Raw genomic sequence first — 55,601 nt, 5'->3', positions numbered from 1 at the left:
CACCGCCCTTGTTGTCCACCACCACAGGCACGCCCAGGCGGCTTTGCAGCTCGGGTTGCAGCATGCGGGCCATCAGGTCGGTGGGTCCGCCGGGCGGGTAGGGCACCACGAAACGGATGGTCTTGCTGGGCCAGCTGCTGGCGGCAGTTTGCGCGACGGCCTTGCCTGCCAAGCCCAAGGCCAGCGGCACGGCGCAGGCGGCGTGCAGCAGCGTGCGCCGGGTGGCGCGCTGCGCGGAGGAAAGCGTGGGGTGGTGTTGCATGTTGTCTCCTGTGGGGGATGGATCCGTCCCGTCTGGCGCGGGTTGTTGTTGATGAACGGTAGGTGTTTTCAGCCCGCGCCAAAACGCTGGCGGATATCGGCGGCCGTGGCCAGCGGGCGGCCCAAAGCTTGCGCGGCTTGCACCGCCTGGCGCACCAGTGCGGCGTTGTCGGGCGCAACGCTGCCGTCCTTGCACAGCAGGTTGTTTTCAAACCCCACGCGGGCGTGGCCGCCAAACACGGCAGCGGCGGCCACGCAGGCGTTCTCCGCCGCACCGAAGGCGCACACGGCCCAGGGCTCGTTCCCCTCATGGGCGTTCAAAAATGGCAGCAGGTCGCGCGGGCTGGAGGTCTGGCCCGCGCTGTAGCGGCCCAGCACAAACAGCAGAAACCAAGGTGCATCCGGCACTACACCACTGGCTCGCAAGGCCTGCCAGCGGCGCAGGTCGGCCACGTCGTACAGGATGACCTGCACCATGGTGCGGCGCTGGGCCAGGCCGCTGAAGAAACGCTGCAGTCCGGCTTCGCCAATCTCGGGCTTGTCCACCTCGCGCAGGCCGATGGAGACAGCCTCGGGCTGCAAAGCCTCGACCATGGCGATCTGCGCTGGGGCCTGGTAGACGCCTGCGGCTTCGCTGGTGATCTGGATGACCATGGCATCGCCCACTGCCTGGCGCACCACGCGCTGGGCCTCGCGGTAGCCCTCCACATCCAGGCTGTGGCGGCCTTGCGCATCGCGGATGTGCATGTGCAGCATGGTTGCGCCCGCATCCAGGCAGGCCTTGGCCGTGGTCGCCAGCGTGGCGGGGGTGATGGGCACGGCCGGGTGGTCAGCGGGCTGCTTGTACGCGCCGTTGGGGGCCACGGTCACGATCAGCGGGTCGGCCCACTGGCTGGCCATAGCGGGTGATGCGGGCGATGCAGTCATGAACGATCTCCGGTATGGGGGGCCGCGTCGGCAGGGGGCTCGATGGTGGGCAGCTCGCTGGCCAACAGCGCCAAGCCCTGACGCAGCAGCGTGTCATAGCGCGCGCGCTCGGCCTGCTTGCGGTCTTCGGGCCAATCGAAAAACCCCTTGCCCGTCTTCATGCCGAGCTGGCTCTGGGCCACCTTGTCGCGCAGGGCCTGGGCGGGTATGTCGGTGTTGGAGAGGGTTGGGTACATAGTGGCCGCGGCGGCGGTGTGCACCTCAATGCCCGCATGGTCGCGCTGCAGCACCGGCCCTGCCGCCAGAAAGCGGAAGCCAAAGCCAAAGCGCACGGCGGCGTCCACGTCTTCGGGCGAGGCAATGCCTTCGTCGATGAGCGCAAACGCTTCGCGCGACAGTGCGTGCTGCATGCGGTTGGCCAGAAAGCCCGGCTTGTCTTTCTTCACCAGCACCGGCACGCTGCCGCAGCCGCGCATGAAGGCATGCAGCCAGGTGCCCAGGGCCGGGTCGCTGCGCTCGCCCAGCACCACTTCCACCAGCGGCACCAGGTGGGCAGGCATGAAGAAGTGCAGGCCCAGCATGCGCTGCGCCGTGGCCAGGCCCTGGGCAATGGCGCTGATGGGAAAGCCCGAGCTGTTGCTGGCCAGCACGGCGTTGGCGGGCGCGATGGCTTCCAGCTCGGTAAACAGTTGCTGCTTGGCGGCCAGCTGCTCGGTGATGCATTCGACCACCAGCACCACGCCGGTCCAGTCCACCTCTTGCAGCGCAGCGCACACCTGCACCGGGCCGGCGTGGGTGGCCTGGCCGGCGGCGGCCAGCTCCTGGGCAATGTGGGGCAGCAGCCGGTTGCGGCGGTCGGTGTGCGGGTCTACCACCGTCACGTGGGCGCCCCCGCGCGCCAGAACCACGGCCACATCGGCCCCCATGGTGCCTCCGCCCACCACCACGGTGCGTGCGTTGCGAGGCGAACTTGTTTCCATCGTGTCTCCTGTTCCTTGCTGAGCGTGCTTGCGTGCAATGCAGTCTAGGGAGCGTTCATTGCGCGGTCCAGACGTCTTTTTCGATAGACTGATCGGCCATGAAGATCAATTGGTCCGCCCGCGAGGTGGATGTGTTCCTGTCGCTGGCCGAGACGCTGAGCTTTCGGCGCACGGCCTTGCAGATGCACCTGTCGCAGTCGGCGGTGTCCGGCACCGTGGCGCGGCTGGAGGAGATGCTGGACGTGCGCCTGTTCGAGCGCACCACGCGCACCGTGCAGCTCACGCTGGCGGGTGAGGTGTTTGCCGAGCAGGCGCGGTTCCTGCGCCACCAGATGGAAGAAACAGTGCGCCGCGTGCAGGAAGTGGCGCAGCTGCAGGTGGGCCGCGTTGCGCTGGCGGCGCTGCCGTCGCTGGCGGCCGGGGCCGTGCCCCGCGCGTTTGCCCGGTTTGCCGCGCAGCACCCGGGCGTGCAGATGGAGCTGATCGACAGCCTGGCGGGCCCTGCGTTTGACATGGTGCGCGCCGGGCGGGTGGACTTTGCCCTCACGGCCGCCAACCCCGCCTATGCGGACCTGGACTACACCCCGCTGGTGTCCGACCGATTCGTGCTGCTGCTGCCGCGCACGCACCCGCTGGCCCGTGTACGGGGCGCCGTGGCCTGGGCCGATGTGGCCGAGCTGCCCCACATCTCCATGCCCGCAGGCACCAGCGTGCGGCAGTACGCGCAAGAGGCGTTGCTGACGCACCGCATCCGTTTTGAACCCCACTACGAGGTGGAGCACCTGGCCACCATTGCGGCCATGGTGGCGGCGGGGCTGGGGGTGAGCGCGCTGCCTGAGCTGGCTGCTCAAGTAGTGCGCAGGCCCGAGGTGGTCACGCGTCCGCTCAAGGCGCCCGTGCTGCACCGGCCCATCGGGCTGATCACCCTGCGCGGGCGGCCGCTGTCGCTGGCGGCGCAGGCCATGGTGGCCTTGCTGCGGCAAGAGGTGGAAGACGCTGAGGCGCAGAGCGGCTGATGGCGCGTCCGGCGAGTGGTCTGGCACGATATGGGGTGGCCCTGCAGCGGCGCTGGCGAGACAATGGCGAGATTCCTTGTCCACCCTTGGTAGCCCCATGAGCATCCCCTCCCGCGTCCGCCTCATCGACGTTGGCCCCCGCGACGGCCTGCAGAACGAAAAGACCCCGGTGCCCGCCGCCGTCAAGATCGAGCTGGTGCACCGCCTGCAACAGGCGGGCCTGAAAGAGATCGAAGTCACCAGCTACGTCAGCCCCAAGTGGGTGCCGCAGATGGCTGACAACCATGAGGTGATGGCGGGCATCACCCGCCAGAGCAGCGTCGCGTATTCGGTGCTCACGCCCAACCTCAAGGGCTTTGAGGCCGCCTTGCTGGACAAGCCCGACGAGATCGTCGTCTTCGGCTCCGCCAGCGAGGCCTTCAGCCAGCGCAACATCAACTGCAGCATTGCCGAAAGCATTGAGCGCTTTGCCCCAGTGGTAGAGGCCGCGTTGGCCGCAGGCATCCGCGTGCGCGGAGCCATGAGCTGCACTGTGGGCTGCCCGTACGAGGGTGACATTGCCCCAGAGCGTGTGGCCTATCTGGCGGGCCTGCTCAAGGGCATTGGCGTACAGCGTGTGGACGTGGCCGACACCATTGGCGTTGGCACGCCGCGCAAGGTGCAAAAGGCGCTGGAGGCGACGCTGCAGCACTTTGGTATCGATGAAGTCTCGGGCCACTTCCACGACACCTACGGCCAGGCGCTGTCGAACACGCTGGCCGCGATGGAGTTGGGCGTGTGGAATTTCCAGTCGTCCGTGGCTGGCCTGGGTGGTTGCCCCTATGCCAAGGGCGCCACGGGCAATGTGGCGACGGAAGACGTGGTCTACATGCTGCAGGGCATGGGCATCGAGACGGGCATTGACCTCGACAAGCTCATCGATGCAGGCGCGTACATCAGCGGTTTTCTGGATCGCAAGCCCAACTCCCGTGCTGCCAACGCGCTGTTGACCAAGCGTGCGGGGTGAGGGGCTGCTGTTGTTGAGACGCTGACGCATCTCTGCCCCCTTCTCCCCGTGCGGAAGGGGCACGCCCTATGGCTTCGCTGGGCCCGTTTCACAGGCGCAGGGGCCGGGGCTGGCGCCATGCGGTCAAAATACCCGAGACGACTGTGATTTCGGAGTGAAAAACGATGTGTGGAGCTGAACTGAAAAACCTGCCCGAGGGCGTGCAGCGCGTGGCTGCAGCGCTCGAATCCCTGGGCCACCCCCACCGCCCGCAGATGCTGGACGACGCCGCGCGCACCGCGCAGCAGGCGGCAGATGCGCTGGGCATTGCCGTGGGACAGATTGCCAAGAGCATCATCTTCCGCCGCAAGAGCGACGACGTGGCCGTGCTGGTGGTCACCTCGGGCGACCGGCGGGTGGACGAGAAAAAGGTGGAGGCCCATGTGGGCGGCAAGATCGGCCGCGCCGATGCCGACTTTGTGAAGAGCCGCACGGGCTTTTCCATCGGCGGCGTATCGCCCGTGGCGCACTCCACGCCTCCTGTCACGCTCATCGACCAGGACCTGCTGCGCTTTGAAGTGGTGTGGGCCGCCGCAGGGCACCCGCACGGTGTGTTTGCACTGCACCCCAGCGATCTGCAGCGCCTGACGGGCGCCCCGGTGGTGGATGTGGTCCAGGCACCGGTCGCGGCATGAATGCTATTGATTTGCTAGCTGCCAAGGCAATTCAGTTGCGCGCAGACGGCCATTTTGACCATGAAAATGCCGAGCCCGTGCCCTCTCCCTGCATCTCGGTGTGCCGCATGTCCCCCGACCGCAGCCACTGCGAAGGCTGCTTTCGCACGCTGGACGAGATCCGCCTCTGGTCGCGCGCCGATGGCAACCTGCGCCGGGGCATCTGGGTGCAGCTGCTCGGCCGTGCAGGCATTGGCCTTGAGACATCCCCTTGAGCGGTTGCGCCGCGTCCTCCCGCTTTTGCATGGCTGCGCGATGCGGGCAGGTGGGCGCAGCCAGTGCGGCGGGGTGGCCCCTGCGCGGTTGCCCCCGCCCGGGACGCACACGGTTTCCGCACGGTGGGTCGCCGTGCGATGGCATGGAGAGTTGACATGAAGCACATCACCTTCTACCTGGACTTTGTCTCGCCCTATGCCTGGCTGGCGTTTGAACGCCTGCCCGAGGTGCTGGAGGGCCTGAGCTACAGCGTGGCCTACCAGCCCGTGCTGCTGGGCGCACTGCTGCAGCAGCACAGCAATCCCGGCCCGGCGGGCATTGCGCCCAAGCGCGCCTGGACCTACCGCCACGTGACCTGGCTGGGCCACGCCCAGGGCACGCCGCTCTCGATGCCCGCGCGCCACCCGTTCAATCCGCTGCCGTTGCTGCGCCAGGCGCTGGCCTGCAGCGACGATGGCCGCATCAACCGCTTTGTGGCGGGCACCGTGCTGCGCCACGTGTGGCAGGGCGGGCACGATGCGCTGGATGCTGAGCGCCTGGCTGCATTGGCGGCCGAGCTGGCCGAGCAGATCCGCCCAGGGCAGGACATGCACAGCGACGGCCCCAAGGCGCTGCTGCGCGCCAACACCGAGGCCGCGCAGGCGGCGGGTGTGTTTGGCGTGCCTGCGTTTGCGGTGGACGGCAAGATTTTCTGGGGGCTCGACAGCCTGCCCATGCTGCGTGCCTACCTCGATGGAGACACATGGTTCGATGGCCCGGGCTGGGATGCTGTCAGCCAGCTTCCATCGGGTTTACCCGCGAAGTCCTGAGCTGTTTCCGGATGCTGAAAGGGGTGCTGCGGGTTTCACCCTAAGTTGTCAGAGAGCGGTCAGTTTGATGAAAGCTCTTGTTGGTTTCGCGTCAGAGCGTGGTCAGTGCAATCTCCAAGAATGCGTACAGCCCGCCGCAGCGCGGTCTGAATAACCAACAGGAGACATTCACCATGGCTACAGTCCATCCCGCACCGCGGCCGATGACGCCCGAAGAGCGGAAGGTCATCTTCGCTTCGTCGCTCGGCACTGTTTTCGAGTGGTACGACTTTTACCTCTACGGCTCGCTCGCGGCCATCATTGCCAAGCAGTTCTTCAGCGGTCTGGATGCCGGCTCGGCGTTCATCTTCGCGCTGCTGGCGTTTGCCGCGGGCTTCATTGTTCGCCCCTTCGGCGCCATCTTCTTCGGCCGCCTGGGCGACATGATCGGCCGCAAGTACACCTTCCTGGTCACCATCCTGATCATGGGCCTGTCCACGTTCATCGTGGGTATCCTGCCGACCTATGCGTCGATTGGTGTGGCCGCTCCCATCATCCTGATTGTGCTGCGTCTGCTGCAGGGCCTGGCCCTGGGCGGTGAGTACGGCGGCGCCGCCACCTATGTGGCCGAGCATGCTCCGCACGGCCGCCGTGGTGCCTACACCGCCTGGATTCAGACCACCGCAACGCTGGGCCTGTTCCTGTCGCTGATGGTGATCCTGGGCACCCGCACCATTGTGGGTGAAGAGGCTTTTGCAGACTGGGGCTGGCGCGTTCCGTTCATCGTGTCCATCGTGCTGCTGGCCATCTCTGTGTGGATTCGCCTGGCCATGAACGAATCGCCTGCATTCCAGAAGATGAAGGCCGAGGGCAAGACCTCCAAGGCCCCACTGAAGGAATCCTTCGGCGAGTGGAAGAACCTCAAGATCGTGATCCTGGCACTGGTGGGCCTGACGGCTGGCCAGGCTGTGGTGTGGTATTCGGGCCAGTTCTATGCACTGTTCTTCCTGACGCAAGCGCTGAAGGTGGACGGCGCGACGGCCAACATCTTCGTGGCCATCTCGCTGTTGATCGGTACGCCTTTCTTCATCGTGTTCGGTTCGCTGTCTGACAAGATCGGCCGCAAGCCCATCATCCTGGCAGGCTGCTTGCTGGCCGCGCTGACCTACTTCCCCGTGTTCGGCGCACTCACCAAGGCGGCCAACCCCGCCCTGGCTGAAGCCCAGGCCAAGAACAAGGTTGTCGTGGTGGCAGACGCCAACGAGTGCTCGTTCCAGTTCAACCCCACCGGCACCGTCAAGTTCACCAGCTCGTGCGACATCGCCAAGCAGGTGCTGGCCGGCGCTTCGGTGAGCTACGAGAACGCCCCTGCCGCAGCAGGCACCCCTGCTGTGATCAAGATCGGCGAAACCGCCATCACCGGCTACAGCAGCAAGGGCCTGCCCGCTGACGAAGCCAAGAAGAAGGACGGCGAGTTCAAGAAGGCCGTGGCCGATGCTCTGAAGGCCGCTGGCTACCCCACCAAGGCGGACCCCGCCCGCATCGACAAGGTCATGGTCATCGCGATCCTGGTCTACCTGGTGCTGCTGGTGACCATGGTGTACGGCCCGATTGCCGCCATGCTGGTGGAAATGTTCCCGACCCGCATCCGCTACACGTCCATGTCCCTGCCGTACCACATTGGTAACGGCTGGTTTGGCGGCCTGCTGCCCACCACGGCGTTCGCCATCGTGGCCCAGACCGGCAACATGTACAACGGCCTGTGGTACCCCATCATCATCGCCGGTGCCACGGTGGTGATTGGTGGCCTGTTCATCAAGGAAACCAAGGACGTGGACATCTACGCCAACGACTGATTCGTGATGCCCGACCGGTGACCCTGTGGGGTTGCCGATCGGCACCGACCGGTGTGCAGGGCCCAACCCGCAAGGGGCGGGCCCTGTGTTCCATCAAGGGGCTTGTGCCGCGCACCAGTACAACCGATAACCCTGCGTGTCAGCAGGCCCCTTGATTGAACAAACCCATTCCCAAGGACCCAAGGAGATTGTTATGTGGAAGATTGTTGTTGGCTTCGTTCTGTTCGCAGCGCTGTCGATGTACGTGATCATCGTGGCGGGCGACAAGGCCGACATGGGCGGTGAAAAACACGGCGCCGATGCCGTGCACGCGCCAGAGGCCCCTGCCAGTGCGGCCGCACCTGCATCTGCGCCGGTGGCAGCTCCCGCTGCGGCGCCTGCTGCTCCAGCTGCTCCTGCCAGCGCACAGTAAGCGTTCCGCCGCATGGCCTGCAGGTGCCTGTGTGGCGCCTGTCAACCAGCCATGACGGGACACAAAAAAGCCCGGTGCATTCGCCCCGGGCTTCTTTTTTGGTGGCGCCGCTGCGCCGTGTTTTGGCGCGTCAGCGGCTTGGTGCCTCAGCGCTTGAAGCGGCCATCACTGCCGATGATGGAAAGATCGGCAAACACCAGGCCACTGTGGTCGGTGGGGCTGTAGCTCAGCTCTACCCCGCCCAGGTCCCACTTCTTGATGCTCTCCAGCCCCGCATGCAGCTTGGCGCGGTCTGGCTTGGGGCCTGCGCGCTTGAGTCCTTCCACAAGCACCTTGGCGCTGACAAAACCTTCCACCATGGCGGGGGTGAGGTCCGCAATCTTCTTGGCGCGCGCCAGTTCCATGGCCTCCTTGACGACGGGGTAGTTGAGTGAGCGCTCAGAAGGGAACACCTGGGTGACCACCACACCCCGCGCCTGGTCGCCCAGCAGTTTCACGAAGCCGCCCGATGCGTTGTTGGACAGCGTCACGATCTGCCCGTTGACGCCTGCGGCACGCAAGGCCTTGATGCCATCTACCACCGCCGCACCGGTGCCGATGAAAACAACGGCCTGCGGCTGCTTTTGTGCCACCCGGGGTGCGATCGCGCTGTAGTCGGGCTTGGCGCGGTCAAACTTTTCGATGAAGAGGGCGTCCAGCTGGTTGGCCTTGAAGCCGGACTGCGCACCCGCAAGGCCATCCGCACCAAAGGTGTCGTCCACATGCACCACACCGATGCGTTTGATGCCCAGGGTGTTGAGGTGGGTGATGGCCTTTTCTACCTCGCGTTGGTAGGGCGCCCGTACGTTGAAGATGTACTTGGGCACCGGCTGGTGCAGCACCATGGCCCCGGTGGAAGGGCCGACCAGCGGCACGCCGTGCTGCTCCAGCAGCGGCATGATGCCCTGCGTGTGGGGCGTGCCGCGTGTCATGAACAGGCCGATCACGCCCTTTTCTTCTATCAGTGTCTTGGTGTTCTGCAGCGTGAGCTTGGGGTCGAACTTGTCGTCCAGCGAAACCACCTCGACCTTCTGGCCGCCCACGCCGCCTTTGGCATTGATGTGGTCGATGTAGAGGGCGGCGCCCTGCATGGACTCGGCCACCGTGGCTGCGGCCGAGCCGGTGATGCCCACCGTCTGGCCAATCAGGATCTGTGCGTGGGCGGAACCGATGCCCAGGGTGGCGGCCAGGGCGCAGAGCGCGCCGGCCAGGCCAGTTTTCTTCATGGGGTTGTCTCCTGCGTGTGGAGCGCCCGAGTGTAGGGACGCCCCCGCGCGGGACAACTGTAAAAACGCGTAGACCTAGCGCCCAGGCGCTCAGCGGCGGAAGCGCCCGTCCGTGCCGATGATGGACAGGTCGGCAAAGTCCAGTCCGGTATGGTCCTCGGGGCTGAAGTTCACCTCCAGCCCGCCCAGGTCCAGCTTCTTGATGCTTTCCAGCGCGGTCTGGATCTTGTCGCGGGTGGGCTTGGGGCCTGCGCGCTTGAGGCCTTCCACCAGCACCTTGGCGGCGGCAAAGCCTTCCAGCATGGCGGGGCTGATCTCGTTGAGCCCCTTGGTTTTGGCCAGCTCCTGGGCTTCCTTCACCATCGGGTAGGTCACGGCCCGCTCGTTGGGGAACACCTGGGTCACGATCACGCCCCGGGCGTTGGCACCCAGGCTCTTGATGAAGCCGCTGGAGGCGTTGTTGGACAGCGTCACGATCTGCGCGGCCGAACCCGCTGTGCGCAGGGCGTTGGTGGCGTCCACCACCGCAGAGCCCGAGGCCACCATCAGCACCGCCTGCGCATCGGCTTTGGCCACCTTGGCGGCAATGGGGGCGAAGTCGGGCTTGGCGCGGTCGAACTTTTCGGACACCGCGGCGGTCAGCTTGGCGGCCGCCAGGCCCTTCTGTGCGCCCTGGATGCCGTCGGCGCCAAAGCTGTCGTCCGCATACACCAGCGCCACGCGGCTGATGCCCATGGAGGCCAGGTGGGTGATCGCCTTTTCCGCCTCGCGCTGGTAGGTGGCGCGCACATTGAAGATGTATTTGCGCACGGGCTGGTGCAGCACCATGGCGCCCGTGGACGGTGCCACCAGCACCACGCCGTGTTTGTCCAGCAGCGGCAGGATGGCTTCGGTGTGGGGTGTGCCCCGGTTGAGGAACAGGGCAGAGACGTTCTTGTCTTCAATCAGCGTGCGCGCGTTTTCCGCTGCCAGCTTGGGGTCGAACTTGTCGTCCAGGGAGATCAGCTCGATTTTCTGACCGTTGACACCGCCTTTGGCGTTGATGGCGTCGATGTACAGCCGGGCACCGTCGGTGGTCTCCTTCACCCCGGCCGCCACCTGGCCGGAAAACCCGGCGGTCTGGCCGATCAGGATCTGGGCGTGGCTGGTGCTGCCCACGGAAAGGGCCAGGGCCAGGCCGGCCCACAGTGTTTGCCATTGCTTCATGGCTGTCTCCTCTTGCTGGTGTCTTGTTGTCGCGGTGAAGGGGCAGTCTATACGCATGCCCCCGGGGCGCCAAAGGGGTTTGTCCGAGTGAAATACCCTTTGCAGCGTGGGTTTTTGTGCCTTGTCAAACCCCGTCGCACTGCCCTGCGGGGGTAATCGCCTGGCGCATACGCGGGGCTCCGGGCGTCCCTAGAATGTTCTGCCTCACACCCGAAAGACCGCCTCCATGACCCAGGGACAGATCCGCATCCGTGGCGCACGCCAGCACAACCTCAAGAACCTGGACCTGGACATCCGCACCGGCGAACTCACGGTGGTCACGGGGCCGAGCGGCTCGGGCAAATCCAGCCTGGTGTTCGACACGCTGTACGCCGAGGGCCAGCGCCGGTATGTGGAGACCTTCAGCGCCTACGCGCGCCAGTTCCTCGACCGCATGGACAAGCCCGCCGTGGACAAGGTCGAGGGCGTGCCCCCCGCCATTGCCATCGACCAGACCAACCCCGTGCGCTCCAGCCGCTCCACCGTGGGCACGATGACGGAGCTGAACGACCACCTGAAGCTGCTGTTCGCGCGTGCGGGCCAGCTCTTTGACAAGCAGACGGCGCAGCCCGTGCGGCACGACTCGCCCGAGACCATTTATGCCGAGCTGCAGCAGCGCAGCGCCGCAGCGGGCGACCCGCGCATCGTCCTGACCTTCCCCGTGGAGTTGCCTGCCAACACCAGCGCCGAGCAGGTCGAGCAATGGCTGTCCGCCAGCGGCTTCACCAAGGTGCAGGCCGAGCGAGAGGTGGCCACGCCCACCGGCCCGCGCAAGGTGCTGGACGTGGTGGCCGACCGTTTCCGCCTGGGCAACGCCGAGAAGGCGCGGGTGATCGAGGCCATTGAGGTCGCGCTCAAGCGCGGTACGGGGCGGCTGAATGTGTACCGGCTGGTGGACGAGGGCGAACCGGAACTTTGGCGCTTTTCGACCGGCCTGCATTGCCCGGACAGTGACCTGCGCTACAGCGACCCCATCCCCTCGATGTTCTCGTTCAACTCCGCCGTGGGCGCGTGCGACAGCTGCCGGGGCTTTGGCCGCGTGATCGGGGTGGACTACGGCCTCGTCATCCCCAACGACAAGCTCACGCTGCGCGCGGGCGCCATCAAGACCATCCAGACCCCCGCGTGGCAGGAGGCGCAGGACGACCTCATGCGCCACGCCGAGGCCGCAGGCATCCCGCGCGACACGCCCTGGTACAAGCTCACCGACGACCAGAAGAAATGGGTGATTGGCGGCGCCCCTGGCTACAAGGACGGGCAGTGGAGCAAGCAGTGGTACGGCATCAAGCGCTTCTTCGAGTACCTGGAGAGCAAGGCCTACAAGATGCACATCCGTGTGCTCTTGTCCAAGTACCGCAGCTACACGCCGTGTCCCACTTGCGCGGGTGCGCGGCTCAAGACGGAAAGCCTGCTCTGGCGCATCGGTCGCAAGGAAGACGCCGACGCGGTGCTGGAGCCCGGCAAGCGTTTCATGCCAGAGGGCGTGCAATGGTCGCGCGAGCAGCTCGAAGCGCTGCCCGGCCTGTGTCTGCACGACCTGATGCTGCTGCCCATCGACCGCCTGCGTCGGTTCTTCGACCGCATGCAGTTGCCGGTGGGTGACGATGCCAAGGGCGGCGATGCCCAGGCGCTGAAGTTGTTGCACGAAGAAATCACCACACGCCTGCAATACCTGTGCGACGTGGGCATCGGCTACCTCACGCTCGACCGCCAAAGCCGCACGCTCAGTGGCGGCGAAGTGCAGCGCATCAATCTCACCACGGCCCTGGGCACCAGCCTCGTCAACACCCTGTTTGTGCTGGATGAACCCAGCATCGGCCTGCACCCGCGCGACATGCACCGCATCACCGAGGCCATGCTGCGCCTGCGCGATGCGGGCAACACACTGGTGGTAGTCGAGCATGACCCGGCCGTGATGCTCGCGGCCGACCGCATGATCGACATGGGCCCCGGCCCGGGCCGCCTGGGCGGGCAGATTGTTTTTGACGGCACGACAACCGACCTGCGCCAGGCCGACACGCTCACCGGCGCCTACCTGGGCGGGCGCAAGCATGTGGGCTTCGGCTTCAAGCGCATGGTGACGGAATCGACCCCGCGCCTCATCCTGGAGGGCGCGCGCGAGCACAACCTGCAGGATGTGACGGTGGAGTTTCCGCTGCAGCGCCTGGTCACCGTGACGGGCGTGAGCGGCTCGGGCAAGTCCAGCCTGATCCAGGACGTGCTGGCCCCCGCGTTGCTGCGCCACTTTGGTAAGGCCACCGACAGCCCTGGCGCGCACGACCGCATGCTGGGCGCCGACCACCTGTCGGACGTGGTGTTTGTGGACCAGTCGCCCATCGGCAAGACCGCGCGTTCCAACCCCGTGAGCTATGTGGGCGCGTGGGACAGCATCCGCGAACTCTTTGCCGTGGCACCGCTGTCCAAGCAGCGCAGCTACACCGCCGCCAAGTTCAGCTTCAACAGCGGCGACGGGCGCTGCCCCACCTGCGGCGGCTCGGGCTTTGAGCATGTGGAGATGCAGTTCCTGAGCGACGTGTACCTGCGCTGCCCGGACTGCGACGGCAAGCGCTACCGGCCCGAGATTCTGGAGATCACCATCGAGCGCGGCGGCAAGACGCTGAACGTGGCCGACGTGCTGGCCCTCACCGTGGCCGAGGCTGCGACCCTGTTTGCCAACGACCGCGACGTGATCCGCGCGCTGCAGCCCATCGTGGATGTGGGGCTCGAATACGTGGCGCTGGGCCAGCCGGTGCCGACCTTGTCTGGCGGTGAGGCGCAGCGGCTCAAGCTGGCAGGCTTCCTGGCCGAGGCGGCGAAGACAGCCTCCAAATCCCGCCAGGCCGTCGCACGCAAAGGCACGCTATTCCTGTTCGACGAGCCCACCACCGGCCTGCACTTTGATGACATTGCCAAGCTCATGCGTGCGCTGCGCAAGCTCATCGATGCGGGGCATTCGCTCATCGTCATCGAGCACAACCTGGACGTGATCCGCGCGAGCGACTGGCTCATCGATCTGGGGCCGGAGGGCGGCTATGCAGGCGGCCTGATCGTGGCCGAGGGCACGCCCGAGGACGTGCGCCAGCACGCCACCTCGCACACCGGGCAGGCGCTGCGCGACTACGAACTGGCGCTGGGCGTGGGCGGCCATTCGGTGCACGAAAAAGCGGCGTTGCTACGAAAAAGAGAGCTGTCGGGGCAAGATGGAAGCGCGCAGGAGGCCAAAAATGCCATTGAAATCGTCAACGCCAAGGAGCACAACCTCAAGAACCTGAGCGTGGACATTCCGCGCGGCAAGTTCAATGTGGTGACCGGCGTGAGCGGCTCGGGCAAGTCCACGCTCGCGTTCGACATCCTGTTCAATGAAGGCCAGCGCCGCTACCTCGAATCGCTCAACGCCTATGCGCGCTCCATCGTGCAGCCCGCAGGCAGGCCCGAGGTGGATGCGGTGTATGGCATCCCGCCCACCGTCGCCATCGAGCAGCGCCTCTCGCGCGGCGGGCGCAAGTCCACCGTGGGCACGACCACCGAGGTGTGGCACTTTTTGCGCCTGCTGTACGTCAAGCTCGGTACGCAGCACTGCGTGAAAGACGGCGCCGCTGTGCAGCCGCAAACGCCTGAGAGCATTGCCGCCCAGCTGCTCACCCAGTTCCGTGGCCAGCACATCGGCCTGCTCGCGCCGCTGGTGATGAACCGCAAGGGCGTCTACACCGAGCTGGCTGACTGGGCCCGCCCGCGTGGCTACACGCACCTGCGCGTGGATGGCAACTTCCTGCCCACCACCAACTTCCCGCGCATCGACCGCTTCAAGGAACACACCATCGAGCTGCCCGTGGCCAGCCTCGATGTGTCGCCCGAGAACGAGGCGGCGCTGCGCACCGCACTGGCCGACGCACTCACGCACGGCAAGGGCGTGGTGCATGTCCTCTCAGGCATCGCAGGCCTGCGCGAAGCCATGGAGTGCGGCCAGCCCACGGCGGGCATTGGCCAGCTGCAGGCGTTCTCCACCAAGCGTGCCTGCCCCGTGTGCGCCACCAGCTATGCCGAGCTGGACCCGCGCCTTTTCAGCTACAACAGCAAACACGGCTGGTGCTCCGACTGCGTGGGCACGGGCGTCAAGCTCACCAAGGACCAGCGCAAGGTGTTTGACGACTCGGTGCAGGACGACAAGGAAAAAGGCCGCGAGCAGACCTTTGCCGAGCCCGAGGTGGAAGATCTGGCCGACACGGCCTGCCCGACCTGCAGCGGCACGCGCCTGAACGCCACGGCCCGCGCTGTGCAGTTTGCGGGCGTGGGCATCACCGACATTGCCGCGCTGTCCGTCACGGACGTGCGCCGCTGGGTGGAGACCCTGCGCGTGGAAGGTGGCATGACAGCCCGCGAGGCCGACATTGCCCGCGACCTGGTGCCCGAGATCCAGAGCCGCCTCGAATTCCTCGAAGAAGTGGGCCTGGGCTACCTCACGCTGGACCGGGGCGCGCCCACGCTCAGTGGTGGCGAGGCGCAGCGCATCCGTCTGGCCGCGCAGCTCGGCAGCAACCTGCAGGGCGTGTGCTACGTGCTCGATGAGCCCACCATCGGCCTGCACGCGCGCGACAATCAGATTTTGCTGAACGCCCTGCACAAGCTGGGCGACAAGGGCAACACGCTGGTGGTGGTGGAGCACGACGAAGACACCATCCGCCGCGCCGACCACATCATCGACATTGGCCCCAGCGCCGGCAAGCGCGGCGGACGCCTGGTGGCGCAGGGCTCGGTGAGCGACCTCACGGCTGCCGAAGATTCGCAAACCGGCCGCTACCTGCTGCACGCGATGAAACACCCGCTGCAATTGCGCCGCAGCATGGTGGCGGGCGAGGTCAGCGCCGAGGCCACAGCCGCCTTCGCTCAGGCCGAGGCGGCAGCGCCCACTGGCCGACAAAGCGCGGCGGTGAAGAAGCGCGCTGCCCAGGCCGCTGCGCTAGCCGCCGATGCACTCACCGAGGCCAAGGAGCGCGCTGCGATGCGCTGGCTCACCGTGCATGGCGCGCAGCTGCACAACCTGCAGAACGTGACGGCCACCGTGCCACTGCACCGCCTGGTGGCGGTGACGGGTGTGAGCGGCTCGGGCAAGTCCACCCTGGCGCGCGATGTGCTGCTCGCCAACGTGCAGGCCTGGGTGCAGCAGCGCAGTACCAAAGCCGGACGCGATGCGATGGACGCGGGTAAGGCGCCGCCCTTGGTCGGTTGCACGGGCCTGTCGGGCTTCGAGAGCATCGACCGTGTGCTCGAAGTGGACCAGACGCCCATCGGCAAAACGCCGCGTTCGTGCCCTGCCACCTACATCGGCTTCTGGGACACCATCCGCAAGCTGTTCGCTGAAACGCTGGAGGCCAAGGCGCGCGGCTATGCGGCCGGGCGCTTCAGCTTCAACACCGGCGAAGGCCGTTGCCCCAGCTGCGAAGGCGCGGGCGTGCGCACCATCGAGATGAGCTTTTTGCCCGATGTGAAGGTGCCCTGCGAGACCTGCCACGGTGCGCGCTTCAACCCCGAAACTTTGGCCGTGACCTGGCGTGGCAAGAGCATCGGCGACGTGCTGCAGATGGAGGTGGACGAAGCCGTGGACTTCTTCGCCACCATGCCCAGCATTGCGCACCCGCTGCAACTGCTCAAAGACGTGGGTCTGGGCTACCTCACGCTGGGCCAGCCGTCGCCCACGCTGTCCGGAGGCGAAGCGCAGCGCATCAAGCTGGTGACCGAGCTGACCAAGGTGCGCGACGAGGTGGGCCGCCGGGGCCAGAAGGCGCCACACACGCTGTATGTGCTGGACGAGCCCACCGTGGGCCTGCACATGGCCGATGTGGACAAGCTCATCCGCGTGCTGCACCGCCTGGTGGACGGCGGCCACAGCGTGATCGTGATCGAGCACGACCTGGATGTGATCGCCGAGGCCGACTGGATTCTGGACCTGGGGCCGGAAGGTGGCAACGCAGGCGGGCGCATCGTGGCGGCGGCCACGCCCGAGGATGTGGTGGCCGCAGGCACGCACACGGGCAAGGCGCTGGCGCCGGTGCTGGCGCGCTGAGGCGCTGAGGCGCTGAGGCGCTGAGCGCAGGGGGCGACGAGCGCACAGCCTCGTCGGCCCCCGTCCTACGCGCAGCGCGGAACATGGCGCACGCCGCCTGTGGGGTGGGCTTCCTACGATGGGTTGCAGGGGATTCGCTCCCCAGCTTCCATCCACATCCAAGGACGCCCATCGCCATGAATACGCTCCATTTCTTCAAGACCTGTACCGCCCTCGCGGCCACCTCCGTGTTGCTGGTCGCCTGTGGCGGCGGCAATGACGATGACCCCACCCCCAGCAACGAGCCCGGTGTGCTGACCGTGAGTGGCGCGACCCTCGACGGGCTGAACGGCGTGTACGGCAACGGCGCGCTCAACCTCACCGAGGTGGACAAGAAAAACCCCATCGGCTCGGTGCCAGAGCTGTGCACCTTCCGCTTTGACGGTGCCAACAAGGTGGGCTCATCCGCCACGGCTTTTGGCGACATTCGTTACCGCCCCGATGCCACCAGCCTGCACCAGGTGTTCCTGACATTTGACGGCAAGGAATACGCAAGCGGCGAAGCCACCGACACCGCCGTGGTGCGCGAGAGCGATCAGGTGCGGTTCACCGGCAAGACGCTGACGGCCACCGATGGCTCCGGCGCCACACTGCGTGTGAGCGGCATCGTGCCGATGCGCCCCAACCGCCCCCTGGGCTGCTGAGCCTGCATTTCGACTCTCCCATTGCGTGCCTCCCTCCCCGGCCCTTGCGGCCGGTTCAGTCCCTGCTGCGAGAGCGGCAGGGGCTTTTTTTGTGCTGGCGGCGGTGGGCCCTGCGGGTAACCCTGGGGGGGCTCCGCACGCCCACATGCCACGCGATACCGGTGTGTGCAGAAGCCTCCGAGCGGCACAATGGGGTGGTGCGCGCGCGGCGCTGTGCCCGTGCTGCGCTCCATCCGCCGCCGCCTATGCCCGCACAACCCCCTGTCCCGTCCACCGTGGTGTGGCTGCACCCCGAAGCACCGACCAAGCCTGCCGAAGGCGCACCCTGCAACGGTTGTGGCCTGTGCTGCCTGGCCGAACCCTGCCCGCTGGGCGTGCTGGTGTCGCGGCGCCGCAAGGGCGCCTGTGTGGCCCTGCGCTGGAGCGATGCGGATCAGCGCTACTGGTGTGGCATGGTGGCCGACCCGGGCGGCGTGACGGGGCTCACCCAGCCCTGGGCGGTGCGTGCGATGTCGGCCCTGGCGCGGCGCTGGATCGCGTCGGGCATCGGCTGTGATGCGCGGCTGGATGTGGAGCAGCCATAGGCAGGGATTGTTGGTTGCTATTAAAAATGTAGCTATAAAGGCATGCCCATCAGGCGGTAACGGCCTTTTTTGTTTGAGAAATTTCACGCCGTGCCAGGTGGATGCCTGCCAGCATGCAGCGCACCGACCCGCCTGCCAGCTCGATGGTGGGCACGGCCAGCGGCAGCAGCGTGGCGCTGTGTTCGATCACCGCCTTCTGCGTGGGCGACAGGCTGGCGGCTGCACGCGCCGACATCGCCAGCACCCGGCCTTGTGTGCCCTGCAGCTCCAGCGCATTGCCTGCGAATTCGCGGATCTGCCAGGGGCTCAGTTCGATCAGCTCCCGCCCCGTCTCGCGCAGCCGCGCACACACGGCGTGGCGCCGCGCGGGGTCGGTGATCAGGTCAAAGCCGCCCAGCGCAAAGTCGGTGCCCACGCACAGCATCACGTTGGTGTGATAACAAGGGTGGCCCTGGGCATCGGCAGTGGCAAAGGCCATGGGCTCGTAGTTGAAGTGGGTGCAAAAGCGCTCCAGCGCCACGGGGTCGGCGCGGTGGGATTGCGCGGTGTAGGCGATGCGGTGGATGTGGTCGAGCACCATCGCGCCCGTGCCTTCCAGAAACATGCCATCGGCTTCCAGCCCCGAGTAGTCGATCACGTCCTGCACGCGGTACTCGGCCTTGAGCAGCTCAATCACATCGCTGCGCCGCTCGCGGCGTCGGTTCTGCGCATACATCGGATAGATGGCCACATGCCCGCCCGCGTGGGTGGAGAACCAGTTGTTGGGGAACACCGCATCGGGCGTGTGGCGCTCGCCCCGGTCGTCGAACAGGTGCACACGCAGCCCAGCGGCCTCCAGCGCCGCAGCGGCGGCCGTGACTTCGTCCCACGCCTGGCGCGCAATGTCATCAGCGGCCAGGCCGGTGGCGCGGGCCTGAAAGCTGTTGTCTCCGGCGGTTTCGGGGTTGGGGTGGAAGTGGTGGGGGCGCACCATGACAACGGCGCTGGGGGCTTGGGCAGAGGCGGGCATGGTAGGGCAGGGCGCAGCAAAAAAGAGCGGGTGAAAGAAGAGATGGCCCTATTTTCTGAACAGCCAGTGCTATTCAATAGCGCCAGGATTGTTCAAAATGCGCTAAAAATTGCCGATCTGCCACCTTCCTAAATCAGCATGAGCAAGCTTGACGACACCGACCGAGAAATCCTCAGCATCCTGCGCGCTGATGCCCGCACGCCCGTGGCCACCCTCGCGCAAAAGCTGCGCGTGTCGCGCGGCACGGTGCAAAACCGCCTGCACAAGATGGAGGAGAGCGGCGTCATCACCGGCTACACCGTGCGCCTGCGGCCCGATTCGGAGCCCCAGCGCATCCGCGCCTGGATGAGCATTGCGGTGGAAGGCAACGCAGCCCCCGCCGTGATCCGCGCACTGCGCGGCGAGCCCACGGTGGGCACGCTGCACACCACCAACGGCCGCTGGGACATCGTGGCCGAGGTGCGTGCCGAGAGCCTGGAGGCGTTTGACGCGGCCCTGGGCCGCATCCGCCTCACGCCCGGCATTGCCAACACCGAAACCAGCATCCTGCTGTCCACCTACAAGGCGTGATGCGTCCCCGTCGGTGCACTGGCGCAAGGGCTGCGCGCTGGCGCCTTGGTGACATCGGCTAGGGGGTTTCCGCATGCCCTCGCGATACGGGCTGCAGTCCAATGGCGAAGTCTTTGTTTTGCTTTTTCAGGAGCCTGCCATGCAACGTCGCCAGATCATCCAATGGGGAGCCGCCAGCCTCGCCGCCCCCGCATTCCTGGCACAGGCCCAGAGCTTTCCGAACAAGCCCATCAAGCTGGTCATCGCCTTCCCGGCCGGTGGCCCCACCGACATCACCATGCGGTCCCTGGCCGACAACGCCAGCAAGATCCTGGGCCAGCCCGTGATCGTGGAGAACAAGCCCGGCGCGGGCGGCACATTGCCCGCACAGCAGCTGCAAACTTCTCCAGCCGACGGCTACACGGTGGCGCAGATTCCGCTGGGCGTGTTCCGCCTGCCTTACACCACCAAGATCAACTGGGACCCGGTCAAGGACATCAGCTACGTGCTCAACGTCACCGGCTATGCATTCGGCCTGGTGGTGCCTGCCGACTCCCCACTCAAGACGTGGACACACTTTGTGGCCTGGGCCAAGGCCAACCCGGGCAAGCTGAGCTATGGCTCCACCGGCACCATGACCAGCCCGCACCTGACGATGGAACTCATCGCCCAGCAGCTGGGCCTGGAGCTGCTGCACGTGCCCTACAAGGGCAGCGCCGACCTCATGCAGTCCATCCTGGGCGGGCAGATCATGGCGGCGGCCGACTCCACCGGCTTTGCGCCGCAGGTCGAGGCCGGCAAGCTGCGCGTGATCAACACCTGGGGCGCCGAGCGCCTGGCCAAGTTCCCCGATGCGCCGACGCTCAAAGAACTGGGCCTGAACCTGGTGCAGAACTCGCCCTTTGGCATCGGCGCGCCCAAGGGCACTCCCGACGCGGTGGTCAAGCGCCTGCACGACGCCTTCAAGCAGGCCATGGAGCAGGACAGCTACAAGACGGCCCTCGCCCGCTACGACATGGTGCCCATGTACATGAGCACGTCGGCGTACAAGAAGTTTGCGCAGGACACCTTCACCCGCGAGAAGGCGTTGGTCGAGAAACTGGGCTTGGCCAAACCCACCTGAGGCCACGCCCTTCGGAGGGGGCAATGCGTTCCGTGTGATGATCCGCAGCATTGAACGGAACTCACACACGATATGGCATCCCCCTCCGACAGCATCAGCATGGCCCTGTTCTGCGACTTTGAAAACGTCGCCCTGGGCGTGCGCGATGCGCAGTACGAAAAGTTCGACATCAAGCCCATCCTGGAGCGCCTGCTGCTCAAGGGCTCCATCGTGGTCAAGAAGGCCTATTGCGACTGGGAGCGCTACAAGGGCTTCAAGGCCACCATGCACGAGGCGAATTTCGAGCTGATCGAAATCCCACACGTGCGCCAGTCGGGCAAAAATTCGGCCGACATCCGCCTGGTGGTGGACGCGCTGGACCTTTGCTACACCAAGTCGCACGTCAACACCTTCGTCATCATCAGCGGCGACTCGGACTTCTCGCCGCTCGTGTCCAAGCTGCGCGAGAACAACAAGCAGGTCATCGGCGTGGGCGTGAAGCAGTCCACGTCCGACTTGCTGATTGCCAACTGCGACGAGTTCATCTTCTATGACGACCTGGTGCGCGAAAACCAGCGCGCGCAGGCCCGCCGCCAAAGCCCTGGTAGCAACCCGCCACCCGCACCCCGTCGCAGCCCCGAAGAAGAACGCAGCCGCAAGGAAAGCCAGGACGCACGCCGTACCCAGGGCGTGGAGCTGGCGGCCGAAACCTTCGAGGCCCTGCTGCTGGAGCGGGGCGACACGGGCAAGATCTGGGCCTCGGTGCTCAAGGAGGCCATCAAGCGCCGCAAGCCCGATTTCAGTGAAGGACGTTATGGCTTCCGCACCTTTGGCAACCTGCTCGAAGAAGCGCAGGCGCGTGGGCTGCTGGAGTTTGGGCGCGATGAAAAATCGGGCGCGTACGTGTACCGCAGCCATGGTGGGCCGAGCGCCCCAGTCGCGCCCGCACGGACTGAAGGCACCGGTGAGCGCACCAATGAGCGCACCGGCCAGGGCGGGGCGACGCGGCACGATTTCCATGCGGTAGCGACGGCACCCGATCTGCGTTCTGACAACAGCGAAGGGCAGGGCGCACAGGGCCGCAGCCGAGGGCGCCGTGGTGACGGGGCGGACCGCGCAGATCGTGCAGAAACGCGCCCCACGCAGCGCAATGAACACTTTGAGGCCGAGCAGGTCGAGGCCCCCGCTGAGCGCCCGGCCAGCCGCTATTTCAGCCAGCCCGTTGCTCCTGAAGCGGTGCTGCCAGAGCCGGTGATCGACACCAGCGCGCCGCAAGCGCTGCGCCCCGAAGCGGAAGAGGGCGCGGACACCCCGGAGGTCAGCGCATCCACCGAGGCCGACCTCTCTGAAGCCGCAGCCCCTCGCCGCAGTCGTGCACGTAGTGGAGACAGCGCAAAGTCGGGCGCCAGCACCCGCAAGGCCGCCACGCCCCGTGCACGCGGTGCGCGTGCTGGGGAGGATGTGGGTGAAGCGGTCCATGCCGAACCTCCCGCCGCCGCGCCCGAGGCCTCTGCTGCGGAGGCAGAAGGCGCCACGCCCGCCAAGGCCCCTGCTGCCCGTCCCCGCAGCCGGGCCCGCAAACCGGCGGCCAAATCCGCTGAGTAAGGGCTACCGGCCCGCTGCGGTCGTTGAGCACCGCAGCGCCAGCCTTTCTCGCACTTCTTCGTAGCGCGGTGGCGTGCAGCCCGCCCGCTCTACGCAATGGCTGGCACTCGCCAGCGCGTGGTGCAGCACGGTGCGCAGCCGGGCTTCCGTGGTGGGCGCCGTGATGCCCCCCGCGCGCAGGGCCAGCGCTTCCTCCCCCCGCTCGGGCCCGGCCAGCAAGGCGGTGATCAACCCCGCCAGAAAACAGTCGCCCGCCCCCACCGTGTCCACCACCGTGATCGGCACCTCTTCGCGCGCATGCACGGCCTGCCCATTACGCTGCAGCAGCCAGGCGCCTTCTGGCCCCAGGGTCAGGGCAAGCCATTGCGCCTGTGTTTGCTGCTGCAAATAGTGGGCGCGCTCCAGCGCAGTGGTTCCCGGAACGGCCAGCGCTTCCAGGTCGTCGTCACTCACCTTGATGAGGTGGGCGTGCTGCAGGGCGGCCATCACATTGGCGCGGTAGGCGTCCGCATCGGCATCGTCCACGGCCGACAGGCGCAGGTTGGCGTCCACCACCACCATGCGGCCCGCTGCGCGCTGTGCTGCCAGCCAGGGCTGGTAGATGGCGGCGTCCTGCGCCACCAGCGCCAGGCAGCCGGTGGCCACTACCTGCAGCTCAGGCAGCGCAGCGCAGGCGGCCGTCAGCGCTGCGGCCGTCACCTGGCGGTCGGCCACCCCCTCGCGGTAGAAGCTGTAGCTGGCCTTGCCCTCGCCGTCCAACGCGGCCAGCGCCAGCGCACTGGGCGCGCGCACCGGCGTAGGCGCTGCCAGGACCACGCCCGCATCGTGCAGCCCGCGCGCCAATTGCCGCCCCAGCATGTCGCCTGATAGCGGGTTGAGGTACTGCGTGCCCACGCCCTGCAGGCCCAGCGCGCGGGTGAGGTTGTAGACCGCGCCGCCCGCACAGGGTTTCAGGCGGCCGTCCGGCTCTTCGATCAGGTCGAACAAGGCCTCACCCGCCGTGGCCACGCGCAGCGGCGGGGCGGTGGGTGCGCTGGAGGCGGGGGCAGAACCGGCGGGCTGGATAGGGAAAACCATAAGTAAATCCACTTGATTTATTAACTTGTCGGCCACTATAGTTCGATCCCATCCACCCGACAAGAGTGGTTCACCTGCCAGCCGCGCAGCACGGGGCCGACAGGAATCTGCCATCCCAACACCCGGAGACAACGCCATGCAACGCAACCCCGCTTTCGCGCTTTCTGCCCTTGCCCTTACCGGCGCCCTGGCCTGTGGCCTGGCCCAGGCACAAACGTCCGAGCCCGTCATCGGCCTCATCACCAAGACCGAGACCAACCCCTTCTTCGTGAAAATGAAAGAGGGCGCCACGGCCGAGGCCAAGAAGCTGGGCGCCAAGCTGGTGTCGGCGGCAGGCAAGACCGACGGCGACAACGCGGGCCAGGTCACGGCCATGGAGAACCTGATCGCCGCAGGCGCCAAGACCATCCTCATCACCCCCAGCGATGCCAAGGCGATCGTGCCCGCCATCAAGAAGGCGCAGGCACGCGGCGTGATGGTGATTGCACTCGACAGCCCCACCGAGCCCATGGATGCGACGGACGCGCTGTTTGCCACCGACAACTACAAGGCGGGTGAGCTGATCGGCCAGTACGCCAAGGCCGCCGCTGCGGGCAAGAAGCCCGTCATCGCCACGCTGGATCTTTTCCCCGGCCACCCGGTGGGCGCGCAGCGGCACAACGGATTCTTGAAGGGCTTTGGCCTGCAGGCCCACGATGCCAAGAGCAACGAGCTGTCGCGCCCCGCCGAAGTGGTCTGCATGGCCGACAGCTTTGGCGACCGCGCCAAGGGCCAGACCGGCATGGAAAACTGCCTGCAGAAGAACCCCGACATCAACATCGTCTACACCATCAACGAGCCCGCCGCCGCCGGTGCCTACAACGCGCTCAAGGCCGCAGGCAAGGAGAAGAACGTGCTCATCGTCTCGGTGGACGGTGGCTGCGCAGGCATTGCCGATGTGGGCAAGGGCGTGATCGCCGCCACCAGCCAGCAGTACCCGCTGCGCATGGCCGCCATGGGCGTGGCGGCAGGCGTGGAATACGCCAAGACCGGCAAGAAGGTCAGCGGCTACACCGACACCGGCGTGACGCTGATCGCTGCCAAGCCCATGGCGGGCGTGGACAGCAAGGATGTGAAGACCGGCACCGACCTGTGCTGGGGCGCCAAGTAAGAGCCGTTCGAAAAACTCTTCTGGCGTCGTTGCTGCGTCGTGTCGTACTGCTTGCGACGCAGCGCCGAGCCAGAACCGCTTCGCTGAGTTTTGCGAGCAGCTCTGAAAAAACGTCTTCTCTCTGAGAGTCTCCTCATCCACCCGCACGGAGCCGCCATGTCCTCGACCGCTTCCAAACTACCGCCCCTGGCCACGCTGGGGCCGTTCATCGCGCTGATCCTGGCGTGCGCCTTTTTTGCCACGCAGAGCGAGCGTTTTCTGTCGGCGCAGAACTTCGCGCTCATCCTGCAGCAGGTCATGGTGGTGGCAGTCATCGCCATCGGTCAGACGCTGGTCATCCTCACGGCCGGCATTGATCTGTCGTGTGGCATGGTGATGGCGCTGGGCGGCATCGTGATGACCAAGATGGCTGCTGACTACGGCCTCTCGGCCCCCGTGGCAATTGCATGCGGTATGGCCGTGACCATGCTGTTCGGCTTGGTCAACGGCCTCTTGGTCACCAAGATCAAGCTGCCTCCCTTCATCGTGACCCTGGGCACGCTCAACATCGCGTTCGCCGCCACGCAGCTGTATTCGGGCGCGCAGACCATCACCGACATCCCTGCGGGCATGACCGCACTGGGCAACACCTTCCAGCTGGGGCAGACCGCCATCGTGTGGGGCGCGGTGCTGATGCTGGTGCTGTACCTCGTCACCTGGTTTGCGCTGCGCGAGACCGCGCCGGGCCGCCATGTGTACGCCGTGGGCAACAGCCCCGAGGCCACGCGCCTCACTGGCATCGCCACCGACAAGGTGCTGCTGGGTGTATACGTTTTGGCGGGCCTTTTCTACGGCATCGCGTCGGTGCTGTCGGTGGCACGCACCGGCGCGGGCGACCCCAATGCGGGCCAGACCGAAAACCTCGATGCCATCAGCGCCGTGGTGCTGGGCGGCACCAGCCTGTTTGGCGGGCGCGGCGTCATCCTGGGCACGCTGGTGGGGGCGCTCATTGTGGGCGTGTTCCGCAACGGGCTCACGCTGATGGGGGTGTCGTCGGTGTACCAAATTCTGGTCACCGGCATCCTCGTGATCCTGGCCGTGGCCACCGACCAACTCTCGCGCAAAGGAGTGCGTTGATCATGAGCAACTCCACCCACACAACGACCCAGGCAGCGAACGCCCCGCTGGTCATGCAGGCCAAGGGCCTGGTCAAGCGCTACGGGCAGGTCACTGCGCTGGATGGCGCCGACTTTGAACTGCGCGCTGGCGAAATCCTGGCCGTGATCGGCGACAACGGCGCGGGCAAGTCCAGCCTGATCAAGGCGCTGTCGGGCGCCACGGTGCCCGACGAAGGCGAGATACTGCTCGACGGCCAGCGCATCCAGTTCAAGAGCCCCATCGACGCGCGCCGCGCGGGCATCGAAACCGTGTACCAGGACCTGGCCGTGGCCCCAGCCATGACGATTGCCGAAAACCTGTTCCTGGGCCGCGAATTGCGCCGCCCTGGTCTACTGGGCAGCGCGCTGCGCATGCTCGACAAGAAGAAGATGCTCGAAGAAAGCGTGGCCCGCATGGCCGAGCTGAAGGTGGGCATCCGCTCCATGACGCAGGCGGTGGAAACCCTGTCGGGCGGCCAGCGCCAGTGCGTGGCCGTGGCGCGCGCCGCAGCGTTTGCGCGCCATGTCGTCATCATGGACGAGCCCACCGCGGCCCTGGGCGTGAAGGAGGGCAACATGGTGCTGGAGCTGATCCGCCGCGTGCGCGACAAGGGCCTGCCCGTGATCCTCATCAGCCACAACATGCCCCATGTGTTCGAGATCGCCGACCGCATCCACATCGCCCGCCTGGGCAAGCGTGCGGCGGTGGTCAACCCGAAAAAGATCAGCATGAGCGACACCGTGGCCGTGATGACGGGGGCCATGGCTGCGTCCGATTTGCCCGCCGAATGCCTCGCCTGAAACGCCCCCATGCTGAAGAACATTGATCCGCTGCTGACCCCCGACCTGCTCAAGGTGCTGGCCGAAATGGGCCATGACGACGCCATCGTGCTGGCCGACGCCAACTTCACCGCCATGAGTCTGGGCGTGGGCAAACCGGTGCTGCGCCTGCCCGGCATCGGCATGGCGCGTGCAATCGAGGCTGTGGCCAGCGTGCTGCCCCTTGCGCAGGACGTGGCACACCCCGTGGCCTACATGCAGGTGGGCGGCACCGAGGCGCCCTACCGCTCGGCGCTCCAGCGCGAAACCCTGCAGGTGCTGGCGCGCGAGGGCGTGGCCAGCGCGCAGGCCGAGGGCGTGGAGCGTTTTGCGTTCTATGAACGCGTCAAAAAGGCCTATGCCATTGTGGTGACGGGCGAGCTGCAGCCCTGGGGCAACTTCCTGCTGCGCAAGGGCGTCATCGGCGAAACTCTGACCGCCTGACCGTTTCATCACCATGCTGGACACCGACGCATCTCCACCCGCCCTTGACAACGCCGCCGCCAGCCCCGCGCTGCTGCGCCAGCGCGGCTCCAATCACGTAGGGCTGCGCCAGTTCAATGAGCGCGTGGTGCTGCAGGCGCTGCGCACCCACGGCAGCCTGGCCAAGGCCGAGATGGCGCGCGTCACCGGCCTCACGGCGCAGACCATCGGCCTGATCACCGCGCGGCTCGACGAAGATCAGCTGCTGCGCCGCGAAGCCCCCGTGCGCGGCCGCGTGGGCCAGCCCTCGGTGCCGATTGGCCTGAACCCCGACGGCGCGTTTGCCATCGGCATCAAGATCGGTCGCCGCAGCGCCGACTGGCTTCTGGTGGACTTCACCGGCCATGTGCGCGAGCGCATCGTGCTCGACTACGCCTTCCCCGACATCGACGTGCTGCTACCCGCTATCCGCACGCACCTCAACCAGTTGCTCGACGGCCTGGGCCCGCTGCGCTCGCGGGTGGTGGGGGTGGGCGTGGCAGCGCCGTTCCAGTTGGGCGGCTGGCACCGCATGCTGGGGCTGACCGAGGCGCAGTCCGAAGCCTGGAACAACATCGACCTGGCCGAGCAGGTGCAGCAGATGACCGAACTGCCCGTGAGCTTTGCCAAAGACACGTCGGCCGCCTGCGTGGCCGAGCTGCTGCAGGGGCGCGGGCGTGACATCCCTAGCTTTTTGTACCTGTTCATGGACACCTTTGTCGGCGGCGGGCTGGTCATCAACTCGCACCTGCACCGGGGCCTGCACGGAAACGCAGGCGCCGTGGCCTCGCTGCCGCTGTCACCCGCCCAGCCGGGCCAGGCGCCCGCGCAGCTCATCAGCCAGGCCTCGCTGTGGGAGCTGGAGCAGCGCTTTCGCGAGCACGGCCTCGACCCCATGGCCGCCTACGACAAGCGCGTGCTGCAGGCCCCGTGGCTGGAGCACAGCCGGGGCTGGATCGCGCGCGCGGCAGCGGGTTTGGCGCACTGCATCGTCTCGGCCACTGCGTTTTTGGATCTGGACGCCGTGGTGGTTGATGGCGCCGCAGTCCCCGAACTGCTGCAGGCCTTGTGCGAGGGCGCGCGCCACGCGCTGGCCGACTACAACTGGGAAGGCCTGCACCAGCCGCCCCGGCTGGAGCTGGGCACCATGGGCTCCGACGCGCGGGCGCTGGGAGGGGCGCTGCTGCCGCTGCATGCGTGTTTTGCGCCGGATACGGAGATATTTCTCAAGGCGTAGCTGCGGTTGTCTCACGATACGGTTGCGTTATTTGCTATTAAATATGTAGCTAATAACGTATGCCTATTGCGCGCAGGGCCCTGTTTTGAATGGGATTCTTCCCGTGAGTGGCGGCCCAGCTACGTCCGCCGCGCTACCGGCCCGCCAGAATAGCCCGCGCCACTTCCGCAAACCCCGCGCCCCGTTCGCCCTGCGTCACATAACGCGGTAGATGCGTGAGCTGCGGCACAAACCGCGCGATGTTGGCCACGCCCACGCTGTACGGAAAACGCTCGAACATGAGCTGGTCGTTCGTGGAGTCGCCCACGTAGACCCAGCGGTCGATCTCTGCATCAAGGTCGCGCCCGAACAACTCGCGCACGATCCAGCGTGCTCCCTCCAGCTTGTTATGCGTGCCGTACCAGCCATTAATGTGAATACTGCTCACGGTGGCGTTCATCCCGGCCGCTTGCATCAGCGCTACACAACTGTCGATGTCAGCTTGCGGCATTTGGGTGAATTCGCTGTGGTCGATAGCGATGTCGCACTCGCGGCCTGCGGAGTCGGTGGCACGTCTGGCGCCGGGTATTGTTGCTTCAATATCCACCAGTACCTGCTGCATACGGGCAAAATTGGCAGCGCGCGTGGCGTCGTCCTGTTGATACAGTTTGGCCAGTGAGCCGTCGGGCTGGCGTATGAGGGCGACAGCACCGTTTTCGGCCACGATGGCGTCGACAGGCCATGTCAGCGCGAAAGGCGCGCTCCATCCCACAGGGCGTCCTGTAATGGGAATGAGATGCAGGCCTGATGCCCTTAGGTCGGTCAAGGCCGTGAGCGCCTCAGGCGCGATATCTCCGTCACGGGTTATGGTGTCGTCGATGTCGGTCAGTAGTCCCAAGCGCTGGTCATTAGGCACAAGGTTTTTAATAGGTATGAAGTCGGGGCAATGGCTCATACGAGTTATCTCGAAATGATGTGCTCGGCTCATTATGTGCATGAGATGGGCGGTGCTGCGAGAGGGCAGTGGATTATTTTTCTTTAAGGGGTGGCCGCTTGCAAAGGTGAGATTATTTTTGTGGTTCTCATTAATTCTTTTGATGAAATAAAAGAAAGATTAAGTGATTCAGTCAATTCAAGTGCTTAGGTTTTTTGCTGCGATGTGGGTTGTTGTTTATCACGCGCAGGGTTGGCCGCAGCTGCCAGATATGAATGAATATATTCGCGCCTTCTTTGCATGGGGCTTTGTCGGTGTTGATATATTTTTTGTCATAAGTGGTTGCGTGATGGCCATAGTGCTGAATCAGTTTGCTACGGGTCGGCGTGAGGCACTCCAGTTTTTTGCGCACAGGTTGGTGAGAATTTATCTGGGGTGGTGGCCCATTTTTCTAATGTACTGCTGCTGGCTTGCGTTTACAGGACAGTTGGGTTCTGACAAGGACCTGTTTAATTCTTTTTTTCTATTCTTGGCACCGCCGCAAAACCTAGTCACGGCTGTTTTGTGGACACTGACTTTTGAGTTGTATTTTTATGGAATTATGAGTGCTCTGGTTCTTTTGAAGGTGCAGTACAGAGATTTGGCCGTAAAAATTGTCTTTCTCGGTGTTGCTGGATACACGCTTTTAATGACCCTTCAGCATCGGTTTGAGCCCGAGAACGTATTTGTCAGCACCTCTGCTATGCGGTTCTGGGCATCACCATTGCTGCTAGAGTTCTTGGGTGGCTTCATGGTTTATAGGTGCATTGAAAAAAATACCGCGCAGAGCCGTGCGGGGTGGCTGGCAGCGGTGTTGGCGCTATCTATTGTGAGTGCCGCATACCATCAATTTTTTGCAAGGCATCCGGGGGGACTTGAGGTCTTTTATCATTACCCTGATCGGGTTGTGCTCGTTGGGGCCGCTGCTTGTAGCTTGCTGGGCCTTATTTTGCTGCTTCCCAGGAGAAATTCTTCTCGATGGAATTCTCTAGCCTTGGCTGCGGGAGGGATTTCTTATGCAATTTATCTGTCTCACCCTCTTGTGTTTTCTTTAAGCTCTGCGGTCTTTGGTAGTATAAATCCCGAAAACATACATAAGAAAATAATGTATTTGTGCATGCTTACCGCACTGGTAGGCATTTGTTTGGTGTATCATTATTTTCTTGAGCGCCCGCTGCATTTATGGGGACGAAAGATGATCGATAAAAGTTTGGGAGCCCCCACTCGTAAGCAGCTCAACCGCAGTTCGCCTGCCGCGCCTCAATGAATAGAGCCGTGCTGTGCACGCCGTTACATCGCTTGGCTGATCGGCTCGCTCGGGACGTTACTGACGTCGTAGTGCAGAAATGCGATCAGACACTGAATGCCTATTAACGTGGGCAATGCTGCAAGCATCACTGTGCCGCTGGTAGCGGGCTGGCCAGTGGTCGCGCTGCTGATCCAATGGGCTACCCCAAATAGTGAGCCTGCTATTAACATTACGGCGCCGCACAGGCTGTAAAGTGTCCCAATGTTGAAATCCCGAATGAGGTAGCTGTAAACGTAGCGCCGCAATAGTCTAGAGCAGTGCTTTCGGGAAAACTCTGGCAACACCTTCCCAATTCTGAGGTTGGACTCCTCGTCCGCATACACCGCGTCCATTGGAATGTCCTTTACCACTGCGCGCAGCGTATTGAGTCGAAAAAGCATATCCGTCTCGAAGAAATAGCGCTGCTCCACCTTATCCAATGGCAAGGCGGCAAGCACGCATGTACGTATTGCCGTATAGCCGTTTGTTGGATCCATCAAATTCCAGTAACCGCAGCTGAATTTTGTGATAAAAGACAGTGTCGCGTTGCCCAGCAGACGGATCGTTGGCATACTCTGCACAGATTCTGGTCGGTAGAATCGATTTCCCTTTGTGTAATCCGCTTTTCCATTTATCAAGGGCCGGATGAATTGAGGTAGAAGAGATGGGTTCATTTGACCATCTCCATCAATTTTTACAACAATATCCATTCCATCCGCCGCAGCTGCCCTGTATGCAGTAATCACTGCACCACCTACCCCTAAATTTTGAGAGTGGTATAGGACGCGCACCCGAGAATCTCTAGCGTGAGTTTCGATAAATCGTCCGCTACCTGCAGGACAAGCATCGTCAACGGCATATATGACTTCCACCTCAGGTCCGATGGCATCCAGTACGCCCAGGATATGCTGGGTGACTTGGTAGCAAGGGATGGCAACGGCAATTCGCATGGTGACTCCGTCAAACTGATTGCGAGACGAGGGCGATGCCTAACAGAATCAAGACTCCTCCAGCCAGAGTCAAGGCATGTAGCGGTGCCCCAAGAAAAAGCCATTCCAAGCAGGGTACGATCAAGAATGCAAGCCCCATCAACGGGTAGGCTAAGCGCAATGGTGCCTGTCTGAGAACCCAGACCCATGCCAAAGTGGTAATGCCATAGAGTATCAGTGCGGTGAGAAGCCACCCATTTAGCACCCAGTCTTGCCAATGTGTGGCGTCCTTGATGGATGATGCCGCCTGCTTAAAAAGCACTTGTCCGATTGAAATTCCAAGGACGCATAGAAGAGTCAGGCAGGTGAGGTAGAAAGACATTTATTTTTCTCGGAGCAAAAGGCGAGTCAGCTAGTTGACCGCACTAGGCAGGACAATGCCTTGCCAAGATCCCGTCTTGCTTGATTCGAAATTGAACTCGAGCACGGGTGAGCATGCATCAAAATCATCAGCGATATCGCCACGACAAAATGAGAATCTGAGCGGATGATTCTCAATCCAGGGCGTCTTCCCCTTGTTGGAAAGTGTGTATGTGTGAGGCGCGGATGCACGAGGTTGGTGGTGTATCAGATAGTCACCCTCATATGGACCAAAATCCCAATTTAGCATTCCCGACGCAAATACTACATCTACTTTCAATGGGATGCCCTTGGGCTGCTCCATACGTGGGAGACCTGGCAATTTCTCTGCGATTCTTTGGGATGACATGGGCTGCATATGCTCATCGCTGTATTCGAACAATTGCATGCCTGTTGCTTGCACACGATACAGGCCGCGGCCTGACTCATCCACGATTCGCAATCTACCGGCTTGTGCTCGGGGGGTGAGTCGGTCCGCAGTACTTCGCGCACCGGTGAGAACTAAACGTTTGTATCCATCGTCAGAGCCTCCGAACTCAGTAGCTACAAAGATGGCTTGACGTTTTTTGTCGGCAGAGAGTGCAAAGCGGTATAGCGTGTCCCAGTAGACTAAATTCGGTTTCAAAGCTTGCCGTTCTTGTGCGTGTAAGCAAATCAGCGTGACAAGCGTCAGCGTGGTGATTATTAGCGAGGTAGGGGTGAACGAATTGCGCGGCAATATTGTGGCGAGGAGTGCCGAAAACGCGATCCACGGCACGAACAGGTAACGATCCGGCGCGTTAATGCCCGGGAAAGCTGTGAGTGGTAAAAGTGGTAAAAATATTAGAATGAAGGTCACTGCGATCAGAAACCTGTTCAAGTACTTTTGGGCGTTGGCCCACAACAGGAGGGCTATAAGTACGGTCAGTAAAATAATGCTTTCTGGGCCTGAGCCAATCAGCAGGTGAGGAATTCTCAGGAATTGATTAGCAGCCGCATGGGCGTCGAAACTGCCTTGACTGTACCCGCCGACTAGCCGACCCAGCAACCAGTACCGCCAGCCAGTGTAGAGTGCAGCGACCAAAATAAATGGCAGCAGTGCTCGGGCCCGTTGGCTCCAGGTACCCACCGGCAAAAAAAACAGCAGCAGGACCAGTGGCACATAGACTTCTTTGCAGGTCGTAGCTAATAAGTAGCTCAGAACCGAGACAATCCACCAGATTTTTTGACCGTCCCTGAGGTAGCGCGCCCAGCCTAATATCGCGAGCATTGTGAATGCGAAGCCTGTCGCGTAGTGACCATGCATGAGGCCTGCTGCAATATGGAAAGTCGGCTTGCCCAGCAGCAAAGCCATAGCGCCCACTGCTGCTGGCAAAGGTGCCAGCCACTGCCTCAATACGGCATAGAAAAGGATGGCACCTGCTGCCACGACCAACAACAAGTGAGCATAGTGGCCTGTTGTCTCCATGCCGAAAAGGCTCAGATTTATGTCGTAGAAAAGTGCGTTCCAGGGCGAGACATTAGCTCCTGAAAATGTTTGTGCGATCTTGGGGATGAAAAAGTACTGCCAAGGTGAAACGGCCTCGGCAAAATTGAGGTGCGCGCCGTCGTCCCACCGCCAAGATCCGTTGAGAGCCTTACCATGGATAAGCAGTGTTAGCGCGACTAAGAAAAAAGAGACGGCCAGATATTCATGCTTGCAAAGCTGCATAACGCAGTTGTGCATGCGAAGTCTGGCGCTAGTCAGGGCCTGAATGTCCATTTGTAGTGGAGCGCAAATGTAAATGCAGGTAGTGCAATGAATACCAACCCTAGGCCTACAAGGTAGTGCCAGCCTGCCCAGGCGGCAAGGCTGCTGACTAGGATTGTTAGCCCTAAGCCCACAAGAGAAACTATTAGAAAACGACCATATTGTTGGACAGATCCTGCTGCCTTGAAATTCCAACGGCGGTTGGCCCAATAGGAGAATAGATTCGCAACAATGAAAGCCGTCGCATTGGCTGCAACTGGGTGCGCGTGAAGAAGCTCAATCAGCGATACAACGACGCTCGTGTGGAGTAGTGTGTTGATCAGTCCGATGCCGGAGAATTTTGCCAGCTTGCTCGGCAATGAGTTAGGGTCGGCTCGGAAAGTCATAAAAATCACGAATGACGTAAATAGGTCGCTGCTTCACCTCTCCATAGATTCGTCCAATATATTCACCTAAAATTCCAAGGCCTGCGAGCTGCAACCCCCCCAGGAACAAGGAGGACGTTATTAGGGATGCGTAGCCAGGTACATCACGGCCGAAAATTAATGTCTTGATAATCAGAAAAATGGCCGAAATGAATGCTAAAGCTGAAATTCCTGATCCAATATAGGTCCAGACACGCAGCGGGACTGTGGAGAAGGATGTAATGCCTTCCAACGCAAAGTTCCACAGGCGCCATCCTGAGAACTTGCTATTGCCGGCCAAGCGTGGCTCACAAACGAACGTCACTGTGGTGTGGGGAAATCCGACCCAGGCGAAGAGACCTTTCATGAAACGGCGGCGTTCTGGCAGCCGCTTGAGCGCATCAATGACTTTGCGGTCCATCAAGCGGAAGTCTCCGACATCAGCGGGTATTTCTACCTCGGAGATTTCGTTTTGCATCGAATAGAACCATTTTGCTGTTTTGCGGCGTAACCAGCCTTCTGTTTCTCGGTTCTTTCGTTTGGCTAACACTACGTCGTAGCCCTCACGCCAACGTTGAACCATCTCGACAATGGTTTCTGGTGGGTGCTGCAGATCAGCGTCCATGGGGACGACAATCTCGCCCTGCGCAAGCTCTATGCCGCACGTCAGGGCAGCCTCTTTCCCGAAATTTCTAGAAAGATCGGCGATGCGTACATGGGGATTCTTTTCCCGCTCAAGAAGCAGTGTGGCCAGGGTGTCATCATCGCTTCCATCGTTGACACACAGGATTTCATAGGTGGAGGCGATCGACTCGATAACGGGGACGAGGCGCGCAAAAAATGCGGGTAAGTTGACAGCCTCATTCTTCATCGGGCAGATCACAGTGATCGATGCGGGAGGAGGTCTCAGGATGTGTTGTTCCATGCGCAGCTGGTGAGATGAGTTTCGGATGTCAACAATACAGCGAAGCAGCTTTAGCGTAGTTGCTGCGCTCTTTACAGTTTTAGAAGGTTGTCGGCAATTAAGAGGCTTTGTTTCAAGCTCCCTGCAGCGCCAACCCCGCATGCTCCCGCAGCGGATGGAAGTGGATCTTGGGAAACCGCTCCTGCGCCAGCCGCACGTCGTACGGCGAGGTGCACAGGTACGCCAGCGTATCCGCCGCATCGTGCGCCAGGCGCAGCGGGTAGGCGTCGGTGAAGGCGCGCAGGTCGGCGGCCGTGTCTGCCGTGATCCATCGTGCGCCCGTGTACTGGCAGCCTTCCAGCCGCACGTCGGCGTCGTACTCGGCCTTCAGGCGGTGCTGCACCACTTCAAACTGCAACTGGCCCACGGCGCCCAGCAGCATGTTACCGCCGGCGTCGGGCTTGAAGACCTGGATCGCGCCTTCCTCGCCCAGCTGGGCCAGGCCCTGCTGCAGCTGTTTGGTGCGCAGCGGGTTCTTGAGCACCACGGTCATGAACATTTCGGGCGCGAAGAAGGGTAGGCCGGTGAACTGCAGGTTGGCGCCATCGGTGATGGTGTCGCCCAGTTGCACGCCGCCGTGGGTAGTGAAGCCGATGATGTCGCCCGCATAGGCTTCTTCCACGGCCTCGCGGCGCTGAGACATGAAGGTCACGACCGAGGTGGGGCGCAGCTCCTTGGCGGTGCGCTGCACCTTGAGCTTCATGCCCGGCATGTACTTGCCAGACGCCACGCGCACGAAAGCGATGCGGTCGCGGTGGTTGGCGTCCATGTTGGCCTGCACCTTGAACACCACGCCAGAGAAGCCTTCGTCCTCGGGCTGGATGGTCTTCACGACGGGCTGTTTGTTGACTTCGAGCGTGCTCACGCGCGGGCCGGGGGGCGGGGCCATGTCCACCAGGGCATCCAGCACTTCCATCACCCCGAAGTTGTTCACGCCGGAGCCGAAGAACACGGGGGTCAGCTTGCCGGCCAGGAAGGCCTCATGGTTCCACTCGGGCGATGCGCCGGTGGCCAGCTCCATGCTGTCCATGGCGGCGTCGAACTCTGCGCCGAAGCGAGCGCGCAGTGTGTCCACGTCGGTGAGCGGGATGGATTCAAAGTCCTGCGGGCGACGTTCGCTGCCGGACTCGAACACCGTCATCGTCTTGGTGCGCAGGTTGATGATGCCGCCGAAGGCCTTGCCCTGGCCCACGGGCCAGGTCATGGGGCAGCAGGGCATGCCCAGCTCGCGCTCGACCTCGTCCATGATGTCCAGCGGGTCGCGCACTTCCCGGTCCATCTTGTTGACGAAGGTGATGATGGGCGTGTCGCGCTGGCGGCAGACCTCGATCAGGCGGCGGGTCTGTGCTTCCACACCGTTGGCGGCGTCGATCACCATCAGGGCCGAGTCCACGGCGGTGAGCACGCGGTAGGTGTCTTCCGAGAAGTCCTTGTGGCCGGGTGTGTCGAGCAGGTTGATGACATGCTCGCGGTACAGCATCTGCATCACCGACGAGGCCACCGAGATGCCGCGCTGCTTTTCGATTTCCATCCAGTCGGACGTGGCATGGCGGCTGGCCTTGCGGCCCTTCACGGCGCCCGCGATCTGGATCGCGCCCGAGAACAGCAGCAGCTTTTCCGTCAGCGTCGTTTTACCGGCGTCGGGGTGGGAAATGATGGCGAAGGTGCGGCGGCGCCGGGTTTCGGGGGCGTAGGACACGGGGGGATTCCAAGAGGCTAGGGCCCGCTGCGGCAAGGGCTGCGGCAGTGGGCGCGACAGGCGCGGAGCGCCGAATCGCGGGATTTTACCGGGCGGGCGCTCTGGAATCCCCGCAGCAGGTCTCAGCCTGCGGTGGCCTGCGTGTGGCGGGCGTACATCTTCTGCATGCCGCCGATCCAGCGTTCGTAGTCCTGCCCCTTGTTGCGGAAGTATTGCGCCACCTCGGGGTGGGGCAGCACCAGGAAGCGGCCGTCTTGCATGGCCGCCAGCACATCGCCTGCCACCTGCTCGGGTGGCAGGATGCCGTCGTGCGAGGCCGAGCCGCCGTCCCCCGTGACCATGGCGGTCTGCACCGACTGCGGGCACAGGCAGGCCACGCCCACGCCCTTGCGGCCGTAGGCGATGCGCAGCCACTCGGCAAAGGCCACGGCGGCGTGTTTGGTGACGGCGTAGGGGGCGGATTCGACAATGGTCAGCAGCCCGGCGGCCGAGGCGGTGACCATGAAGAAGCCCTCGCCGCGCTCCACCATCTCGGGCACCACGGCGCGCGCGGCCCACACATGGGCCATGCCGTGGATGTTCCACATGGCGTCCCACAGCGGGTCTTCGAGTTCGATACCGCCCGGACGGCCCAGGATGCCCGCGTTGGAGATGTAGGCGTCCACGCGGCCAAAGCGTTCGCGTGTGGTGGCCACCAGGGCCTGGATGTCGGCCTCTTTCGACACATCGCAGCGCACGGCCAGGCCGCCGAACTCTGCCGCCACGGCCTGGGCGGGCTCCAGGTGCAGGTCGGCCACGACCACGGCGCGCGCGCCCTCCTGCGCAAACCGCCGCGCGATGCTGCGGCCGATGCCGCTGGCGCCGCCGGTGACGATGACGACCTTGTCCTTGGGGTCCATGCTGTGCTCCTCGATGGGTCTTTTGAAAGAGCGCCAGTGTCGGGGGCTCTGCCGGCCCCGGCAGCCGCGCAGGTGACATGGGGCTGGCAAGCCCGCAGGCGCGGGCGGGCAGGCGCCGGGCGGCCCCACCCGCAGCCCGGGGATGTTTCCCCGCCGGGCACTTGCTTTTATAATCCGCCGATCCGAGGAGCGTTGCAGCGTCCCCAGCACAGGCGGGGCGTGAGGCTCGGAACCATCTACCCGCAACGACGCTCATCCACTTCTCGTGTGGTGAGCCTTGTCACTCCCCCGACCAGTGGTTTTTCAAACATGCTTTGGAGCACACCACCATGAACGCACGCGTCAACGCCCCGGTCAACACCGACTGCATCATTGCCGACATCGGCCTGGCCGATTGGGGTCGCAAAGAAATCCGCATCGCCGAAACCGAGATGCCCGGCCTGATGGCCATCCGCGAAGAGTTCGCCGCCAAGCAGTCGCTCAAGGGCGCCCGCATCACCGGCAGCCTGCACATGACGATCCAGACCGCCGTGCTGATCGAAACGCTGCAGGCCCTGGGCGCCGATGTGCGCTGGGCTTCGTGCAACATCTTCTCCACCCAGGACCACGCTGCCGCCGCCATTGCCGCCACGGGCACGCCCGTGTTCGCCATCAAGGGTGAGACCCTGGCCGAGTACTGGGACTACACCCACCGCATTTTTGACTTTGGCCCCAAGGGCACCGCAGGCGAAGGCCCCAACCTGATCCTGGACGACGGCGGCGATGCCACGCTGCTGATGCACCTGGGCAAGAAGGCCGAGAAGGACGCCTCCGTGCTGGCCAACCCCGGCAGCGAAGAAGAGCGCATCCTGTTCGCCGCCATCAAGGCCAAGCTGGCCGAAGACAGCACCTGGTACAGCCGCAAGAGCGCAGACATCATCGGTGTGACCGAAGAGACCACCACCGGTGTGCACCGCCTGAAGGAAATGTCGGCCAAGGGCACGCTGATGTTCCGCGCGATCAACGTGAACGATTCGGTGACCAAGAGCAAGTTCGACAACCTGTATGGCTGCCGCGAATCGCTGGTGGACGGCATCAAGCGCGCCACCGACGTGATGATCGCGGGCAAGGTGGCCGTGGTGGCGGGCTATGGCGACGTGGGCAAGGGCAGCGCCCAGGCCCTGCGCGCCCTGAGCGCCCAGGTGTGGGTGACCGAGATCGACCCCATCAACGCCCTGCAGGCCGCGATGGAAGGCTTCAAGGTCGTGACCATGGAATGGGCTGCCGACAAGGCCGACATCTTCGTGACCACCACCGGCAACCGCGATGTGATCACCTACGAACACATGGCAGCGATGAAGGACCAGTCCATCGTCTGCAACATCGGCCACTTCGACAACGAGATCCAGGTCGCAAAGCTGGAAGAAAACTGCCAGTGGGAAGAGATCAAGCCCCAGGTGGACCATGTGATCTTCCCCGATGGCAAGCGCATCATCCTGCTGGCCAAGGGCCGCCTGGTGAACCTGGGCTGCGGCACGGGCCACCCCAGCTTCGTGATGTCCAACTCGTTCGCCAACCAGACCATTGCCCAGATCGAGCTGTTCACGCACAGCGACTACTACGAAAACGGCAAGGTCTATGTGCTGCCCAAGCACCTCGATGAAAAGGTGGCGCGCCTGCACCTGAAGAAGGTGGGCGCCATGCTGACCGAGCTGAGCGACGACCAGGCCGCCTACATCGGCGTGCCCAAGCAAGGCCCTTACAAGCCTGATACCTACCGTTATTGATGCGCGGAAGGGGGCGGCTCCCCCTTCCCCCCGGGGCAGCATTGCTGTTCTGGGGCCGGGCAGCGGCGCTTGCGCGCCTGGTGTCTATAGCTTGATTGCTATTCAAATGATAGCTATCAAGGCATGATGGTCGCGCGGTAGCGGCTGGTTTTACTCATAAAAAGGATGGGCGCCATGCGCGCAGATGTGTTTTTGGTGGAGCGGGGGCATGCCGCCACCCGCTCGCAGGCCCAGCGCCTGATTGCGTCGGGTGTCGAATGGCGCCTGTCGCCGCTCGCGCCCTGGCAGAAGGTGGCCAAAAATGGCGACGACATCCCGGCGATTGCCGAGGTGCAGCTGCTCGACAGCGCCGAGGCCAAGTACATCTCGCGCGGCGGGCTCAAGCTCGAAGGCGCGCTCGATGCCCTGGGCCTGAAGGTGCAGGGGCTGCGCTGCCTGGACGTTGGGCAGAGCACCGGCGGCTTCACCGACTGCCTGCTGCAGCGCGGCGCGGCGCAGGTGATCGGCGTGGACGTGGGCCACGACCAGCTGCACGAGCGGCTGAGGAGCGACCCGCGGGTGGTGTGTGTCGAGGGCGTGAACGCGCGCTCGCTGACGGCCGAAGCGCTGCAGCAGGCCTGTGAACTGGCGCTCTCGGAAGTCATCGAGCTGGAAGAAGACAACGAGACCCAGCCCGAAGCCCCCTACAGCTGGATGCGCAATGGCGGCCAGGTGGACGAGGACTACGACGACAGCGACGATGCCAAGGAAAAAGACATCGAAGCCTTCAAGTCCGAGCGCGCCGAGCTGGCCAAGGCCCGCGCGCAGGGCACGCTGCCGGTGGAGCGCCGCCGCCGCGCGGACCGTGCCGACGTGGACATCACGCCCGTGTTTGGCCTGGTGACGGGTGACCTGTCGTTCATCTCGCTCACGCTGGTGCTGCCCGCGCTGGTGCCGCTGCTGGCGCCGCAGGGCGATCTGGTCATGCTGGTCAAGCCGCAGTTCGAGCTGCAGCCCGGCCAGGTGGGCAAGGGCGGTATCGTGCGCGACGAGGCCTTGTACGCCGTGGTCGAGCAGCGCATCCGCGACTGCTGCGCCACCGTGGGCCTGGCCGTGTTGGCATGGCTGGACAGCCCCATCCAGGGCGGTGACGGCAACCGTGAATTTTTTATCCATGCAAGGAGGGCTGCATGAATGCTGCCAATGCACAGGGCACCGGTTTCCCTGTGAGTTTTGAGTTCTTCCCGCCCAAGACACCCGAAGGCGCCGACAAGCTGCGCGTGGCCCGCCAGCAGCTGTACGCGCTGCACCCGGACTTCTGCTCGGTGACCTATGGCGCCGGTGGCTCCACACAAGAAGGCACCTTTGGCACCGTGCGCGAGATCCTGGCCGAGGGCGTGGGCGCGGCGTCGCATTTCTCCTGCATCGGCGCCACGCGGCAGTCGGTGCGCGAGCAGTTGGCCACACTCAAGGCGATGGGCGTCAAACGCCTGGTGGCGCTGCGCGGTGATCTGCCCAGCGGCTATGGCGCGGGCGGCGAGTTCCAGTACGCGAGCGACCTGGTGGCCTTCATCCGGGCCGAGACGGGGCGCGACTTCCACATCGAGGTGGCGGCCTACCCCGAGGTGCACCCCCAGGCACGCTCGCCCGAGGCCGACCTCAAGGCCTATGTGGCCAAGGTGCAGGCCGGGGCCGACTCGGCCATCACCCAGTACTTCTACAACAGCGACGCGTACTTCCGTTTTATCGAAGACACGCAGCGCCTGGGCGCCAATGTGCCTGTGGTGCCGGGAATCATGCCCATTGGCAGCTCCACGCAGCTCATGCGCTTCTCGGATGCCTGCGGCGCCGAGATCCCGCGCTGGATCCGCCTGCGCCTGCAGGGGTTTGGCGACGACACGGCCAGCATCAAGGCCTTTGGCCTGGATGTGGTGACCGACCTGTGCGACCAGCTGCGCAGCGCGGGCGTGCCTGCCTTGCACTTCTACACCATGAACCAAAGCGCCGCGACGCTGGAGATCTGTCGCCGCCTGGGGATCTGATGGTTGGGCGCGGCCCGTTGCGGCCCGCCTGCCGTGGGGCCCTGCCGGGGCTTGCCAGGCATGCGGTGTGGGTGGGGTTGCTGTGGGCTCTGGCGGCAGTCCCCGCACTGGCCCAGGGGTTGTCGGCCGAGGCCGATGCGCTGGCCCCCCACCTGTTGACGGTGCCGGGCGAGGCGATGCTGATCGACCCCCCGCCGCCACCGCCGCCCCCGGGGGGGGAGGCGTCGTCCCTGGGGCTGGTCACGGCCGACGAGGTGGGGCTGGCCTCGTGGTACGGGGCGCAGTTTCATCGGCGGCGCACGGCCAGCGGGGAGCGTTTTGACATGCGTGCGCTCACGGCGGCGCATCCCACACTGCCGTTTGGCTCGCGGGTCTGCGTGCGCAGCCAGGCCACGGGGCGCACGGTGGTGGTGCGCATCAACGACCGGGGCCCCCATGTCCGCAACCGGGTGATCGACCTCAGCCGGGGTGCGGCCGAGGCTTTGGGCATGATCGGCCTGGGGCTCAAGCCGGTGGAGCTGTTTGCGTTGGACGAGGACGAGAAGGATTGCCCGGCGGCGCCTTGAACAGGGACGGGCATTCAGGGCGGCAGTTTCGCGACCCATGGCTTTTCGGGCCGGGGCGCGCAGCGCCAGTGCCGCAGGGTGGGGCGCTTCAGCCGCCGGATTCGAGGGTGTGTGTGGCGTGTTTGTCCTGCGCCAGCACTTCGGCCATCTGCGGCAGTGCGGTCTTCAGGGCGGCCTTGAGCGTGTAGGGCGGGTTGATCAGGAACATGCCGCTGGCAGGCAGGCCGGGGCGCTTGACTTCACCCGCAGCCGTTTCGACGAGCTTGCTGTTTTTCACCGTGAGTGTGGCGTGCAGCCAGCTTTTGCCTGCCTTGGTGGCCAGCGTCTTGAGGCGGCGGGGCAGGTCGTGTGCCTCGGGGCGCGGGATGATGGGGTACCAGAACGCATAGGTGCCCGTGGCAAAACGCTTGAGCGAGTCGGCCGCCATGTCGAGCACCTTGGCGTAGTCGCTCTTGATTTCATAGCTGGGATCGCACAGCACAAGCGCGCGACGGGCCGGTGGGGGCAAAAATTTCTTGATGCCTTCAAACCCGTCTTCATGCAGCACGGCCACCTGGCGGCCGGCTTCGAGCTGGGCGACATTGCCCGCCAGGGAGCGCAGGTCGGTCGGGTGCAGCTCGAACAGCTTGAGCTTGTCGTGGCTGCGCAGCAAACGCTGGGTGATGAAGGGCGAGCCGGGGTAGACCCGCAGGGTGTTGCCCTGGTTGAAGGCGTTCACCATGTCCACATAGGCCTGCAGGGCCGGGGCGAGGGCGGGCGTGGTGGGGGCGAACAGGCGGGCGATGCCGTCGGCGGCTTCGCCGCTGGTGCTGGCGTAGTCCCCGTCCAGCCGGTACAGGCCGGCGCCTGCATGGGTGTCCAGCACGGTCAGGGCCGCGTCTTTTTCGGTAAGGTGTTGCAAGGCGGCAATCAAAACCGTGTGCTTGAGCACATCGGCATGGTTGCCCGCGTGGAAGGCGTGGCGATAACTGAACATGGCCCAATGGTAACGAGTGCGCCCCCCGGCGGGCCTTTTTTGTGGTGCCACCGGCCAGCGCGGGGTGCCATGGGGTCTGCTTGGGTGTATCTTTCCGGGCCACGGCACAATCCGAACCGCCGGTTGGCCACGAGCGTGATGTTTTTGGCAGACAGGTCGGCATTTGTTAGCCATTTGTTTCGAAATCGCCCCCTGCCATGCCGCATGATCGCGCCTGCGGCGGTGCTGGCGCTCCGTTGCGCTCTTGAACCGCCTTCGACACAGCAAGCACGCCACGTCCTTTGACCATGACCGAAAGCCTCCGCCAAGCCCCCGCCACTGGAGTCAGCCATGTCGATGCGCTGCCTCCCGGCACCCGGCTGGCCGAATTCGAGATCCTGGCGCTCCTCGGGGTAGGGGGGTTTGGCATGGTCTACAAGGCGTTCGACCATTCCCTGCACCGGGCGGTGGCGATCAAGGAATACATGCCCTCGGCCCTGGCCGGGCGCTCCGAAGGGCAGTCGCTGTGGGTGCGGTCCTCGTCCGACCAGCAGACCTTCCACACCGGCCTGGCCTCGTTTGTGGGCGAGGCCCGCCTGCTGGCCCAGTTCGACCATCCGTCACTGGTCAAGGTGTTCCGGTTCTGGGAAGCCAACAACACGGCCTATATGGTGATGCCGCTCTACAGTGGCATGACCTTCAAGCAGGCACGCGCCCAGATGCGCACGCCCCCGCCCGAAGTCTGGCTGCGCAAGCTGCTGTGGTCGGTGCTGGACGCCCTGCGGGTGCTGCACGACGGGAACACGCTGCACCGCGACATCTCGCCCGACAACATCTTTCTGCAGGACAACGGGCCGCCGGTGCTGCTGGACCTGGGCGCCGCCCGGCACGCCATCAACGACCAGGACCGCAAGCACACGGCCGTGCTCAAGGTGAACTACGCACCGATCGAGCAGTATTCCGACGGCGACGAGGAACTGCGCCAGGGGCCGTGGAGCGATCTGTACTCGCTGGCGGCCGTGATGCACGGCTGCCTGGCCAACGACACCCCGCTGCCTGCCACGTTGCGGTCCATCCGCGACCGCATGGTGTCGTTCCCTCGCATCGCCAAGACCGTCAAGCGGCAGTTTGGCGTGGAGTATTCAGCGCCTTTTGTGGCCGCGATTGCCCAGGCACTGGCACTGCGGCCCGAAGACCGGCCGCAGAGCATCGACGCTTTTCTCCAGGCCATGGAGATGACGTCGCCGCCGGACGATGTCCAGCATTTTGATTTCCGCGCCGAACTGGGCGACATCTGGGTGGAGCCTGCTGACCAGCCCGGCCCCGGCCTGCTCACGCCCACGGTGGACGTGACCTCGGCACCGCGCATCGTGGCCGAGATGCAGGCCCAGGCGAAACGTGCAGAGGCCTCCGAAGCGGCTGCCCCTGTGGTGGTGGACAGCGGTGTGGGCCGACCCGCGACGGACCCGGGCGCCGACACGGTCATGCTGGGCGGCCCTGACACGGTGTTTGCCGATCCGGGGGACACGGTGTTCATCGACGCAGGCGACACCGTGGCGGCCGATGATTCGCGCCAGGATGGTGCGGCCCACCACCGTCGGCATGGGGGCGAGCCGCGTGCCCTGCCGCTGGAGCGGGACACGGTGCGCGCTGCGGGCAAAACTGCCAGATCCAAGCGGCGATCGCCCCTGGTTGCAGGGCTGGTGGTGGCCGTGCTGGTGGTGGTGGCCTCTGCCGCCGGCCTGCGGTGGATGCAGGGCAGCAAGGCGCCCCACGACGACATCATTACCGAGATGGCCGAGCCGCCCGTACCGCCTGTGGTGCCAGCGTCGGCAGAGGTGGTCCTTACAGAAACCGCCGCCGCTGCGATGGAAGGGGCTTCCAGCCCGGCGGGCCTGGTGGCGGCAGGCGCGGCTGTGGCAGCGTCGGCTGCATCCCCGGCCTCCGCAGCGGTATCGGCGCCCCGGGTGGTGCCCCGTGCAGCCAAGCGCCCCGCGCCGGAGCCCGTGCCCACGCCCATTGTGGTGCGCGAGGAGCCCGAGCCGCCCCCGCCGCCTGTGGTGGCCGAGCCCAAACCCAAGCCACAGCCGCCGCGCATTCCTTCTCCGCAGGAGGCCTGTGCCGACGCCAACTTCCTCTCCCGGCCCATGTGCATCCACCAGGAATGCCAGAAGCCGTCGCAGGCCGGGCAGCCCATCTGCGTGGAAAACCGCCGCCGCTACGAGGCCGAGGAGCAGCGCCGCCGCCAGACTCCCAATTGACGGGGCTCGGCGGATTTTTGACAGGTGTCTGGGGCACTCTGGACTTGCCACTTGCGCCCGCAAGGGACAAATTCGTATAATCGAGGGCTTCGCAGCGCTTTTGTGGTCCCGCGGCGAAGATCAAGTGCCACCTAAGAGGCTTCCGAAAGAGGAGCACCGACCGTGGAAAAGGACCCGCCAAACCCTCTTATCAAGAGAAAACTCATGACTACTACTTTCAGCGCAAAGCCCGCTGAGGTCGTGCACGAGTGGTTTGTGATTGACGCGACCGACAAGGTCCTCGGACGAGTAGCCAGCGAAGTTGCTCTCCGTTTGCGCGGCAAACACAAGGCCATTTACACGCCTCACGTCGATACCGGTGACTTCATCGTCATCATCAACGCAGCCAAGCTCAAGGTCACCGGCACCAAGTCCCTGGACAAGGTGTACTACCGCCACTCGGGTTACCCCGGCGGTATCACGGCCACGAACTTCCGCGACCTGCAAGCCAAGCACCCCGGCCGCGCGCTGGAAAAGGCTGTCAAGGGCATGCTGCCCAAGGGCCCCCTTGGTTACGCAATGATCAAGAAACTCAAGGTGTACGGTGGTGCAGAGCATCCCCACACCGCCCAGCAGCCCAAGGCTCTGGAAATCTAAGGAGCCTTGAGATGATTGGTGAATGGAACAATGGCACCGGCCGTCGCAAGTCCAGCGTCGCCCGCGTGTTTCTGAAGAAGGGTTCCGGCAAGATCACTGTGAATGGCAAAGACATTCAACAGTATTTCGGCCGTGAAACCTCGATCATGATTGCCAAGCAACCGCTGGCGTTGACCAACCATGTCGAAACCTTCGACATCCAGATCAACGTGCACGGTGGTGGTGAATCCGGCCAGGCTGGCGCTGCCCGCCACGGTATCACCCGTGCTCTGATCGACTACGACGCAACGCTGAAGCCCGCACTGAGCCAAGCCGGCTTCGTGACCCGCGACGCACGTGAAGTCGAGCGTAAGAAGGTCGGTCTGCACTCCGCACGCCGCGCCAAGCAGTTCTCCAAGCGTTAAACCTTGGCCCTGCCCGGATGCCGCCCTGTGCGGCATCTGCTGCAAAGCATCCCTGGGGTGCTTTACAGAGAAAAACCGCCCTCGGGCGGTTTTTTCGTTTATGGTGCGCTCTTTTCTTTTGGGGCCGTATCTCCATGACACGCCTGTTGACCCTATGCGCTTTCGCCTGCTGCGCCGTCGGCTGACCATCAGTGCCCCCCGGGTGGCCATCCGCAGTGCCTTACCCTGGCCCTTTCGCTGGCTGGCCCTGGCGGTGGTGCTGGGCTTTTGTGCGGCGGTGGCGCTGTGGGCGTTCGAGTTTGGCAAATCCATTGCGGGTCTGGACACCGTGTCGCGCGACGAGGTGCTCAAGATGAAAGCCGAGATCACCCGCCTGCGTGACGAAGGGCAGGAGCGGCAAACGGTGGCGCTCACCGCCGAGAGCCTGCTGGCCACTGAGCGGGCCGCCAAGGACAGCCTGGTGGCCCAGGTGCGCCAGTTGGAGGCCGACAACCGTACGTTGCGTGAAGACCTGGGGTTTTTTGAAAAACTGATCCCGGCGGCCAAGACCGATGGCCTGGCGATTCGCGCCCTGCAGGCCGAAGTGCTGGGCGGGATGCAGCTGCGCTGGCAGGTGCTGGTCATCCAGGCGGCCCGCAATGCGCCCGAGTTCAACGGCCGCCTGGAGTTGGTGCTGGCGGGCACCCAGGACGGCAAGCCCTGGACCCAGACCCTGCCGCCCCAGGGGCAGCCCCTGCAGGTCAAGCAGTACCGCCGCATCGAAGGCGTCCTCGATCTGCCCCCCCATGCCGTGGTAAAAACCGTGACCGCGCGCGTGCTGGACGGCACTGCCGTCCGCACCATGCAGACCATGGCGATCGAGTAAAGGGCCATGAATGGCCTGGCGCGGGGGCTGTTACGCCCCCAAGCGGCTTCCTTGCGCAGCGCCCACGTGCAGAGTGGTCCGCTTTCCGTGGGGCGGCTTTTTCCAGTTCACCCGCATGTGGGCCCCGGGGTCCGCTTGTTTTTCCAGGAGTCCTGCCCATGTTTTCGCGTAAAAAGCAGCCCCCCATCAAAAGCCTGGTCGCGCAGGGCACCAAAATCGAAGGCAGTGTGCTGTTTGCCGAGGGCATGCGCATTGATGGCGAGGTGGTGGGCGACATCCGGGCGGGCTCCGAGCAGCCCAGCATCCTTGTGATTTCGGAAACTGCGCGCGTCGAGGGGGCTGTGCACGCCGACCACGTGATCATCAACGGCCAGGTGCTGGGCCCCGTGCATGCGGGGGAACTGCTGGAGCTGCAGCCCAAGGCACAGATCACCGGCAATGTGCACTACAAGGCGTTGGAGATGCACCAGGGGGCCGTGATCGCCGGGCAGTTGTTCCCCACGGCGGTGCTGGTGGAGGAAAAGCCCCCACTGAAGTTGGCGTCAAACAATCCCTGATCTGAATTCCCGAGCGGTTTGCAGTAGTATTAACCCCAAATACCGAACCCGGAGTACCCCATGAGCGCAGTTGCCGACAACATCCAGACCGAAATGCCCGCCCCCATCCTCTTCACCGACAGTGCGGCGGCCAAGGTGGCGGACCTGATTGCCGAAGAGGGCAATCCTGACCTGAAGCTGCGCGTGTTCGTGCAGGGTGGCGGCTGCTCCGGCTTTCAGTACGGCTTCACGTTTGACGAGATCACCAACGAAGACGACACCACCATGACCAAGAATGGCGTGTCGCTGTTGATAGATGCGATGAGCTACCAGTACCTGGTGGGTGCCGAGATCGACTACAAGGAAGACCTGCAAGGTGCCCAGTTTGTCATCAAGAACCCCAACGCCACCACCACCTGCGGGTGCGGTTCCAGCTTCTCGGCCTGATGGGCCCTGGGGCCGGGTCGGAAGGCCCCTGCCTCGGGTGCACCAAAGATAAAAACCGCCCTCGGGCGGTTTTTTCATGGGTGCAAGGAATCTGCGGTACTGCAGTGCTCAGGCGGGGTACACCGCCCCCAGCACGCGGGGGCCCGCTGCGCCGGTCACGCTGGGCAGGTTTCCGGGAGCTTGGTGCAGTGCCTGGCGCGCCAGCCAGGCAAAGGCGGCGGCTTCGACCTGCAGCGCGGGCAGCCCCAGGGCCTCGGTGGTCACGACCTGCAGCGTGGGGCACAGGGCCTGGAGGCGGCGCATCAGCTGGGTGTTGAGCGCACCTCCTCCGCAGATTGCCAGGGTCTCACTATTGTTTTTATAGCTATCAACGCTTGCTGAACAGGCGGTGGCAGTGAATTCCGTCAATGTGGCCTGCACATCGGCAGGCGCGGCAGGCCCGAAGCGCTCCAGGTGGTCAGCCAGCCAGGAGGGGTTGAACAGGTCGCGCCCTGTGCTTTTGGGGGGCGGCTTGTGCAGAAAAGGCTCCTGGATCAGCGATTCCAGCAGTCCGGGCAGCACCTGCCCGGTGGCCGCCCAAGCACCCCCCTTGTCGAATGGCTGGCCGGTATGCAGCTGGCACCAGTGGTCCATCAGCGCATTGCCGGGGCCACAGTCAAACCCCAGCACGCTGCCGTCTGCGCCCAGCACGCTGAGGTTGGAGATGCCGCCAATGTTCAGCACCAGCACCGTTTCGCCAGGCCGTCCGAAGACGCCCCGGTGAAAGGCGGGCACCAGCGGCGCGCCCTGGCCTCCGGCCGCCACATCGCGGCTGCGCAGGTCGGCCACCACCGCGATGCCTGTGCGCTCGGCCAGCAGGGCGGGGCTGAGCAATTGCAGGGTGTAGCCGGTGCCATCGAACTCCTGGGGGCGGTGGCGCACGGTTTGCCCGTGGGCACCCACAGCCCGGATGGCGCTGGCGGGCAGGCCGCTGTGAGCGAGCAGGGTGTGCACCACCTCGGCATAGGCACGCGACAAGGCGTTGCCAGCAAGGGCTGCACGGTGCAGTTCGTTGTCGCCGGGGGTGTTGAGCGCCAGCAGCTCGGCACGCAATGCGGGTGCAAAGCCAGCGCTGGCGTGGTGCGTGACCCGCATGCGCGGGCCGGAGAAGTCGGCCAGCACCCCGTCGATTCCGTCGAGCGAGGTGCCCGACATCAGGCCGATGTAGAGATCGGACATGGCCTGCCGGGCGGTGGACTGGACAGCGGAGATGGGATCAGTTCGCGCTGGCTTGCTCGATGAGCGCAGCGGCGTTCAACTGAACGCGCATGTTGGCCGCCAGGCGGTCAAATGCGGGCCGTCCAGCAGCCGACACCGGTGCCGCAGCTTCGCTCTGGGCCACGATGGTCATCGGATCTTGGTGCTGGCCGTTGACGCGGAATTCAAAGTGCAGGTGCGGCCCCGTGGCCCAGCCCGTGGCACCCACGGCGCCCAAGGTCTGGCCCTGTTCGACCGACTGGCCCTGGCGCACGTCGATGCGGCTCAGGTGGGCATACACCGTGACGTGCTGGTTGCGGTGCTTGATGAAGACCACGTTGCCGTAGCCGTTCTGCACACCCGCAAACTCCACCGTGCCATCGCCCACCGTGCGCACGGCGGTGCCTGTGGGGGCTGCAAAGTCAGTGCCCAGGTGGGCGCGCCAGGTTTGCAGGATGGGGTGCAGGCGCATCTTGAAGCCGCTGGTCACGCGCGAGAACTCGACCGGCGATGCCAGATAGGCGCGGCGCATGCTTTCGCCGTTCAGTGTGTAGTAAGCGCCCTTGGTGGCGCCGGATTCCTGGAACCAGACGGCCTGGTGGGTCTTGCCGTTGTTGACGAATTCGGCGCTCAGCACGCGGCCGCTGGACAGGGGCTCGCCATCGGCTTCCAGGGTTTCGTAGACCACCGAGAAGCGGTCGCCCTTGCGCAGCGAGCGGCGGAAGTCGATGTTGCCCGAGAACAGCTCGGCCACTTGCACAGCCACGGCGTCGGGGATGTTGGACGCATCGGTGGCGGCAAACAGCGAGCTGTGGATGACGCCGCCGGACAGCCGGCTGCTTGTGGTCATCTTGGCGGTTTCGATGCGCGTCGCAAACTTGTTGTCGCTGGTGCGCTCGACGATCAGGCGGCGGAAGTTGCCGCTGTCGTCCGGCACCCAGCGCACCGTCAGGCGGACCAGGCGGTGGTCGTCGGTGGTTTCGGCCGACACGCTACGGCCGGTGCGGCCCAGCACGTTCTGGCGCACCGGCGTGTCGCCACGCATGAAGGCGGCGGCGGCCGGGTCGGCCACGCCCAGGCGCTGCAGCAAGGATTCGGGGGTGTCGCTGGACCGCACCTGTTCGGAACGGAACAGCGAGAAGCCCGGGGCGTCCAGCTCGCCCAGCACGAGGTTCTCGGCCAGCGATTCGACGGGGTAGCTCACCATGCGCACCGGCAGCTCTGCCGGATCGGGCGCGAAGGATGCCACGGCGAAAGCCCCGCCACCACCGGTCAGCAGGACGGCGGCAACGGCGGCGGTGATGCGTTTGGGGTGCTGTTGGATCGTGCGGGACAGTCGGTCAAGCAAAGCGGTGCTGGCGGTGCGGACCGTAGTGAGGCCGTGAATCAAAGGTCTATCCCCAGGGTGATAGTGGCGCCATGGCGTTCCCCCGGTGTGAATACGGGGCGAGGCCAAGACCACTGACTGTCAGGCTGCAGCCATTCGACAGGTTGATAAAAACAGGTCAAAACGGCGGGCCCACTAGAATCCGCCTCTGCAATGTGGGCTGAAGTATAGCGGCGCATGCTGTCTAGACATCCCAAAAAACCCTTATGAATCAATCTGCTGTTACAACAACCTCAGTCTCCGATGGTGTAAGACAAGCCCTCGAAATCTCGCTGCGCGGCGTGCAAGAGCTGCTGCCACAGGACGAATGGGTCAAGAAGCTGGCGCGCTCGGAGGCCACCGGCCAGCCGCTGCGCATCAAGCTGGGCCTGGACCCCACCGCGCCCGACATCCACATCGGCCACACCGTGGTGCTGAACAAGATGCGGCAGTTGCAAGATCTGGGCCACCAGGTCATCTTCTTGATCGGCGACTTCACCAGCCTGATCGGCGACCCCTCGGGCCGCAACAGCACGCGCCCGCCGCTCACGCCCGAGCAGATCAAGGTGAACGCCGAGACCTATTACAAGCAGGCCAGCATGGTGCTGGACCCGGCCAAGACAGAGATTCGCTACAACAGCGAGTGGAGCGAACCCCTGGGTGCGAGCGGCATGATCCAGCTGGCCTCCCGCTACACCGTGGCACGCATGATGGAGCGCGATGATTTTCACAAGCGCTTCACCACCGGCCAGTCCATTGCGGTGCACGAGTTCCTGTACCCGCTGATGCAGGGCTACGACTCGGTGGCCCTGAAAAGCGACCTGGAGCTGGGCGGAACGGACCAGAAGTTCAACCTGCTCATGGGCCGCCACTTGCAGCAAGAGTATGGCCAGGAGCCGCAGTGTGTGCTCACAATGCCGCTGCTGGTGGGCCTGGACGGTGTGGACAAGATGTCCAAGTCCAAGAACAACTACATCGGCATTGCCGAGGACGCCAACACCATGTTCGCCAAGGTGCTGTCGATCAGCGACACCCTGATGTGGGACTGGTTCACCCTGCTGTCGTTCAAGAGCCTGGCCGAGATCGCCGCGCTCAAGGCCGAGGTGGAGGGTGGGCGCAACCCCAAGGACGCCAAGGTGATGCTCGCCAAGGAAATCACCACGCGCTTTCACAGCGCGGCGGCGGCCGACGCGGCCGAGCAGGACTTCATCAACCGCAGCAAGGGCGGTGTGCCCGATGAGATCCCCGAGATGAGCCTGTCGGGTGCACCGCTGGGCATTGGCGCGCTGCTCAAGCAGGCCAACCTCGCCCCCTCGGGCAGCGAGGCCAACCGCCTGATCGACGGCGGCGGCGTGCGCGTGGATGGCAGTGTGGTCAGCGACAAGGGCCTGAAGCTGGCCGCTGGCACCTACGTGGTGCAGGTGGGCAAGCGCAAGTTCGCACGGGTCACATTGGCCTGATTCTTTTGAGCAAAAAAGGCCTTCGCCGCGCGCTGGGTAAGCGATAGATGCTATAAAAACAGAAGCGAAAGCGCCGTGCCTGCCCAGGCCGGCGCTTTTTTCTTTTCAGGCCCCGTCCAGGTTGTCGTTCAGATCCGGGTCGGGCACATCGCCAATCGCCTGGCGGGTGGCCTCGGCCTGCACCTGCAGCCAGGCGCAGAAGGCCTTGATCTCCGGCCGCTGAGCGCTGCGGGGCCCGACCATGAGCCAATAGGACAGTGGCGAGTCGATGCGGTGGCCGGGCAGCACCTCCACCAGGTCGCCCGAAGCCAGGGCATCGGCAATCAGCGGCATACGGGCCAGCGCCAGGCCCTGGCCGGCCAGCGCGGCCTGCACGATCTGGTGGGCATAGTTGAAGTACAGCCAGCGCTGGGGTTGCAGCTTGGTCAGGTCGCGGGTATCGAACCAGCGGCGCCAGCTCAGGTACTCCAGGTAGTGCGTGCGGTGGGCGTCGCCCGCCTCGATCAGGGTGAACTGCGCCACATCGGCGGGGGTGCGCAGCGGCTTGCCGCTCTTGAGCAGCCAGGGGCTCGCCACCACGGCCAGTTGCTCGCCAAACAGGCGGATGCCGCCCTGTGTGGCCCCGGCGGGCATGGCATAGCGCAGGGCCAGGTCCACGTCCGACGTCTCCAGGTCCACCTGCACGTCGCTCGCATCAATGCGGATGTCGATGCCCGGGTTGTCGCGCTGGAACTCTTCCATGCGCGGGATCAGCCACATGGACGCAAAACTCGCCCAGGTGGTGATCGCCACGCTGCGGCGCCCGGCCGTCTGGCGCACCAGGCGCACGGCGGCGTCCATGCGCTCCAGCGCCGGGCCCACCGCGCGCTGCAGCTGCGCGCCCGCACTGGTCAGCTCCACCGCGCGCGTGTGGCGCAGGAACAGGGCCACGCCCACTTCTTCCTCCAGCGCCTGGATCTGGCGGCTCACGGCCGACTGGGTCAGCGCCAGCTCGTCGGCCGCCGCGCGGAAGTTGAGGTGCCGCGCTACGGCCAGAAAGGCACGCCAGTGGCCTGTGGCCACGGGCCGGGTGCGCAGCACGGCGGGGGAGTATTCGGCAGAGGCCATGGCGGGGCTCCGGGAAGGTTTTGATTCATGCGTTGACGGAATGAATAGCGTACCGCGTTTTCATTGGACTGTGTGTGGCGCAAGGATCACTATTCGTGCTCCAAAACACCTGTTTTCCCTACCTGAAGGAGCCTGTCATGTCCGCCCGCAACGTTCTGGAATCGCAACAATCCGTGCAAGCCGCCGTGGCTGGCCGTTCTGCGGCCGGTTGCTGGAAACTGACCCCCGGCCGTGCCCTGTCGCTGCACCCGCAAGGGCGCAGCGTGCTGGAGATCACGCAGGGCCAGGTCTGGCTCACGCTGAGCGGGACCATGCCCACCCCGCTGCCCGCCGGCCTGTCTGCGGATCTGCTCCCCGGCGTGGCCGACCACATGCTGCAGGCTGGCGACCGCCTCAACATCGCGGCGGGCCAGCATGTGGTGATGGAGGCCTGGAACCCCGCAGGCCAACCCGGCGAAGAAGTGGCCTTCCAGTGGCATGGCGCCCCGGTGCCTGTGCAGGACCCGCGCGCCCTGCGGCAGGGGGCTGAATGGGAATGTAGCGTGGTCCAGCCCCTGCGGGACCTGGTGCAGGCGCTGGCCCTGGGCGGGCGTGCCATGGGCCAGGCGGGTGCCCAGGCGCTCAGCGCCGGGGGGCGCCTGGCGCTCGGAATCGCCCGTTTTGCTCTCTTTCGGATAGCGGCTCCGCGTGAAAGCAGGCCCGCTTGAGCACGACATGCAAGAAGAGCATCAATCGCTGCATTCGTTTTCATTGGACGCCTTGCATAGCACGGCGCACCATAGAGTCCATCAAGGGTAAACCCGGAGATTCACATGACCACCTCGCAGACCTTCAAGTTCTTTTCCACCGCTGCCACGGCTGCTGCCGCACACGGTGCCAGCACCTTGCTGCCAGGCAAGGCCCTCAGCCTGACGCCCCGCGCACCCATGGCCCTGCGCATCGCCGAAGGCCAGGCCTGGGTCACGCTGGATGCAGGCCCCTACGGCACGGGCACCGAAGCCGGTGACGTGTTCCTGCATGCAGGCCAGACCCTGTGGGTGGCCGCAGGCCAACACGCCGTGGTCGAACCCGTGGGCCGCCAGCGCCTGCAATACCGCTGGACCCGCACCCCGGTGGAAGCTGCCAGCACCGCCACCCCCTGGTGGCGCCGCGCAGCGTTCGGCAGCCCGTCGGTGGCTGTGGCCAGCGACGCCTGCTGCGCCTGAGCCGTTGTAAGAGAAGGGGCTGGCCGCCGTTCCAGAAGACGGGCGGGGTTGGGGCCCTCTCCTTGCCAAAGCAGCAAAATCTGATTTTGCTGCAGTTCAGCGGAAGAGCAAGAAGCAGACGCTGAGGTTTTCGCCCGCAGAGATGTTGCTTGCTACGTCCACGGTCACTAGCAGGTCGATCATGTAGTCGCGTGTGACATTGGCAGTCATGCTGCGGCCCGGGCCGCTGCGGATGTCCAGCATCACGGTGGAGTTCAGGCCTCCTGGTGGCTGGTCGAACATGATGAAATACGACCGCGTCTGCCCCCCTCCATACGCTGAGGTCACGGTGTAGTCACTGCCGCTGATCAGCGTGGCTGGCGCCACGATGTTGGAGAGCGGGTCTGCCACTGTAAAGCAGCCATGGCGCATAACAGACACGCCCGCCACCGCGCCCTGCGGTCCCACCGGACCTGTGGCTCCCGTCGGGCCAGCCGGGCCGATGGGCCCCGCTGGGCCTGTAGCCCCGGCAGGGCCCGCCGGGCCAGTCGCACCCGTCACACCCGCAGCCCCTGCCGGGCCGGTGGCTCCTGTGGGCCCTGTCGCTCCGGCTGGACCTGTGGCGCCGGCCGGGCCGACTGATCCGGTGGCTCCGGTATCGCCCTTATCCCCTTTGTCGCCCTTGTCACCTTTGGGGCCCACGGAGGCCAGCGGGTTGCATCGGCCCAGGGTGCCGGTGGCGTCGTGGCACACCATGGTTGTACCGGTGGAAGGGGTCGCAGGCAGGCCGGGCAGGCGCACGCTGCCTGTCGGCAGCACTTGCAGCGCGGGGGCACCGGGGGCGGAATGGATGGCTACGCCGCTTCCTGCAGCGGGCGTGAACGTCATGTCGGCTGCGCCAGCATGCGCGGCTACGAAGCCAAGGCATAGGACAAGAGAGCGGGGAAGTTGTCGGGGCATGGGATGGGTGGATTTTGGTGAGGTCAAGGTTGCTGTGCGGGCGTTCTGCGCCGCCGACGCGCCAGCGCGAGCACGACCGGCGTGAGCAACGCCAGCGCCCAGGGGCTCAGCGCGGGCACCGGCACGGGCGCCGCTGCGCCGCCCAGCGGTAGGGGACCCGCTGGGCCAGCCAAGAGGCAGCCGGGGCTTGCGGCGCGCAACACCTGCCCGCCGCCAAGGCTTACGGGGCCGGTCGGCGCCCATTGGCCCGCCAGTTCCAGGCGGCCTCCGTTCAGGGCCAAGGACGACCCCGCCGACGTTGATACATCGCGCGCCGCCACAAGCGCACCACCGGCGCCCAGTGCCAGCGTGCCGCCATTGACAGAGAGGTCCGAACAACCCATGGAGG

Annotated in this window: 53 protein-coding genes and 1 riboswitch (2 of these 54 cut by a window edge); of the genes, 32 read left to right on the top strand and 21 right to left on the bottom strand. The window is 64.6% G+C overall.

Annotated elements, in window-relative coordinates; genetic code table 11:
* From AvAM_RS14945 to AvAM_RS14935, 3 genes are all read right to left on the bottom strand, one after another.
* A protein-coding gene (locus AvAM_RS14945; RefSeq protein ID WP_137747779.1) for a tripartite tricarboxylate transporter substrate binding protein crosses the window boundary here: on the bottom strand, positions 1 to 262 show its start. The gene continues 767 nt to the left of window position 1, outside the view; 262 of the gene's 1,029 nt are visible here — the first part of the coding sequence; the start codon lies at positions 260 to 262; the stop codon falls past the left edge of the window.
* Between the two features lie 68 nt (positions 263 to 330).
* Entirely contained in the window at positions 331 to 1,188 is an 858-nt protein-coding gene (locus tag AvAM_RS14940) for a 3-keto-5-aminohexanoate cleavage protein (protein WP_137747778.1), read from the bottom strand.
* Positions 1,185 to 2,168 (bottom strand): 3-hydroxyacyl-CoA dehydrogenase family protein, encoded by a 984-nt coding sequence (locus tag AvAM_RS14935; protein WP_137747777.1) that lies wholly within the window; start codon positions 2,166 to 2,168, stop codon positions 1,185 to 1,187. The genes AvAM_RS14940 and AvAM_RS14935 overlap by 4 nt, the downstream gene beginning before the upstream one ends.
* A 98-nt stretch (positions 2,169 to 2,266) precedes the next feature.
* Here AvAM_RS14935 and AvAM_RS14930 point away from each other — a divergent pair, with 98 nt between their 5' ends.
* The 7 genes from AvAM_RS14930 (at position 2,267) to AvAM_RS14900 (ending at position 8,175) form a co-directional block, all read left to right on the top strand.
* Positions 2,267 to 3,184, top strand: coding sequence for a LysR family transcriptional regulator (locus AvAM_RS14930; RefSeq protein WP_137747776.1), 918 nt, complete (start codon positions 2,267 to 2,269; stop codon positions 3,182 to 3,184).
* Positions 3,185 to 3,281: 97 nt separating this feature from the next.
* On the top strand, positions 3,282 to 4,190 hold the full coding sequence (locus tag AvAM_RS14925; protein WP_137747775.1) for a hydroxymethylglutaryl-CoA lyase: 909 nt from the start codon (positions 3,282 to 3,284) through the stop codon (positions 4,188 to 4,190).
* Positions 4,191 to 4,354: 164 nt separating this feature from the next.
* Positions 4,355 to 4,864: a YbaK/EbsC family protein gene (locus AvAM_RS14920; RefSeq protein WP_137747774.1), complete on the top strand. Its 510-nt coding sequence runs from the start codon at positions 4,355 to 4,357 to the stop codon at positions 4,862 to 4,864.
* Positions 4,861 to 5,118, top strand: coding sequence for a DUF1289 domain-containing protein (locus AvAM_RS14915; protein WP_137747773.1), 258 nt, complete (start codon positions 4,861 to 4,863; stop codon positions 5,116 to 5,118). Before AvAM_RS14920 ends, AvAM_RS14915 begins: the two co-directional genes overlap by 4 nt.
* Before the next feature lie 156 nt (positions 5,119 to 5,274).
* Positions 5,275 to 5,928, top strand: a complete 654-nt coding sequence (locus AvAM_RS14910) for a 2-hydroxychromene-2-carboxylate isomerase (protein WP_137747772.1) — start codon at positions 5,275 to 5,277, stop codon at positions 5,926 to 5,928.
* A 173-nt stretch (positions 5,929 to 6,101) separates the two neighbouring features.
* Positions 6,102 to 7,763: an MFS transporter gene (locus tag AvAM_RS14905; protein ID WP_137747771.1), complete on the top strand. Its 1,662-nt coding sequence runs from the start codon at positions 6,102 to 6,104 to the stop codon at positions 7,761 to 7,763.
* Positions 7,764 to 7,956: 193 nt separating this feature from the next.
* Positions 7,957 to 8,175: a hypothetical protein gene (locus AvAM_RS14900; protein WP_137747770.1), complete on the top strand. Its 219-nt coding sequence runs from the start codon at positions 7,957 to 7,959 to the stop codon at positions 8,173 to 8,175.
* Between the two features lie 146 nt (positions 8,176 to 8,321).
* On the opposite strand, the gene AvAM_RS14895 is transcribed toward AvAM_RS14900, so the two are convergent.
* Positions 8,322 to 9,440 (bottom strand): ABC transporter substrate-binding protein, encoded by a 1,119-nt coding sequence (locus AvAM_RS14895; RefSeq protein ID WP_137747769.1) that lies wholly within the window; start codon positions 9,438 to 9,440, stop codon positions 8,322 to 8,324.
* 90 nt (positions 9,441 to 9,530) lie between these two features.
* The gene (locus tag AvAM_RS14890) at positions 9,531 to 10,646 is read right to left on the bottom strand and encodes an ABC transporter substrate-binding protein (RefSeq protein WP_137747768.1); all 1,116 of its coding nucleotides are present in this window, start codon (positions 10,644 to 10,646) and stop codon (positions 9,531 to 9,533) included.
* Between the two features lie 226 nt (positions 10,647 to 10,872).
* Here AvAM_RS14890 and uvrA point away from each other — a divergent pair, with 226 nt between their 5' ends.
* The 3 genes from uvrA to AvAM_RS14875 all read left to right on the top strand — a co-directional run bounded on the left by uvrA (position 10,873) and on the right by AvAM_RS14875 (position 18,013).
* Positions 10,873 to 16,746, top strand: a complete 5,874-nt coding sequence (uvrA, locus tag AvAM_RS14885) for an excinuclease ABC subunit UvrA (protein ID WP_137747767.1) — start codon at positions 10,873 to 10,875, stop codon at positions 16,744 to 16,746.
* 176 nt (positions 16,747 to 16,922) lie between these two features.
* Entirely contained in the window at positions 16,923 to 17,429 is a 507-nt protein-coding gene (locus AvAM_RS14880) for a hypothetical protein (protein WP_137747766.1), read from the top strand.
* Between the two features lie 245 nt (positions 17,430 to 17,674).
* A complete protein-coding gene (locus AvAM_RS14875; RefSeq protein WP_137747765.1) occupies positions 17,675 to 18,013 on the top strand; it encodes a hypothetical protein in 339 nt (112 codons plus the stop codon).
* Between the two features lie 49 nt (positions 18,014 to 18,062).
* Here the strand turns inward: AvAM_RS14875 and ctlX are convergent, their stop codons facing one another.
* Complete coding sequence (gene ctlX / locus AvAM_RS14870) at positions 18,063 to 19,022, bottom strand: citrulline utilization hydrolase CtlX (RefSeq protein ID WP_137747764.1); 960 nt, start codon at positions 19,020 to 19,022, stop codon at positions 18,063 to 18,065.
* Between the two features lie 138 nt (positions 19,023 to 19,160).
* Here ctlX and AvAM_RS14865 point away from each other — a divergent pair, with 138 nt between their 5' ends.
* From AvAM_RS14865 to AvAM_RS14855, 3 genes are all read left to right on the top strand, one after another.
* Positions 19,161 to 19,592, top strand: coding sequence for an Lrp/AsnC family transcriptional regulator (locus AvAM_RS14865; RefSeq protein WP_137747763.1), 432 nt, complete (start codon positions 19,161 to 19,163; stop codon positions 19,590 to 19,592).
* Positions 19,593 to 19,731: 139 nt separating this feature from the next.
* Positions 19,732 to 20,694 carry a tripartite tricarboxylate transporter substrate binding protein gene (locus AvAM_RS14860; RefSeq protein WP_137747762.1) on the top strand — a complete coding sequence of 321 codons (963 nt, stop codon included), beginning with the start codon at positions 19,732 to 19,734 and terminating at the stop codon, positions 20,692 to 20,694.
* 72 nt (positions 20,695 to 20,766) lie between these two features.
* Positions 20,767 to 22,278 carry an NYN domain-containing protein gene (locus tag AvAM_RS14855; protein WP_137747761.1) on the top strand — a complete coding sequence of 504 codons (1,512 nt, stop codon included), beginning with the start codon at positions 20,767 to 20,769 and terminating at the stop codon, positions 22,276 to 22,278.
* Between the two features lie 3 nt (positions 22,279 to 22,281).
* Here AvAM_RS14855 and AvAM_RS14850 read toward each other — a convergent pair whose 3' ends face one another.
* Entirely contained in the window at positions 22,282 to 23,355 is a 1,074-nt protein-coding gene (locus tag AvAM_RS14850; RefSeq protein ID WP_137747760.1) for a PfkB family carbohydrate kinase, read from the bottom strand.
* Positions 23,356 to 23,491: 136 nt separating this feature from the next.
* Here AvAM_RS14850 and AvAM_RS14845 point away from each other — a divergent pair, with 136 nt between their 5' ends.
* The 5 genes from AvAM_RS14845 to AvAM_RS14825 all read left to right on the top strand — a co-directional run bounded on the left by AvAM_RS14845 (position 23,492) and on the right by AvAM_RS14825 (position 28,159).
* Complete coding sequence (locus AvAM_RS14845; RefSeq protein WP_137747759.1) at positions 23,492 to 24,505, top strand: sugar ABC transporter substrate-binding protein; 1,014 nt, start codon at positions 23,492 to 23,494, stop codon at positions 24,503 to 24,505.
* Positions 24,506 to 24,661: 156 nt separating this feature from the next.
* Positions 24,662 to 25,621 carry an ABC transporter permease gene (locus AvAM_RS14840; RefSeq protein WP_137747758.1) on the top strand — a complete coding sequence of 320 codons (960 nt, stop codon included), beginning with the start codon at positions 24,662 to 24,664 and terminating at the stop codon, positions 25,619 to 25,621.
* A gap of 2 nt (positions 25,622 to 25,623) precedes the next feature.
* Entirely contained in the window at positions 25,624 to 26,442 is an 819-nt protein-coding gene (locus AvAM_RS14835; RefSeq protein WP_137747757.1) for an ATP-binding cassette domain-containing protein, read from the top strand.
* Between the two features lie 9 nt (positions 26,443 to 26,451).
* Entirely contained in the window at positions 26,452 to 26,904 is a 453-nt protein-coding gene (locus AvAM_RS14830) for an RbsD/FucU family protein (protein WP_137747756.1), read from the top strand.
* Positions 26,905 to 26,917: 13 nt separating this feature from the next.
* The gene (locus tag AvAM_RS14825) at positions 26,918 to 28,159 is read left to right on the top strand and encodes an ROK family transcriptional regulator (RefSeq protein WP_137747755.1); all 1,242 of its coding nucleotides are present in this window, start codon (positions 26,918 to 26,920) and stop codon (positions 28,157 to 28,159) included.
* Positions 28,160 to 28,292: 133 nt separating this feature from the next.
* Here AvAM_RS14825 and AvAM_RS14820 read toward each other — a convergent pair whose 3' ends face one another.
* Positions 28,293 to 29,093 (bottom strand): HAD-IIB family hydrolase, encoded by an 801-nt coding sequence (locus tag AvAM_RS14820; RefSeq protein ID WP_137747754.1) that lies wholly within the window; start codon positions 29,091 to 29,093, stop codon positions 28,293 to 28,295.
* Positions 29,094 to 29,256: 163 nt separating this feature from the next.
* On the opposite strand from AvAM_RS14820, the gene AvAM_RS14815 reads away from it, so the two are divergent.
* Positions 29,257 to 30,378 carry an acyltransferase gene (locus AvAM_RS14815; RefSeq protein ID WP_137747753.1) on the top strand — a complete coding sequence of 374 codons (1,122 nt, stop codon included), beginning with the start codon at positions 29,257 to 29,259 and terminating at the stop codon, positions 30,376 to 30,378.
* Positions 30,379 to 30,401: 23 nt separating this feature from the next.
* On the opposite strand, the gene AvAM_RS14810 is transcribed toward AvAM_RS14815, so the two are convergent.
* From AvAM_RS14810 to AvAM_RS14780, 7 genes are all read right to left on the bottom strand, one after another.
* A complete protein-coding gene (locus tag AvAM_RS14810; protein ID WP_137747752.1) occupies positions 30,402 to 31,349 on the bottom strand; it encodes a glycosyltransferase family 2 protein in 948 nt (315 codons plus the stop codon).
* A 10-nt stretch (positions 31,350 to 31,359) separates the two neighbouring features.
* The gene (locus tag AvAM_RS14805; RefSeq protein WP_137747751.1) at positions 31,360 to 31,710 is read right to left on the bottom strand and encodes an EamA family transporter; all 351 of its coding nucleotides are present in this window, start codon (positions 31,708 to 31,710) and stop codon (positions 31,360 to 31,362) included.
* A 30-nt stretch (positions 31,711 to 31,740) separates the two neighbouring features.
* Positions 31,741 to 33,489, bottom strand: coding sequence for a hypothetical protein (locus AvAM_RS14800; protein ID WP_171012237.1), 1,749 nt, complete (start codon positions 33,487 to 33,489; stop codon positions 31,741 to 31,743).
* Complete coding sequence (locus tag AvAM_RS26160; protein WP_137747749.1) at positions 33,471 to 33,863, bottom strand: GtrA family protein; 393 nt, start codon at positions 33,861 to 33,863, stop codon at positions 33,471 to 33,473. The genes AvAM_RS14800 and AvAM_RS26160 overlap by 19 nt, the downstream gene beginning before the upstream one ends.
* Positions 33,841 to 34,806, bottom strand: a complete 966-nt coding sequence (locus tag AvAM_RS14790; protein WP_137747748.1) for a glycosyltransferase family 2 protein — start codon at positions 34,804 to 34,806, stop codon at positions 33,841 to 33,843. The genes AvAM_RS26160 and AvAM_RS14790 overlap by 23 nt, the downstream gene beginning before the upstream one ends.
* Positions 34,807 to 34,918: 112 nt before the next feature.
* Positions 34,919 to 36,544 carry a peptide chain release factor 3 gene (locus AvAM_RS14785; RefSeq protein ID WP_137747747.1) on the bottom strand — a complete coding sequence of 542 codons (1,626 nt, stop codon included), beginning with the start codon at positions 36,542 to 36,544 and terminating at the stop codon, positions 34,919 to 34,921.
* A gap of 122 nt (positions 36,545 to 36,666) precedes the next feature.
* Positions 36,667 to 37,443, bottom strand: a complete 777-nt coding sequence (locus AvAM_RS14780; protein WP_137747746.1) for an SDR family oxidoreductase — start codon at positions 37,441 to 37,443, stop codon at positions 36,667 to 36,669.
* Positions 37,444 to 37,621: 178 nt separating this feature from the next.
* A riboswitch (S-adenosyl-L-homocysteine riboswitch) is annotated at positions 37,622 to 37,704 on the top strand.
* A gap of 68 nt (positions 37,705 to 37,772) precedes the next feature.
* On the opposite strand from AvAM_RS14780, the gene ahcY reads away from it, so the two are divergent.
* The 4 genes from ahcY to AvAM_RS14760 all read left to right on the top strand — a co-directional run bounded on the left by ahcY (position 37,773) and on the right by AvAM_RS14760 (position 41,796).
* Positions 37,773 to 39,209 (top strand): adenosylhomocysteinase, encoded by a 1,437-nt coding sequence (gene ahcY, locus AvAM_RS14775; protein ID WP_137747745.1) that lies wholly within the window; start codon positions 37,773 to 37,775, stop codon positions 39,207 to 39,209.
* A 174-nt stretch (positions 39,210 to 39,383) separates the two neighbouring features.
* Entirely contained in the window at positions 39,384 to 40,382 is a 999-nt protein-coding gene (locus AvAM_RS14770; RefSeq protein ID WP_137747744.1) for a TlyA family RNA methyltransferase, read from the top strand.
* Positions 40,379 to 41,230 carry a methylenetetrahydrofolate reductase [NAD(P)H] gene (gene metF / locus AvAM_RS14765; RefSeq protein ID WP_137747743.1) on the top strand — a complete coding sequence of 284 codons (852 nt, stop codon included), beginning with the start codon at positions 40,379 to 40,381 and terminating at the stop codon, positions 41,228 to 41,230. The genes AvAM_RS14770 and metF overlap by 4 nt, the downstream gene beginning before the upstream one ends.
* A gap of 65 nt (positions 41,231 to 41,295) precedes the next feature.
* Entirely contained in the window at positions 41,296 to 41,796 is a 501-nt protein-coding gene (locus AvAM_RS14760) for a septal ring lytic transglycosylase RlpA family protein (protein ID WP_249368154.1), read from the top strand.
* A gap of 88 nt (positions 41,797 to 41,884) precedes the next feature.
* On the opposite strand, the gene AvAM_RS14755 is transcribed toward AvAM_RS14760, so the two are convergent.
* Entirely contained in the window at positions 41,885 to 42,772 is an 888-nt protein-coding gene (locus AvAM_RS14755; protein ID WP_137747741.1) for a 23S rRNA (adenine(2030)-N(6))-methyltransferase RlmJ, read from the bottom strand.
* A 287-nt stretch (positions 42,773 to 43,059) separates the two neighbouring features.
* Between AvAM_RS14755 and AvAM_RS14750 the strand changes: the two genes are divergently transcribed.
* From AvAM_RS14750 to erpA, 6 genes are all read left to right on the top strand, one after another.
* Positions 43,060 to 45,012, top strand: coding sequence for a serine/threonine-protein kinase (locus tag AvAM_RS14750; RefSeq protein WP_137747740.1), 1,953 nt, complete (start codon positions 43,060 to 43,062; stop codon positions 45,010 to 45,012).
* A 204-nt stretch (positions 45,013 to 45,216) separates the two neighbouring features.
* Positions 45,217 to 45,648, top strand: a complete 432-nt coding sequence (rplM, locus tag AvAM_RS14745; RefSeq protein WP_026437700.1) for a 50S ribosomal protein L13 — start codon at positions 45,217 to 45,219, stop codon at positions 45,646 to 45,648.
* Between the two features lie 11 nt (positions 45,649 to 45,659).
* Positions 45,660 to 46,052, top strand: a complete 393-nt coding sequence (gene rpsI / locus AvAM_RS14740) for a 30S ribosomal protein S9 (RefSeq protein ID WP_011804080.1) — start codon at positions 45,660 to 45,662, stop codon at positions 46,050 to 46,052.
* 154 nt (positions 46,053 to 46,206) lie between these two features.
* Positions 46,207 to 46,917, top strand: a complete 711-nt coding sequence (locus AvAM_RS14735) for a DUF6776 family protein (protein WP_137747739.1) — start codon at positions 46,207 to 46,209, stop codon at positions 46,915 to 46,917.
* A 158-nt stretch (positions 46,918 to 47,075) separates the two neighbouring features.
* On the top strand, positions 47,076 to 47,474 hold the full coding sequence (locus AvAM_RS14730; protein WP_137747738.1) for a polymer-forming cytoskeletal protein: 399 nt from the start codon (positions 47,076 to 47,078) through the stop codon (positions 47,472 to 47,474).
* A 60-nt stretch (positions 47,475 to 47,534) separates the two neighbouring features.
* Positions 47,535 to 47,900: an iron-sulfur cluster insertion protein ErpA gene (gene erpA / locus AvAM_RS14725; protein WP_056414289.1), complete on the top strand. Its 366-nt coding sequence runs from the start codon at positions 47,535 to 47,537 to the stop codon at positions 47,898 to 47,900.
* 108 nt (positions 47,901 to 48,008) lie between these two features.
* On the opposite strand, the gene AvAM_RS14720 is transcribed toward erpA, so the two are convergent.
* Positions 48,009 to 49,118: an anhydro-N-acetylmuramic acid kinase gene (locus AvAM_RS14720; RefSeq protein WP_137747737.1), complete on the bottom strand. Its 1,110-nt coding sequence runs from the start codon at positions 49,116 to 49,118 to the stop codon at positions 48,009 to 48,011.
* Between the two features lie 37 nt (positions 49,119 to 49,155).
* Positions 49,156 to 50,526 carry a M23 family metallopeptidase gene (locus tag AvAM_RS14715; RefSeq protein ID WP_137747736.1) on the bottom strand — a complete coding sequence of 457 codons (1,371 nt, stop codon included), beginning with the start codon at positions 50,524 to 50,526 and terminating at the stop codon, positions 49,156 to 49,158.
* A 203-nt stretch (positions 50,527 to 50,729) separates the two neighbouring features.
* Between AvAM_RS14715 and tyrS the strand changes: the two genes are divergently transcribed.
* Complete coding sequence (tyrS, locus tag AvAM_RS14710) at positions 50,730 to 51,962, top strand: tyrosine--tRNA ligase (RefSeq protein ID WP_137747735.1); 1,233 nt, start codon at positions 50,730 to 50,732, stop codon at positions 51,960 to 51,962.
* A gap of 105 nt (positions 51,963 to 52,067) precedes the next feature.
* Here the strand turns inward: tyrS and AvAM_RS14705 are convergent, their stop codons facing one another.
* On the bottom strand, positions 52,068 to 53,069 hold the full coding sequence (locus AvAM_RS14705; RefSeq protein ID WP_137747734.1) for a LysR substrate-binding domain-containing protein: 1,002 nt from the start codon (positions 53,067 to 53,069) through the stop codon (positions 52,068 to 52,070).
* Positions 53,070 to 53,206: 137 nt separating this feature from the next.
* Here AvAM_RS14705 and AvAM_RS14700 point away from each other — a divergent pair, with 137 nt between their 5' ends.
* Positions 53,207 to 53,776 carry a DUF2917 domain-containing protein gene (locus tag AvAM_RS14700; RefSeq protein ID WP_137747733.1) on the top strand — a complete coding sequence of 190 codons (570 nt, stop codon included), beginning with the start codon at positions 53,207 to 53,209 and terminating at the stop codon, positions 53,774 to 53,776.
* A 105-nt stretch (positions 53,777 to 53,881) separates the two neighbouring features.
* A complete protein-coding gene (locus AvAM_RS14695) occupies positions 53,882 to 54,274 on the top strand; it encodes a DUF2917 domain-containing protein (protein ID WP_137747732.1) in 393 nt (130 codons plus the stop codon).
* Between the two features lie 96 nt (positions 54,275 to 54,370).
* Here the strand turns inward: AvAM_RS14695 and AvAM_RS14690 are convergent, their stop codons facing one another.
* Both AvAM_RS14690 and AvAM_RS14685 read right to left on the bottom strand, forming a co-directional pair.
* Entirely contained in the window at positions 54,371 to 55,141 is a 771-nt protein-coding gene (locus AvAM_RS14690; RefSeq protein WP_212742275.1) for a collagen-like protein, read from the bottom strand.
* 95 nt (positions 55,142 to 55,236) lie between these two features.
* A protein-coding gene (locus AvAM_RS14685; RefSeq protein WP_137747730.1) for a hypothetical protein crosses the window boundary here: on the bottom strand, positions 55,237 to 55,601 show its 3' portion. Its footprint extends 121 nt past the window's final position; the window shows 365 of its 486 coding nt (coding positions 122-486); its start codon lies beyond the right edge, outside the window; it ends in the stop codon at positions 55,237 to 55,239.

The sequence above is a fragment of the Acidovorax sp. NB1 genome (assembly GCF_005405905.1).
Lineage (GTDB): Bacteria > Pseudomonadota > Gammaproteobacteria > Burkholderiales > Burkholderiaceae_C > Acidovorax.
This window is presented reverse-complemented; position numbering and strand designations above follow the sequence as displayed.

Excerpts from the sequence above, each read along its gene's own strand:
- AvAM_RS14825 (WP_137747755.1), top strand. The coding sequence starts at position 26,918 with ATGCTGGACACCGACGCATCTCCACCCGCCCTTGACAACGCCGCCGCC.
- AvAM_RS14835 (WP_137747757.1), top strand. The coding sequence starts at position 25,624 with ATGAGCAACTCCACCCACACAACGACCCAGGCAGCGAACGCCCCGCTG.
- AvAM_RS14915 (WP_137747773.1), top strand. The coding sequence starts at position 4,861 with ATGAATGCTATTGATTTGCTAGCTGCCAAGGCAATTCAGTTGCGCGCA.
- erpA (WP_056414289.1), top strand. The coding sequence starts at position 47,535 with ATGAGCGCAGTTGCCGACAACATCCAGACCGAAATGCCCGCCCCCATC.
- AvAM_RS14705 (WP_137747734.1), bottom strand. The coding sequence starts at position 53,069 with ATGGCCTCTGCCGAATACTCCCCCGCCGTGCTGCGCACCCGGCCCGTG.
- ahcY (WP_137747745.1), top strand. The coding sequence starts at position 37,773 with ATGAACGCACGCGTCAACGCCCCGGTCAACACCGACTGCATCATTGCC.
- AvAM_RS14855 (WP_137747761.1), top strand. The coding sequence starts at position 20,767 with ATGGCATCCCCCTCCGACAGCATCAGCATGGCCCTGTTCTGCGACTTT.
- AvAM_RS14695 (WP_137747732.1), top strand. The coding sequence starts at position 53,882 with ATGACCACCTCGCAGACCTTCAAGTTCTTTTCCACCGCTGCCACGGCT.
- AvAM_RS14875 (WP_137747765.1), top strand. The coding sequence starts at position 17,675 with ATGCCCGCACAACCCCCTGTCCCGTCCACCGTGGTGTGGCTGCACCCC.
- AvAM_RS14840 (WP_137747758.1), top strand. The coding sequence starts at position 24,662 with ATGTCCTCGACCGCTTCCAAACTACCGCCCCTGGCCACGCTGGGGCCG.
- AvAM_RS14890 (WP_137747768.1), bottom strand. The coding sequence starts at position 10,646 with ATGAAGCAATGGCAAACACTGTGGGCCGGCCTGGCCCTGGCCCTTTCC.
- AvAM_RS14690 (WP_212742275.1), bottom strand. The coding sequence starts at position 55,141 with ATGACGTTCACGCCCGCTGCAGGAAGCGGCGTAGCCATCCATTCCGCC.
- AvAM_RS14830 (WP_137747756.1), top strand. The coding sequence starts at position 26,452 with ATGCTGAAGAACATTGATCCGCTGCTGACCCCCGACCTGCTCAAGGTG.
- tyrS (WP_137747735.1), top strand. The coding sequence starts at position 50,730 with ATGAATCAATCTGCTGTTACAACAACCTCAGTCTCCGATGGTGTAAGA.
- AvAM_RS14805 (WP_137747751.1), bottom strand. The coding sequence starts at position 31,710 with ATGTCTTTCTACCTCACCTGCCTGACTCTTCTATGCGTCCTTGGAATT.
- AvAM_RS14940 (WP_137747778.1), bottom strand. The coding sequence starts at position 1,188 with ATGACTGCATCGCCCGCATCACCCGCTATGGCCAGCCAGTGGGCCGAC.
- AvAM_RS14925 (WP_137747775.1), top strand. The coding sequence starts at position 3,282 with ATGAGCATCCCCTCCCGCGTCCGCCTCATCGACGTTGGCCCCCGCGAC.
- AvAM_RS14850 (WP_137747760.1), bottom strand. The coding sequence starts at position 23,355 with ATGGTTTTCCCTATCCAGCCCGCCGGTTCTGCCCCCGCCTCCAGCGCA.
- AvAM_RS14935 (WP_137747777.1), bottom strand. The coding sequence starts at position 2,168 with ATGGAAACAAGTTCGCCTCGCAACGCACGCACCGTGGTGGTGGGCGGA.
- AvAM_RS14780 (WP_137747746.1), bottom strand. The coding sequence starts at position 37,443 with ATGGACCCCAAGGACAAGGTCGTCATCGTCACCGGCGGCGCCAGCGGC.
- AvAM_RS14920 (WP_137747774.1), top strand. The coding sequence starts at position 4,355 with ATGTGTGGAGCTGAACTGAAAAACCTGCCCGAGGGCGTGCAGCGCGTG.
- AvAM_RS14905 (WP_137747771.1), top strand. The coding sequence starts at position 6,102 with ATGGCTACAGTCCATCCCGCACCGCGGCCGATGACGCCCGAAGAGCGG.
- AvAM_RS14720 (WP_137747737.1), bottom strand. The coding sequence starts at position 49,118 with ATGTCCGATCTCTACATCGGCCTGATGTCGGGCACCTCGCTCGACGGA.
- AvAM_RS14750 (WP_137747740.1), top strand. The coding sequence starts at position 43,060 with ATGACCGAAAGCCTCCGCCAAGCCCCCGCCACTGGAGTCAGCCATGTC.
- rpsI (WP_011804080.1), top strand. The coding sequence starts at position 45,660 with ATGATTGGTGAATGGAACAATGGCACCGGCCGTCGCAAGTCCAGCGTC.
- AvAM_RS14735 (WP_137747739.1), top strand. The coding sequence starts at position 46,207 with ATGCGCTTTCGCCTGCTGCGCCGTCGGCTGACCATCAGTGCCCCCCGG.
- AvAM_RS14770 (WP_137747744.1), top strand. The coding sequence starts at position 39,384 with ATGCGCGCAGATGTGTTTTTGGTGGAGCGGGGGCATGCCGCCACCCGC.
- AvAM_RS26160 (WP_137747749.1), bottom strand. The coding sequence starts at position 33,863 with ATGACTTTCCGAGCCGACCCTAACTCATTGCCGAGCAAGCTGGCAAAA.
- AvAM_RS14845 (WP_137747759.1), top strand. The coding sequence starts at position 23,492 with ATGCAACGCAACCCCGCTTTCGCGCTTTCTGCCCTTGCCCTTACCGGC.
- ctlX (WP_137747764.1), bottom strand. The coding sequence starts at position 19,022 with ATGCCCGCCTCTGCCCAAGCCCCCAGCGCCGTTGTCATGGTGCGCCCC.
- AvAM_RS14730 (WP_137747738.1), top strand. The coding sequence starts at position 47,076 with ATGTTTTCGCGTAAAAAGCAGCCCCCCATCAAAAGCCTGGTCGCGCAG.
- AvAM_RS14820 (WP_137747754.1), bottom strand. The coding sequence starts at position 29,093 with ATGAGCCATTGCCCCGACTTCATACCTATTAAAAACCTTGTGCCTAAT.
- AvAM_RS14860 (WP_137747762.1), top strand. The coding sequence starts at position 19,732 with ATGCAACGTCGCCAGATCATCCAATGGGGAGCCGCCAGCCTCGCCGCC.
- AvAM_RS14700 (WP_137747733.1), top strand. The coding sequence starts at position 53,207 with ATGTCCGCCCGCAACGTTCTGGAATCGCAACAATCCGTGCAAGCCGCC.
- AvAM_RS14810 (WP_137747752.1), bottom strand. The coding sequence starts at position 31,349 with ATGCGAATTGCCGTTGCCATCCCTTGCTACCAAGTCACCCAGCATATC.
- AvAM_RS14930 (WP_137747776.1), top strand. The coding sequence starts at position 2,267 with ATGAAGATCAATTGGTCCGCCCGCGAGGTGGATGTGTTCCTGTCGCTG.
- AvAM_RS14790 (WP_137747748.1), bottom strand. The coding sequence starts at position 34,806 with ATGGAACAACACATCCTGAGACCTCCTCCCGCATCGATCACTGTGATC.
- AvAM_RS14800 (WP_171012237.1), bottom strand. The coding sequence starts at position 33,489 with ATGGACATTCAGGCCCTGACTAGCGCCAGACTTCGCATGCACAACTGC.
- rplM (WP_026437700.1), top strand. The coding sequence starts at position 45,217 with ATGACTACTACTTTCAGCGCAAAGCCCGCTGAGGTCGTGCACGAGTGG.
- AvAM_RS14755 (WP_137747741.1), bottom strand. The coding sequence starts at position 42,772 with ATGTTCAGTTATCGCCACGCCTTCCACGCGGGCAACCATGCCGATGTG.
- metF (WP_137747743.1), top strand. The coding sequence starts at position 40,379 with ATGAATGCTGCCAATGCACAGGGCACCGGTTTCCCTGTGAGTTTTGAG.
- AvAM_RS14895 (WP_137747769.1), bottom strand. The coding sequence starts at position 9,440 with ATGAAGAAAACTGGCCTGGCCGGCGCGCTCTGCGCCCTGGCCGCCACC.
- AvAM_RS14900 (WP_137747770.1), top strand. The coding sequence starts at position 7,957 with ATGTGGAAGATTGTTGTTGGCTTCGTTCTGTTCGCAGCGCTGTCGATG.
- AvAM_RS14865 (WP_137747763.1), top strand. The coding sequence starts at position 19,161 with ATGAGCAAGCTTGACGACACCGACCGAGAAATCCTCAGCATCCTGCGC.
- AvAM_RS14910 (WP_137747772.1), top strand. The coding sequence starts at position 5,275 with ATGAAGCACATCACCTTCTACCTGGACTTTGTCTCGCCCTATGCCTGG.
- uvrA (WP_137747767.1), top strand. The coding sequence starts at position 10,873 with ATGACCCAGGGACAGATCCGCATCCGTGGCGCACGCCAGCACAACCTC.
- AvAM_RS14880 (WP_137747766.1), top strand. The coding sequence starts at position 16,923 with ATGAATACGCTCCATTTCTTCAAGACCTGTACCGCCCTCGCGGCCACC.